The 56,660-nt window shown below is 71.2% G+C and carries 51 protein-coding genes and 3 pseudogenes (2 of these 54 only partly in view); 24 read left to right on the forward strand and 30 right to left on the reverse strand.

Annotated features, from left to right (window positions below; translation table 11 throughout):
- Both IE207_RS25100 and IE207_RS25105 read right to left on the reverse strand, forming a co-directional pair.
- Positions 1–576, reverse strand: partial view of an AMP-binding protein gene (locus IE207_RS25100; RefSeq protein WP_190186561.1) — the beginning only. Its footprint begins 1,104 nt before the window's first position; 576 of the gene's 1,680 nt are visible here — the first part of the coding sequence; its start codon is at positions 574–576; the stop codon falls past the left edge of the window.
- 44 nt (positions 577–620) lie between these two features.
- Entirely contained in the window at positions 621–1,832 is a 1,212-nt protein-coding gene (locus IE207_RS25105) for a winged helix DNA-binding domain-containing protein (protein ID WP_190186562.1), read from the reverse strand.
- A gap of 122 nt (positions 1,833–1,954) precedes the next feature.
- On the opposite strand from IE207_RS25105, the gene IE207_RS25110 reads away from it, so the two are divergent.
- A complete protein-coding gene (locus IE207_RS25110; protein WP_190186563.1) occupies positions 1,955–3,052 on the forward strand; it encodes a magnesium and cobalt transport protein CorA in 1,098 nt (365 codons plus the stop codon).
- A 125-nt stretch (positions 3,053–3,177) separates the two neighbouring features.
- Here IE207_RS25110 and IE207_RS25115 read toward each other — a convergent pair whose 3' ends face one another.
- Complete coding sequence (locus IE207_RS25115) at positions 3,178–3,756, reverse strand: GNAT family N-acetyltransferase (RefSeq protein WP_190186564.1); 579 nt, start codon at positions 3,754–3,756, stop codon at positions 3,178–3,180.
- Positions 3,757–3,779: 23 nt separating this feature from the next.
- Positions 3,780–5,054, reverse strand: coding sequence for an NsdA family TPR-like regulatory protein (locus IE207_RS25120; protein WP_190186565.1), 1,275 nt, complete (start codon positions 5,052–5,054; stop codon positions 3,780–3,782).
- A gap of 166 nt (positions 5,055–5,220) precedes the next feature.
- Between IE207_RS25120 and IE207_RS25125 the strand changes: the two genes are divergently transcribed.
- The 7 genes from IE207_RS25125 (at position 5,221) to IE207_RS25155 (ending at position 10,885) form a co-directional block, all read left to right on the forward strand.
- Positions 5,221–5,613 carry a hypothetical protein gene (locus IE207_RS25125; RefSeq protein ID WP_190186566.1) on the forward strand — a complete coding sequence of 131 codons (393 nt, stop codon included), beginning with the start codon at positions 5,221–5,223 and terminating at the stop codon, positions 5,611–5,613.
- Between the two features lie 192 nt (positions 5,614–5,805).
- The gene (locus tag IE207_RS25130; protein WP_190186567.1) at positions 5,806–6,666 is read left to right on the forward strand and encodes a glycosyltransferase family 8 protein; all 861 of its coding nucleotides are present in this window, start codon (positions 5,806–5,808) and stop codon (positions 6,664–6,666) included.
- Entirely contained in the window at positions 6,663–7,571 is a 909-nt protein-coding gene (locus IE207_RS25135) for a phosphotransferase (RefSeq protein WP_190186568.1), read from the forward strand. The genes IE207_RS25130 and IE207_RS25135 overlap by 4 nt, the downstream gene beginning before the upstream one ends.
- Positions 7,568–8,299 carry a glycosyltransferase gene (locus IE207_RS25140; RefSeq protein WP_190186569.1) on the forward strand — a complete coding sequence of 244 codons (732 nt, stop codon included), beginning with the start codon at positions 7,568–7,570 and terminating at the stop codon, positions 8,297–8,299. Before IE207_RS25135 ends, IE207_RS25140 begins: the two co-directional genes overlap by 4 nt.
- Positions 8,296–9,192 (forward strand): PIG-L deacetylase family protein, encoded by an 897-nt coding sequence (locus tag IE207_RS25145; RefSeq protein WP_190186570.1) that lies wholly within the window; start codon positions 8,296–8,298, stop codon positions 9,190–9,192. Before IE207_RS25140 ends, IE207_RS25145 begins: the two co-directional genes overlap by 4 nt.
- Positions 9,186–9,803 (forward strand): nucleoside/nucleotide kinase family protein, encoded by a 618-nt coding sequence (locus IE207_RS25150; protein ID WP_190186571.1) that lies wholly within the window; start codon positions 9,186–9,188, stop codon positions 9,801–9,803. Before IE207_RS25145 ends, IE207_RS25150 begins: the two co-directional genes overlap by 7 nt.
- Positions 9,800–10,885 carry a glycosyltransferase gene (locus tag IE207_RS25155; RefSeq protein WP_190186572.1) on the forward strand — a complete coding sequence of 362 codons (1,086 nt, stop codon included), beginning with the start codon at positions 9,800–9,802 and terminating at the stop codon, positions 10,883–10,885. The genes IE207_RS25150 and IE207_RS25155 overlap by 4 nt, the downstream gene beginning before the upstream one ends.
- Here IE207_RS25155 and IE207_RS25160 read toward each other — a convergent pair.
- On the reverse strand, positions 10,882–11,868 hold the full coding sequence (locus tag IE207_RS25160; RefSeq protein WP_229873953.1) for a phosphotransferase: 987 nt from the start codon (positions 11,866–11,868) through the stop codon (positions 10,882–10,884). The genes IE207_RS25155 and IE207_RS25160 overlap by 4 nt on opposite strands.
- A 236-nt stretch (positions 11,869–12,104) precedes the next feature.
- Here IE207_RS25160 and IE207_RS25165 point away from each other — a divergent pair.
- Positions 12,105–12,341 (forward strand): annotated as a pseudogene (locus IE207_RS25165) (serine hydrolase domain-containing protein); the annotation flags it as partial.
- A gap of 25 nt (positions 12,342–12,366) precedes the next feature.
- Here IE207_RS25165 and IE207_RS34200 read toward each other — a convergent pair.
- The 7 genes from IE207_RS34200 to IE207_RS25195 form a co-directional block, all read right to left on the reverse strand.
- On the reverse strand, positions 12,367–12,717 hold the full coding sequence (locus IE207_RS34200) for a ubiquitination-like system serine protease family protein (RefSeq protein WP_373304767.1): 351 nt from the start codon (positions 12,715–12,717) through the stop codon (positions 12,367–12,369).
- Positions 12,718–12,767: 50 nt separating this feature from the next.
- A complete protein-coding gene (locus tag IE207_RS25170) occupies positions 12,768–13,937 on the reverse strand; it encodes a ThiF family adenylyltransferase (RefSeq protein ID WP_190186573.1) in 1,170 nt (389 codons plus the stop codon).
- Entirely contained in the window at positions 13,912–14,172 is a 261-nt protein-coding gene (locus IE207_RS25175) for a multiubiquitin domain-containing protein (protein WP_190186574.1), read from the reverse strand. Before IE207_RS25175 ends, IE207_RS25170 begins: the two co-directional genes overlap by 26 nt.
- A 108-nt stretch (positions 14,173–14,280) precedes the next feature.
- Positions 14,281–14,565, reverse strand: coding sequence for a DUF3892 domain-containing protein (locus IE207_RS25180; protein WP_190186575.1), 285 nt, complete (start codon positions 14,563–14,565; stop codon positions 14,281–14,283).
- A 155-nt stretch (positions 14,566–14,720) separates the two neighbouring features.
- The gene (locus IE207_RS25185) at positions 14,721–15,746 is read right to left on the reverse strand and encodes an ImmA/IrrE family metallo-endopeptidase (protein ID WP_190186576.1); all 1,026 of its coding nucleotides are present in this window, start codon (positions 15,744–15,746) and stop codon (positions 14,721–14,723) included.
- A 20-nt stretch (positions 15,747–15,766) separates the two neighbouring features.
- A complete protein-coding gene (locus IE207_RS25190; protein ID WP_229873954.1) occupies positions 15,767–16,675 on the reverse strand; it encodes a hypothetical protein in 909 nt (302 codons plus the stop codon).
- An 80-nt stretch (positions 16,676–16,755) separates the two neighbouring features.
- Positions 16,756–17,709, reverse strand: a complete 954-nt coding sequence (locus IE207_RS25195; protein WP_190186578.1) for a hypothetical protein — start codon at positions 17,707–17,709, stop codon at positions 16,756–16,758.
- Positions 17,710–18,221: 512 nt separating this feature from the next.
- Here IE207_RS25195 and IE207_RS25200 point away from each other — a divergent pair.
- The gene (locus IE207_RS25200; RefSeq protein ID WP_190186579.1) at positions 18,222–19,595 is read left to right on the forward strand and encodes a hypothetical protein; all 1,374 of its coding nucleotides are present in this window, start codon (positions 18,222–18,224) and stop codon (positions 19,593–19,595) included.
- 524 nt (positions 19,596–20,119) lie between these two features.
- Positions 20,120–20,305 (forward strand): annotated as a pseudogene (locus tag IE207_RS25205) (CorA family divalent cation transporter); the annotation flags it as partial.
- A gap of 578 nt (positions 20,306–20,883) precedes the next feature.
- On the opposite strand, the pseudogene IE207_RS33420 reads toward IE207_RS25205, so the two are convergent.
- Together IE207_RS33420 and IE207_RS25210 are read right to left on the reverse strand one after the other, a co-directional pair.
- Positions 20,884–21,253, reverse strand: a pseudogene (locus IE207_RS33420) (hypothetical protein); the annotation flags it as partial.
- Positions 21,254–21,701: 448 nt separating this feature from the next.
- Positions 21,702–22,673, reverse strand: coding sequence for a carbohydrate kinase family protein (locus tag IE207_RS25210; protein ID WP_190186580.1), 972 nt, complete (start codon positions 22,671–22,673; stop codon positions 21,702–21,704).
- 293 nt (positions 22,674–22,966) lie between these two features.
- On the opposite strand from IE207_RS25210, the gene IE207_RS25215 reads away from it, so the two are divergent.
- From IE207_RS25215 to IE207_RS25230, 4 genes are all read left to right on the forward strand, one after another.
- Positions 22,967–23,977 (forward strand): sugar ABC transporter substrate-binding protein, encoded by a 1,011-nt coding sequence (locus tag IE207_RS25215; protein ID WP_190186581.1) that lies wholly within the window; start codon positions 22,967–22,969, stop codon positions 23,975–23,977.
- 99 nt (positions 23,978–24,076) lie between these two features.
- Complete coding sequence (locus IE207_RS25220) at positions 24,077–25,072, forward strand: ABC transporter permease (RefSeq protein WP_190186582.1); 996 nt, start codon at positions 24,077–24,079, stop codon at positions 25,070–25,072.
- On the forward strand, positions 25,069–25,902 hold the full coding sequence (locus IE207_RS25225; protein ID WP_190186583.1) for an ATP-binding cassette domain-containing protein: 834 nt from the start codon (positions 25,069–25,071) through the stop codon (positions 25,900–25,902). Before IE207_RS25220 ends, IE207_RS25225 begins: the two co-directional genes overlap by 4 nt.
- 110 nt (positions 25,903–26,012) lie before the next feature.
- Entirely contained in the window at positions 26,013–27,056 is a 1,044-nt protein-coding gene (locus IE207_RS25230; RefSeq protein ID WP_190186584.1) for a LacI family DNA-binding transcriptional regulator, read from the forward strand.
- 389 nt (positions 27,057–27,445) lie between these two features.
- Here IE207_RS25230 and IE207_RS25235 read toward each other — a convergent pair whose 3' ends face one another.
- From IE207_RS25235 to IE207_RS25260, 6 genes are all read right to left on the reverse strand, one after another.
- Complete coding sequence (locus IE207_RS25235) at positions 27,446–28,288, reverse strand: hypothetical protein (protein ID WP_190186585.1); 843 nt, start codon at positions 28,286–28,288, stop codon at positions 27,446–27,448.
- A 72-nt stretch (positions 28,289–28,360) separates the two neighbouring features.
- Complete coding sequence (locus IE207_RS25240) at positions 28,361–29,107, reverse strand: DUF6345 domain-containing protein (RefSeq protein WP_190186586.1); 747 nt, start codon at positions 29,105–29,107, stop codon at positions 28,361–28,363.
- A gap of 31 nt (positions 29,108–29,138) precedes the next feature.
- The gene (locus IE207_RS25245; protein WP_190186587.1) at positions 29,139–30,089 is read right to left on the reverse strand and encodes a hypothetical protein; all 951 of its coding nucleotides are present in this window, start codon (positions 30,087–30,089) and stop codon (positions 29,139–29,141) included.
- 50 nt (positions 30,090–30,139) lie between these two features.
- Entirely contained in the window at positions 30,140–31,219 is a 1,080-nt protein-coding gene (locus IE207_RS25250) for a ferritin-like domain-containing protein (protein WP_190186588.1), read from the reverse strand.
- 366 nt (positions 31,220–31,585) lie between these two features.
- On the reverse strand, positions 31,586–32,506 hold the full coding sequence (locus IE207_RS25255; RefSeq protein ID WP_190186589.1) for a YncE family protein: 921 nt from the start codon (positions 32,504–32,506) through the stop codon (positions 31,586–31,588).
- A 586-nt stretch (positions 32,507–33,092) separates the two neighbouring features.
- A complete protein-coding gene (locus tag IE207_RS25260) occupies positions 33,093–33,719 on the reverse strand; it encodes a TetR/AcrR family transcriptional regulator (protein WP_190186590.1) in 627 nt (208 codons plus the stop codon).
- Positions 33,720–33,874: 155 nt separating this feature from the next.
- Between IE207_RS25260 and IE207_RS25265 the strand changes: the two genes are divergently transcribed.
- Both IE207_RS25265 and IE207_RS25270 read left to right on the forward strand, forming a co-directional pair.
- Positions 33,875–35,401, forward strand: coding sequence for an APC family permease (locus IE207_RS25265; RefSeq protein WP_190186591.1), 1,527 nt, complete (start codon positions 33,875–33,877; stop codon positions 35,399–35,401).
- 71 nt (positions 35,402–35,472) lie between these two features.
- Positions 35,473–36,594 carry an agmatine deiminase family protein gene (locus IE207_RS25270; RefSeq protein ID WP_190186592.1) on the forward strand — a complete coding sequence of 374 codons (1,122 nt, stop codon included), beginning with the start codon at positions 35,473–35,475 and terminating at the stop codon, positions 36,592–36,594.
- Positions 36,595–36,672: 78 nt separating this feature from the next.
- On the opposite strand, the gene glpK is transcribed toward IE207_RS25270, so the two are convergent.
- From glpK to IE207_RS25290, 4 genes are all read right to left on the reverse strand, one after another.
- Positions 36,673–38,190, reverse strand: a complete 1,518-nt coding sequence (gene glpK / locus IE207_RS25275) for a glycerol kinase GlpK (RefSeq protein WP_190186593.1) — start codon at positions 38,188–38,190, stop codon at positions 36,673–36,675.
- 53 nt (positions 38,191–38,243) lie between these two features.
- Complete coding sequence (locus IE207_RS25280) at positions 38,244–39,095, reverse strand: MIP/aquaporin family protein (protein ID WP_190186594.1); 852 nt, start codon at positions 39,093–39,095, stop codon at positions 38,244–38,246.
- 154 nt (positions 39,096–39,249) lie between these two features.
- Positions 39,250–39,666, reverse strand: coding sequence for a hypothetical protein (locus IE207_RS33425; RefSeq protein ID WP_229873955.1), 417 nt, complete (start codon positions 39,664–39,666; stop codon positions 39,250–39,252).
- A complete protein-coding gene (locus IE207_RS25290; protein WP_190186595.1) occupies positions 39,663–39,845 on the reverse strand; it encodes a hypothetical protein in 183 nt (60 codons plus the stop codon). The genes IE207_RS33425 and IE207_RS25290 overlap by 4 nt, the downstream gene beginning before the upstream one ends.
- 96 nt (positions 39,846–39,941) lie before the next feature.
- Between IE207_RS25290 and IE207_RS25295 the strand changes: the two genes are divergently transcribed.
- A complete protein-coding gene (locus tag IE207_RS25295) occupies positions 39,942–40,586 on the forward strand; it encodes a TetR family transcriptional regulator (protein ID WP_190186596.1) in 645 nt (214 codons plus the stop codon).
- Between the two features lie 52 nt (positions 40,587–40,638).
- Here IE207_RS25295 and IE207_RS25300 read toward each other — a convergent pair whose 3' ends face one another.
- The 4 genes from IE207_RS25300 to IE207_RS25315 all read right to left on the reverse strand — a co-directional run bounded on the left by IE207_RS25300 (position 40,639) and on the right by IE207_RS25315 (position 44,809).
- A complete protein-coding gene (locus IE207_RS25300) occupies positions 40,639–41,046 on the reverse strand; it encodes a hypothetical protein (RefSeq protein ID WP_190186597.1) in 408 nt (135 codons plus the stop codon).
- Positions 41,047–41,090: 44 nt separating this feature from the next.
- The gene (locus IE207_RS25305) at positions 41,091–42,134 is read right to left on the reverse strand and encodes an NAD(P)-dependent alcohol dehydrogenase (protein WP_190186598.1); all 1,044 of its coding nucleotides are present in this window, start codon (positions 42,132–42,134) and stop codon (positions 41,091–41,093) included.
- A gap of 182 nt (positions 42,135–42,316) precedes the next feature.
- Positions 42,317–43,294, reverse strand: a complete 978-nt coding sequence (locus IE207_RS25310) for an AIR synthase-related protein (RefSeq protein ID WP_190186599.1) — start codon at positions 43,292–43,294, stop codon at positions 42,317–42,319.
- A 90-nt stretch (positions 43,295–43,384) separates the two neighbouring features.
- On the reverse strand, positions 43,385–44,809 hold the full coding sequence (locus tag IE207_RS25315) for an MFS transporter (protein ID WP_190186600.1): 1,425 nt from the start codon (positions 44,807–44,809) through the stop codon (positions 43,385–43,387).
- 250 nt (positions 44,810–45,059) lie between these two features.
- Between IE207_RS25315 and IE207_RS25320 the strand changes: the two genes are divergently transcribed.
- The 4 genes from IE207_RS25320 (at position 45,060) to IE207_RS25335 (ending at position 52,841) form a co-directional block, all read left to right on the forward strand.
- Entirely contained in the window at positions 45,060–46,154 is a 1,095-nt protein-coding gene (locus IE207_RS25320) for an AfsA-related hotdog domain-containing protein (protein ID WP_229873956.1), read from the forward strand.
- A 5-nt stretch (positions 46,155–46,159) separates the two neighbouring features.
- Positions 46,160–48,760, forward strand: coding sequence for an AfsR/SARP family transcriptional regulator (locus IE207_RS25325; RefSeq protein ID WP_229873957.1), 2,601 nt, complete (start codon positions 46,160–46,162; stop codon positions 48,758–48,760).
- 68 nt (positions 48,761–48,828) lie between these two features.
- The gene (locus IE207_RS25330) at positions 48,829–51,120 is read left to right on the forward strand and encodes an ATP-binding protein (protein WP_190186601.1); all 2,292 of its coding nucleotides are present in this window, start codon (positions 48,829–48,831) and stop codon (positions 51,118–51,120) included.
- On the forward strand, positions 51,117–52,841 hold the full coding sequence (locus tag IE207_RS25335) for an AMP-binding protein (protein WP_190186602.1): 1,725 nt from the start codon (positions 51,117–51,119) through the stop codon (positions 52,839–52,841). Before IE207_RS25330 ends, IE207_RS25335 begins: the two co-directional genes overlap by 4 nt.
- A 4-nt stretch (positions 52,842–52,845) precedes the next feature.
- Here IE207_RS25335 and IE207_RS25340 read toward each other — a convergent pair whose 3' ends face one another.
- On the reverse strand, positions 52,846–53,802 hold the full coding sequence (locus tag IE207_RS25340) for a polyprenyl synthetase family protein (RefSeq protein WP_229873958.1): 957 nt from the start codon (positions 53,800–53,802) through the stop codon (positions 52,846–52,848).
- Between the two features lie 291 nt (positions 53,803–54,093).
- Between IE207_RS25340 and IE207_RS25345 the strand changes: the two genes are divergently transcribed.
- Positions 54,094–54,921 (forward strand): hypothetical protein, encoded by an 828-nt coding sequence (locus tag IE207_RS25345; RefSeq protein WP_190186603.1) that lies wholly within the window; start codon positions 54,094–54,096, stop codon positions 54,919–54,921.
- Between the two features lie 96 nt (positions 54,922–55,017).
- Positions 55,018–55,944 carry a hypothetical protein gene (locus IE207_RS25350; protein WP_190186604.1) on the forward strand — a complete coding sequence of 309 codons (927 nt, stop codon included), beginning with the start codon at positions 55,018–55,020 and terminating at the stop codon, positions 55,942–55,944.
- A 90-nt stretch (positions 55,945–56,034) separates the two neighbouring features.
- Here IE207_RS25350 and IE207_RS25355 read toward each other — a convergent pair whose 3' ends face one another.
- Positions 56,035–56,660, reverse strand: the 3' portion of a protein-coding gene (locus IE207_RS25355; protein ID WP_190186605.1) for a helix-turn-helix transcriptional regulator. Its footprint extends 2,074 nt past the window's final position; 626 of the gene's 2,700 nt are visible here — the last part of the coding sequence; its start codon lies off the right edge, out of view; its stop codon occupies positions 56,035–56,037.

Here is a 56,660-nt window from a genome sequence, read left to right on the forward strand (position 1 = left end):
GCCGTCGGGCGTGAAACCGCTGTCCGCCTGGTACATGTCCTCCAGGCGGCGCCACCCGGTGGGCACCTGGGGCCCGGCGGCGATACGGGTGTAGGTGCCGGGCACCTCGTCGAACTTGCCGGTGTCCTCGGTGCGCACGATGACGTGGCGCACCTGCCCGCGCTCGATCCGGTCGCGCAGGTCGGCCGCGCCGAGCAGCGGGGTGGCGGGGATGACCACCGCGCGCAGTTTCATCGCGGCGAGCATCACCTCCCACAGCTCGCGCTGGTTGCCGAGCATCAGCAGGATCCGGTCGCCCGCGCCGACGCCCTGGTCGCGCAGCCAGTTGGCCGCCGCGCCCGAGCGTACGGCCAGCTCCCCGAAGGAGATCCCGCGGCTCGTGCCGTCTTCCTCGACGATCCGCAGGGCGTCGGCGCCGTTCCCGGTGGCGATGTGGTCGAACCAGTCCAGGGCCCAGTTGAAGCGCTCGGGGCGGGGCCAGGTGAAGCCGGCCCGGGCGGCTTCGTAGTCCCCGCGGCGTTCGAGCAGGAAGTCACGGGCGGCCAGGAACTGTGCGGTGGCGCTGTTCTCCGTCATATGAGGAATCGTGCCGCGTGGCGCTGTGGATCACTAGGGCGACGTCAGCCCCGAATGGATCCGAAGCGGATGCGGCCCGGCCCGGCGGGGGTCTTGAGGGTGTCGGAGGTGTCGGGGGTCGTGTGGGTGTCGGGGGACCCGCGGGTCTCGGGGGTCTCGGGGGTCTCGGGGGTCTCGGGGGTCTCGGGGGTCTCGGGGGTTCCCATCTCCACGAGGAGCCGTTCCCCTTCGGCGGCGATCTCCTCCTCGGCCGCCTTCGGCACCGGGTCGAACAGCTCGACGGTGAGCACCCCCGCGTCCGCTTTCCAGAGCCCGGCGAGGAACCCGTCGAGGAGGAGGGTGCGGTGGGCCTGGTTGCCCGACCAGCTGCGCCCCTTGAGCTCCGGGGGGACGACGCGGGTGCGGTCGGCGTGCGAGAGCAGCAGGTTGTCGAACTCGGGGAGGAAGCGGGGCGGGGCGGGGGTGTCCGGATCGGGGCGGGGCGCGTCGGGGAGGTCGAACAGCTCGACGCCGGTCTCGTCACGGAAGACGGCCAGGCGTGGCCGCAGCCGCTCGAAGGCCTCCCGGAGCCGGGTGAGGCCCGCCCAGGTCTGCATGTCCTTCACGGAGGCGGGTCCGAAGGCGCCGAGGTAGCGCAGCACCACGTCGTCCAGGCGCTGGGGCTCCCCGGCCGGCCGCCCCAGCCAGTGCTCGGCCGTGGTGAGCCGGACCTGGCCGCTGCGGCCCCACACGCCGCGCGGCGTGACCTGTACGAGCGGGAGCCGGCAGCGGGCGGCGACGGACAGGGCCTGCGGGTCGGCGTCCGGCCAGTGGGTGAGGAGTTCCTCCCGGATCTCCCCCATGGTGCGCGGCTCGGCTTCGACGAAGGCCCGCGCGGTCCGCGCCAGCCGGTCCAGGTCGACACCGGTGAGCCCGGAGCGGAAGCTCCCGAGCTCCCGGTCGCGGGCGTGCTGGACGAGCGGCCTGAGGGTGAGGGCGTCGTGCGCGGTGTGGGTGTGGAGGGTGGAGCGCATCGTGACCATGCGGACCACCTCCCGGGACTCCATCAGCCCGGCCAGTTCCGCGGGGCGGAAGCCGGCGAGGCGGGCGTGCAGCTGGAAGTAGGGCGGCTGGACGTTCTGCGCCTGGAGCCCGACGAGGTGCGAGACGGCGTCGACCGCGGGCATTCCGGCGCGGTGCAGCAGCAGCTGGCGCGCGAGCGTGGCACGGTTCAGTGCACGGGCGCCGAGGACGGGGCGGGTGGTCGAGGAGGCCATGACGGCACGCTAACGCGGCTCGCGGACACCCTCTGTCCGCGACTTCCACGACCGCCGCCCCGTTTGCCCGTATATCTTGCTGTCTGCCCATAAGATTCGCTCACCCCCGGGAGCTGACTGCGATGCCGGAGCGCCCAGACCGCCGCCCCCCGCCGCGCACGGGCCGACCGCGCCCCTCCGCACCGACGCCGTCGGACCACCGCAGCGTGGTCGACTCCGCGGTCTACCGTGACGGCCGCCGCGTGGCCTCCCCCGCCACGCTCGCCGACACCTTCCGGCAGCTGCGCGAACAGCCCGACGGCATGGCGTGGATCGGCCTGCACCGCCCGACCGAGTCCGAACTCCACTCCCTGGCTGCCGAGTTCAACCTGCACCCACTGTCGATCGAAGACGCCCTGGAGGCCCACCAGCGCCCCAAGCTGGAACGCTACGGCGACACCCTCTTCGTCGTCCTGCGCGCCGCCCGCTACCTGGACGCGCCGGAGGAGGTGGAGTTCGGCGAACTCCACGTCTTCGTCGGCCCGGACTTCCTCATCACGGTCCGCCACGGCGCGGCCCCCGACCTCTCCGCGGTCCGCCGCCGCATGGAAGCCGCCCCGGAACTGCTCTCCCTGGGCCCGGAGGCCGCCCTCTACGCCATCCTCGACGCGGTGGTCGACGGCTACGCCCCGGTGGTGGCGGGAGTCCAGAACGACATGGACGAGATCGAGACGGAGGTCTTCAGCGGCGACCCCGAGGTCTCGCGCCGCATCTACGAACTCTCCCGTGAAATGGTCGAGTTCCAGCGCGCCACCCGCCCCCTGGTCGGCATGCTCCACGGCCTCATGGCGGGCTTCGCCAAGTACGGCACGGACGAGGAACTCCAGCGCTACCTCCGCGACGTCGCCGACCACGTCACCCACACCAGCGAACGCGTGGACGGCTTCCGCCAGGCCCTCACCGAAATCCTCACGGTCAACGCCACCCTGGTCTCCCAACAACAGAACGCGGAAATGCGCGCCCTGGCCGAAGCGGGCTTCGAGCAGAACGAGGAGATCAAGAAGATCTCCTCCTGGGCCGCCATCCTCTTCGCCCCCACCCTGGTCGGCACCATCTACGGCATGAACTTCGAAACCATGCCCGAACTCCACTGGGCGGCGGGCTACCCCTTCGCAATCCTGCTGATGGCGGTTGTCTGCACGAGCCTCTACATCATCTTCAAGAAGCGCGACTGGCTGTAGCGAACCAGCACGGAAACTTGGGCGACGAGCACGCGCTCGTCACGACCGCCGCCAGGGCCGTCGGCCGTCGGCCGTCGGCGTCGCCAGCTTCTTCGCCCGAGCCGCCCTCAAGGCGGTCTGCGGCCTCAGGATCGCCCTGCAGATGTGCTGCGATCACTCCTGAGTGCGCGGAGCATGGTGGTGTACACCGGAGCATCGGGGAACGGCTGCTGGTCGCCGATGTGCTGGTACCCCCAACTCTGGTAGAGGGCCTTCACCTTCGGGTGTCCGGGCTCGACGAGCAGCGTGACGCGCTCCTCGGTGCGACCGGCCAGCAGTTCCTCGTGGATGCGGTGCGCAAGCCCAGTGCCCCTCCAGGGAACCCGGACCATGATCTCGAAGAGGGCGAGGGTTCGAGTACCGTCCTCGGTCGTGTCCACCTCGGGAAGCGGCTGGAGCATGTGAGCCCACCAGCCGGTGTTCTGGGGCAGGGCCGCGGCGTAGGCGTAGCCGGCGGCCTCGCCACCGTCGTAGGCGACCACGGCCTCCCAGGACGGGCGGGAGGAGTGGCCGGTGAGACGACCCTCGAAGCGGTCGACGGAGAAGAACGGGTCCTCACCGATCTCCTTCTCGTACACCTCGGCGTACACGCCGACCAGGGTGGGGCGGATGGTGGGCAGCTGGTCGGTGCCGTATCGGTGGAGGGTGATCTCCGGGGTGGGCATGGTGCTCCTTGTCGCGTGCGGGTTCAGGCAGTGCGGGTGCGGTCGTTCCACTGGCGGGTGACGGCGGACTTGGGGGCCGCTTGGTTGAGTGCGGAGGTGAAGCTGCCCAGGAGGTGGGGGACGCGGCCGGCGTCGGCGCCGGTCGGGGCGATGACGCGGGTGGCGGTGGCCACGGCCTGCTCGACATCGCCCTGCGCGACCTGCGCGAGGGCCGCTTGGGACAGGTAGTAGGCGCGGTTGCGGTGCTGGTCGTCGCGGAGGTCGGCGATGCACCGGTGGGCATGAAACTCGGCCTTCTCCGCCTCGCCGAGCCGGTAATGGGTGATGCCGGTCAGGCCGTGGAGCTCGCCCCGGGTGTAGAAGGCGACGGAGGACGGACGGGCCTCGGCGGGATCGGCTCGGTCGTAGGCGCCGTGGGCCCGGTCCAGGGCTCGGAGGGCCCTGGTCTTGTCACCGAGGCTGGCGGCGGTCAGGGCGATGCGGGAGTGGGTCAGCGAGGCGTAGAGGGGGTCGGTGCGGTGCGCCCGGGTACCGGTGCAGGCTTCGGCCGCGGCAAGGGCGTCGGCGTACCGGCCCCGCTGCCCGGCGAGCATGGCGGCGTACCGCCAGGTCTGGTGCTGGACCTGACCGTCTCCGGAAAGCCCTGCGAGCGTGACGGACTGCTCCAGGTAGCGCTGGGCCTCCCCCAGCCGGCGGGCGTCGATGGCCGAGAACATGGCGAAGGCCGTGAAGGACGCGGCGACGGCATATAGGCGGGAGCGGACTCGCTGGCTGGCGGAGCCGTGCTGCTGGAGGCTGAGCGTACGGGCGGCGAGGTCGGCGGCGCGCTTCTCCAGAACGGGGCCGCCGCCGTTCTGGTCGTCCAGGAGCCACAGTTCGGCCAGGAGGACGCGCAGGCGGTCGACGTCGGAGTGTCCGACGATGGGTCGGGTGGCTGCGGTCGCGGTGCCGGTGGACACGGCGACGGCGGCGCCGGTGGCTACGGAGATGAAGCTTCGACGGCCAAGCACAGGGTCCTCCAGTCGTGCTGAGGGCGTTGCGGGGCGGGGGCGGGCACGGGGCACGAACCCCAGATCGGTCCCAGGAAGCCCGGAGACGGCCTCCAGGGCCTGCCACTGGCGGTCCTGGGGCGAGCGGTTCTCTCCCGACAGCCACCGGTAGACCGTCCGTTCGGTGACGGCGCCGCGGTGGCCGGTGAGGTCCGCCATGGCGTCGTTGACGTGCTCGGCAAGAGCGCCCGCACTGAGCCCGCGTTCCTTCATCCACGTCTCTAATTCCGCGTTCCGCTTCCGCACCATGCAGTCACGGTAGGGGTGGGGCCGCCATCCGAGGTAGCGCGGGTCGGGACTTTTCGCCAGTGGTCACGCGAGTAGCTGCGAGCGGATTCGTCATGCCCAACACGGCTGGCGCACGGGTTACTTGTCCGCACAGCCGAACCGGCAGCAGGCGGATGGGAGCGGAATCGTGACCGTACTCGCGCACGAAGTGACGGCAGCCCCGGCGGAGGTGCCCACGGTCACCTCCGCCAACCAGAAGACCGTGATCGCCTCCGCGGCTGCCGCCGTCGCCGAGGACGTCGAGGCCGCCCTCACCCTCGCCGACCACCACCCGGCCGGGGAGGCGGCCGTACGGCTGCGGGAGCGGCTGCGCGAGCACGTCCACACCCTCACGGTGCCCGCCGAACGGTACGCGGACCTGCTGCCGGAGAGCCGGGACAAGGACATCGCGGCCAGCACCGTGCGGTTCGCCCGCAAGGTCGCCCGCGACTGCGGGAGCGACCCGGCGATAGCGCTTCGGCTGCTGGCCAAGTCGGTGGCCCACCTCGCCCGGAACACGGACCTCCTGCGGCTTGCCTGAACCGCTTCCGGCGCCGGTCTGCCTGGGGCGTCGGCGCCGGAAGCCCTCCACCTGCCCGGCCGCGGCAGGTGACTGCAGCACCTCGCCGACACCGGTGAGGCGGTCGGCTCCCACGAATACGGGCGAGGAGCCGGCCACCATGCCCCGACCCTGCCGGCCAGTCCCGTCGAACCTCGCCCTGGAGGCACCCGCGTGTACGCGATCGGCATGTGCGTCGATGCCCGCTACCTGCTACCCGCCCTGGTCACGCTCGGCTCGGTCGCCGACCACCTGCCGGTGGCCGAACGCCGCGAGAGCGCGGTACGGGTACTGACCAACGGCCTGTCCCCGGGGCAGGCCGCCGTGATGGAGTCCTTCGCCCGCCGCTGCGGGTTCGGCTCCTTCGACCTGCGCTGGCAGGCCCCGCCGCCCGACAGCGTCATGGCTGACGCCGCCTACATCTCGGTCGCCACCTACCTGAGGTTCGGGTTCACCCCCGGCTTCCTCGACCGGCCGTTCCTGATCTACGTGGACGCCGACGTACACGTACGCGCCGACGTCTCCGCGCCTTTGGACGGACTGCCTGCGGACCGGATCGGCGCGGTGCAGGACGAGTTCAACCCGGCCGTCGGTCAGTGCCCGGCACTGCCCGGCGTCGCCGAGCGCTGGCCCCACCTGGTCGGGCGCACCTACTTCAACGCCGGGATGCTGTGGGTCCCCGCGCCGATGCTCGCCCCCATGCGGACCGGGGTCCAGCAGGCCCTGGTCCGCGGGCGGCAGTACATCAAGCACAACGACCAGTGCGCCCTGAACCTGTGGCTGCTGTCCTCCGGGGCCGCGCACCCGGTCGGGCCGGTGTTCAACCGCTTCGAGGTGGACCGGTTCCTCCAGCGGGGGGACTGGGTCCGCCGGGTCCTCCGCCGCCCGGTCACCCGCCGGGACGGGCACGTGGTGCACTTCGTCGGGGGCCAGAAGCCGTGGATGCGCTCGTGCCCAGGCACGGAGGACGTGCGTGCCTACCGGCAGCAGATGCACCGCACGCTGCGGCACCTGGCCAGGGCAGGTGCACTGTGACTGGCGGCACCGTCCTGGCAGTAGACAGGGCCTGCACGGAACTGGCCGGGTCGGCTCCGGCCGAGACGGTCCGCGTCCGCAACGGACCGAAAACGGCCGTCTACCGCGTCCGTCTCGCCGACGGCCGCCCGGTGGTGGTCAAGCTGTTCGCGGTCGACTGCACCCACGGCGCTGTCGACGAAGCCCGCCTCCTGGCCGCCGTCACCGCCGCCGGGCGGGTGCGGGTGCCGACCGTGATCGGGTACGGGCCGGTTCCCGGCCTGACCGTCTCTGCCCTGGTCACCACCGATGCCGGAACGAACACCTTGGGGGATGCCGTCCGAGCCGGACAGATGCCGCGTCCGGCGGCGCTGCTGAGGCTCGCCCTGCTGATGGCTGCCTTCCACAGCGTCAAGGCCCCGGCCGGGGTCCCCCTGGCGCCAGGCATCGGCCAGCAGGTCAGCGCTCTGGCCGCCCACTGTCCCAAGCAGGTCTTCGTCCGGCTCGCTCCCGCCCTGGAGGTCATCGCGGCCGGGGCACGCCTGGAACGACTCGTGTGGTGCCACGGAGACCTCCACCTGGAGAACGTGATCTGCGGAGGCGACCGACGCCTCACCGTCGGCGAACACGGCCGGCCCCGCCTTCACGACTACCTCGTGGACTTCGAGGCCGCGACCGTGGAGGTCCCCGAGTACGACCTCGCCCAGACCCTCGTGACCTGCGAAGCCCTGGAGCCGTCCGACCGGTTGTTCGTGGCCGCTGCCTACGGACGGCCAGTCGACACCCGGCTCCTGGACGCCTTCGTGGCCTTCCAGGCCGTACGCGGCTGGACCTACGCCGCCCACCGGGAAGGCCGCGACCGTGACGCCTGGGCGGCCCGCCTGCACCTTGCCCTGCCCCCGCAACCAGGAAGGACCGTGCTGTGACCGATCCCGATCTGTCGGTGATCATCCCCGCGTACAACGAGGCCAAGTATCTGCCCTGCTATCTGCCCACCGTCTTCGCTTCCCTCCGGGCCTGGGAAGCCCTCTCCGGCCTCGTGGGGGAGGTGATCGTGGTGGACAACGCCTCCATCGACGGCACCGCGACCGTCGCGAAGGAACTGGGGGCCAGGGCGGTGACGGAGCGGGTCCGCAGCATCGGCCTGGCCCGGAACACCGGAGCCCGCGAGGCCGAGGGGCGGATGCTGTTCTTCGTCGACGCAGACGTGGCCCTGCCGCTGGAGGGGATCACGGCCGCCGTTGCCGCGATGGACGCCGGGGCCGTCGGCGGGGCGATCCCGCCGCTCTACACCCCCGCCCGGTTCGGGGCCCGTCTGCTCTGCGCGTACTGGGACCACCACCGCGCCCGCCACGGGGGCGCCCAGGGCGTCAACCAGTTCTGCACCCAGGACGCCTTCAAGGCGGTACACGGCTACCGGCCGGACTACTTCATGAGCGAGGACATGGAGTTCTTCACCCGCCTGACCGCCTACGGCCGCCGCACTGGCGGGCCGGTCGCGGTCCTCGAAGACCTCCGCGTGCGGCCCTCCACCCGCCGCTACGACGCCTGGTCCACGGCCCGGATGCTCTGGTGGCAGAACCCCGTGATCGTCCGCCTCGGCCTGACCTCGCCCCGCTTCTGGCGCAACTGGTACGCCACCACCGTCCGATGATCGGAGAACCCCAGGTGACCCGCCTTCCCCTGCCGGACGCCGACGGCATCTACACCTTCCCCACCGACCTCCTGACCGCGCACCGGGCCTGGATGGACTCCCTGACCGGGGCGAAGGAGATCATGACGCTGACGGCGCCGCTGACCCTCGCGCCGTACTGGATCGAGCCGCGCAAGCCGTCCGGGCGGCCGGTAGTCGTCATCGAACCCCACCACGACGACTTCGTCCTGTCCGCCTCCGGGACCTTCCTCGCCCGTCCGCGACCGCTGACCGTGGTCACCGTCTTCACCCGCTCCCGCAGCGTCCATCCCTCCCTCGAAAACACCTACAACAGCGTGGAGACGGTCTCCGGACTCCGCGACCGCGAAGCCGCCCAGTCCCTGTTGCCCCTCGGGGCGGCCCGGGTCGGCCTGGGGCACAAGGACGCCGAGAAGCCCTATCGGGCACCCGAGCCCGCCCAGGTGGACCGGATCACCTCCGAACTCGCCGAGGTGCTGGGCGGGATGGACGACGCGGAGCTGCTCGCCCCGGCCGCCGTTACGCGCCACCCGGACCACCTCGCCGTCCACGAGGCGGCGCGCCGCCTGGGCTGCCGATGGTTCTGGGAGGACGCCGCCTTCTGGTCCACCTACGGCCTGTCCGGATGCGACCGGCAGCTGTTCCAGCAGCGGGTACGCGACGTCTTCGAACCGGAGTTGGAGGACATCACGGCCACCGTCCTGGACAAGGTGACCCTGCTGCACATGCACGGCTCGCAGATGCATCCTGCGCGAAAGATGTACCGGCCGATCCGGCACGCCCACACCGTCGCCGCCGACCTGCTGCCCGACCCGGACAGCCGTCCGCGGGGCCAGTTCGCGGAACGCTTCTACCGGCTCGGGGGGTCGTGGTGATCCTCGGCCTGGAAGGCCCCTCGTACGGGGGCAAGACCTCCGCCCTGGGGCAACTGCGCCGGCTGCCGGCGATGCAGGAGGCGATGTTCTTCTCCTGCTATGTGAAGTCGTTCGCGCGCCACGAGGACATCCCCACCCCCTCCACCCGGTCGGCAGAGGAGCAGGTGAAGGCGTTCATGACGTTCATGGAGATCGAGGGCAACCGCGTGGACGCAGCTCGCCGCCACGGCGGGCTGGTCGTCCTGGACCGGACCGTCGACACCCTCCTCGCCCACGCTCACGCCATGGACGAGATCTACGGCTTCGACGTCCTGCCTGAACTGACCCGCCGGGCCGAGGAGATGCCGCACCTGAGGCCGGACCGCACCCTGTACCTGGACGTGACGCCCGAGCTCTTGCACCTGCGGCGCAAGGCGGCCGGACACCACGAGGTCGAGCCGGAGTACTTCCTCCACGACCCTGCCTTCCTCACGCACTTCCGCGACTACTTCTGCCACACGGCCCGCCGCCCGGCGACTGCGGAGTTGGCCATCGCCTCCGGGGACGGCGACCGGCAGGAGACAGCCGCCGTCGTGCAGGCCCTCTTCACGTACTGGGCGGGTGTCCGGTGACCGGCCCGACGGTGGTGTTCGTATGGCGACGAACGCCGCCACCGCTGCTGATCGGGGGCGCGGAGGTCTCCCAGCAACTGCTGGCGGAAGAGTTCGTCCGGGCCGGTTGGCGGGTCGTCTACCTCGGCAGCCACGAGGCGCCGTGGAACGGGTCCGCGCAGATCGGGCATCTGCGTGCCCACCTCCGGGCCCACGGAACCGTGTGGGAGGAGGCCGACGGGGAGGTCCGCTACCGGTGGAACGGCGTCTCGTGCCGGGCCGTGCCGCAGGACAGGGTGGAACCGACACTGAAGGGCCTCCTGACCGAGGCCCGGCCGGATCTGGTGGTGACCTCGCAGGAACGGGCGGCCGACCTCGCCGCACTTGCCCGCCGGTCCTCGCGGGTCGCCGGATGGCTGCACTCCGTCTCGGCCAACAGCATGGGCGTCCTCCACGGCCGACCGCACGTCGCCCTCGCCACATCGAAGTTCGTCGCGGAACGAGCCCAGGCCCACGCCGACACAAAGGCGGTCGTCTTCTACCCGCCGTTCGCGCCAGCCAAAGGCTCCGGGCCCCTCCTCGCCGCGGGCCGCGGCACAGCCAGTCGCAGCCCCGGCGGCGTGCTGATGATCAACCCCATACCCGCCAAGGGCGCGGCCCTCCTGCACCAGCTGATCCGCCGGTTGCCCACCCTGCGGTTCACCCTCGTCGAGGGCTGGTGGGACACAGCCCGCGAGTTCACCGCCTACCCGAACGTCCACTGGGTCCCCCGCACCTACGCCATGGGCCCGATCTACGCCGCGAACGACCTGCTGCTCGTGCCTTCCCAGGTCGAGGACGCCTTCCCCCGGGTGATCGTGGAAGCCGGGCTCCACGGCGTCCCCACGATCGGCTCGTCCCGCGGCGGCATTCCAGAGGCGGTCGGGGACGGCGGAGTGATCCTCCACCCCGACGACGTGGACGGCTGGCTGCAGGCGATCGAGTCGGCTGACCGGACCGGCCTCGGCGCGAGGGCCCGTGCCGGGGCAGCGCCGCTGGTCCGGCCGTGCCTGCCCGAGCTGGCTGCCGCCGGACTCATCCCGGAGGCAGCAGCCGCCGGCTAACGGGCCGCGTAGGCGGCCTGCACCTCGTCGGCGCGGTCGGTCCACCAGTTCAACAGTGCCTCGTCTGTCAGGAACATCTGGCCGAAGGTGAGGTCCTGGCGGTCGAGGTAGAACTCCAGCTGCCAGAAGTCGGTCAGCCGCTTCCACCACAGCCGCCTCACCGCGTCGGCGAGGTCGCCCTCGGACAGATCGATCACAGACCGGTATCCGGAACAGAACGCGGCGACACGGTCGAGGTCGAAGGCACCACCGACCCCGAACTGCACCTGCGCGGTCCGCGCGACCTCCTCCCCGTACGGACGAACACCGAGCCGGTCCCAGTCCAGTACCGCCACCACCCGGCCGTCCCGGCGCAGCAGATTGCGGTACTGGAAATCGCCGTGCGTCCACCCGTAGGGCCCGGCCGGCACCTCGCCGTCCGGCCGGGCATCGGCGTACCGCGCGAGAAGGCCGCGGCGGTCGTGCAGGGCCTCGGCGGCGGCCTTGTCGAAGTCCGTCACCGGAGCGGACGGCAAGCGGCTCAGGAGACCAGCAGCCGCACGGTCGGCCTCGGTCACATCGCGGACCTTCGCCACCGGCGCCTGCTCAGGGACCGGGCCGGGACCATGCCGCCGCATGCCCTCGTGCAGGCGGCCCAGGAGAGCACCGAGATCGCGGACCTGGTCGAGCGGGAGGTCCGTCCCTTGAAGGTGCTCGCCGTCCACCCACGGCAGGACGCAGTAGCCGTGACCACCGACTTCCGCCACGAGGTCACCGTCGGCCGCGCTCAGCGGCGCCGGCACGGGGATGCCCTCGCGAGCCAGGTCCAGGAGGACCGCAAGGTTCCTGCGGACCTTCGGCAGAGGAACGTCGGTGATCTCCTTGAGCGCGAACACTCCAGCAGCAGTCACGAGCCGCCAGTTCTGGTTCATCAGGCCGTGGGCAAGGAACCGCCGATCACTCACCGCGCCCAGCCCGAACGCGTCGGACAGGCTAGGCAGCACTGCCGTCAGAGCATCTTCTCGAGTCGTATCCGTCACCCCCAGCACGGTACGCCGACGCTGAATCGCGCACCCGAATTCGTCACCCAGATCCCCACTGAGAGTCGGAGGGAGAGGCGAGCCGAGATCGCTTCCGCCACCAGCTCGCCTGACTCCGTCCGTGGCGGAGCCGGAACAGTCCTGGCGGCCTCACTACCCTGACCGACGGACCACCCGCGGCCGGCGACGATCGGGAGACCATGACCACGCCCTCCACCGCCCGAACCGAAGACCTCCTGCAGACCGGCGTGCGCGAGGAGGTCTACCCCGGCGCGGTGTGGGCGGTCGGGGACGCCCACGGCGTCCGCGCCAGCGGAGCCGTCGGCCTCCTCGATCCCGACCGGCCCGACGAACCGATGCGGCTGGACACCGTCTTCGACGTAGCCAGCCTCACCAAGATCCTCGCCGTCTGGTCCACGATCGGCACGCTCGCCGAACGATCAAACGGAGTGCAGTGCCGGTTTACTGACGCCAAAGCCTCAGATAACGGCGGAGACCAGCCGTTCGTCGCGGCCGCTGCTCTCCCCTGTCATGGACGACCAGCAAACGGAGGTCTCGGTCCCGGTTTTGATCGATTTCTGCCGCCGAGTAGCGGCGGCTCCAGTGAACGCGACCGTCGCGGATCCAGTAGTGAGACTGGCACGGGAGGGACCAGTTCCCGATCGATGGGGTGAGGGAAGCATTCTCGCCGTCGTAGGTGAGGGACCACTGGGCCGGGGAGAGCGGTGTGACGACTTCGTGCCCGCATCCGCAGCAGCACAAGTGGCCGCAGGTGCGGTAGGGGATCGAGATGTAGAGCACCCCCGCGTCCATGGCCTGGGGAAAGGTCTCGGTGAAGACCGGGCTCAGGGTGTCTTGCGGAGTCACGGCCGGTCCTCGTTGGCGATCTCGTTGGTGATCAGCGAGTACGTGGTGTGGGCCTCGTCGGTGGCGTCGGCGTAGATGCCGAGGGCGCGTTTCCAGCGGATGACGGCCAGGATGGCGTTGAGCGCGTTGAGGTCCGAGGTCTGGATGTTGCTTGCGTAGGCGTCGCGTTCGGGCGCGGGCTTGGGGATACGTCGGCGGGCGGCTTCTCGGCGACCGGGAAGGCTGGTGGTGATGCGGAGCAGTCCGCTGAGGCGGCCGTCAATCTCTTCGATGCCCATGCCGACGTCGATGAATGGCACGTCGTGCGCTTCGATCCAGTTGATGATGGCCGGTTTGCTGGCCGCGTCGTCGGAGGCGAGGAACACGAACGTCGCCCCTTCGAGGAGGTCGAGGTTGTACTCGTCGAGGTACTGCACGCAGCCGGTCACACTGCGGTGCATGTTGGCGTAGACCGAAGCGAGATAGGTGGCCTTGGGCGGACGGGCGCGGAGGGTGTCGAGGGTGGGGGCCCCGGGTGCGCGGAAGGCGTTGTGGTTGTCGAAGGTGTCGCCGTCGATGAGGAGGATCGAGTCGACCTCGGTCTTGGCGACCTGGTCGAGGATGTAGCTTCCGCTGCCGCCGAGGCCGACGATGACGATGCGCTGTCCTCGGAATCGGCGGTTGATGGCGGTGATGCCGGCGCGGGAGGTGGCGGTGTCGCGGTAGGCGAAGGGGCTATCGTCGTCGATCTCCTGCCACGCGGCGCCGGGGGTGGGCGTGGCTGAGGGGTCGAGGGCGTAGGCGTGGTCGGCGATGATCCACGTGTATGCGGTGATCTTCGTGTACTGGTCGGGGTAGCCGTTGGGGGTGGGCTTGCTGGAGAGCATGAAGTTCGCCTGCATGTCCTCGGCGATCACCCGGGTCTCCGGGTTGGCGAGGGTCAGGGGGCGGCCGTGCTCGGTGCACGGGGTGGAGCCGCCGAACCAGATGCGGTGGTCGGTGTCGGAGACGACTCGGTCTCCGCTGACGGTCACGGGGTAGGCGAGGAAGCCGTACTCGACGGTGCGGTTCTCGGTGACGTACGGGATGCGCTGGACGACGATGTGGCCAGCGCGCACGACGACGTCGTAGCCGTCGTCGAGGAGGCGGGACAGGTCGGGGTCACGAGCGAGAAGTGCGATAGACATCGAAAACCATCCCCTCCTTCACGCGGACGCTGTGGCCGGCCGTGAGGCTTCCCGCTCCGTGTCCGTCGTGTCCGCGGCTGTAGCGGACGGTGTAGGTGTCCTGGTCGTTCGGCGGCTGGCCGGGGTAGGCGAGGTCGACGACCTGCTCGTAGGCGATGGCCTTCGCCTCCCAGGTGTGGGGGCGGGCGTTGACAATAATCGTGACGGGCTTGGGCCCGTGGCTGTCCTGGGACATGGGGTCCTCCTGAAGTGGGGAGCGCGTGTTCGGACTGGTGAGTGCCGGGGGTGTCGGGCGTGCCGCCGCAGGGGGCGGCACGTCGGACGGCGGTTTCGCGATGGCGGGTCAGCGCCGGGGAAGAGCGAGGAGGTTGTTGGTCCACACGCCGTCGGCGTGGGTCCGCAGGTACTTCTCGCCTCGGGCGGGCGTCATGACGGCGACTTCCGTGCGGTGGCCGGCTGCGTCGCTGGTGTAGGCCTTGCCGGCCTGGTTCTCGATCCAGTCGACGATCTGCGCCCGGGTGCTGCTGCTTGCCTCGCCGGACGTCTGGTTGGTCCACCACAGGTGGGTGATGTGCTCGTGCGTGGTGCCGCCGACCGTCAGGCGTACCGCGGTGATCTGAATGGCCACGTTGCTGTTCCTACTGTTCCTGCCGGCGACGTTCCGACGGGTTCCCGCAGCCGGCGCCGGGTTCCTTGGGCACCCTGGGTGGGGTGCTTCGCCTGGGACGGACGACGTAACTCGCGGGTAGGAAGACGCGTGCGGTTCGCGGGGCCGGCGGGGCGTCAGGAGCAGTCGAAGCAGCGGTCGCTGTTCGGGGGGAGCATCGCGGGCGGGTGCACGATGAAGCAGCCGGGGCAGGCGCGGCCCAGGACACGGGGCGGGCAGGCGCAACGGCCGCAGTCGGGGCACTGAGGAACGCGGCAGCTTGGGCAGGCGGGTTCGAAGGAGCGGTACTCCTCGTCGCAGTTCGCGCAGATGTAGTTGCGCGACTGGGGACCGCTGCCTGCGGTGGGCGGAGTGAAGGCGCGCCAGGGGGCGGAGTCGGTGACGAGGACGGCAACGATGTAGCCGTCCATGGGGGCGGTATCAGTGTGCAGTTCGCGTCCGAGGATGCCGTCGCGGTAGCGGACCTGGGTTCGCCCTTGTGCGCGGCCGGAGCCGGTCAGGGCACGGTCGATGACGGGGATGTCACCTTGGAAGCTGCCACGTCGCAGGGGGCGCTCTCCGTGCGAGGCAGCGAAGGCGAGGTGTCCGGTGGGATCGAGGAGGAGAACGTGACCAGGAGCGGGGAGGTGCTGGGCTGCACGCACGCAAACGGCCATGCGAGAGGCGTTGCTCGCCCGCCACAAGTGGGTGATCGCCAAGGCGGTGGGGCCTTTGGCATCCAGGTGATGACCGACGAGGTGCGCGGGGAGCAGGATCTCGCCGGCGAACGCGTCGCAGGCGGCATCCTCGAGGAGGACGCCGCCGTCGGGTTCCCGACTGAAGGGCTCCATAAGGTCAAAGCTGCTCTTCTGCAGGTGGTGACCGAGTTCGTGCAGAGCGGTGAAGTCCCGCCGTGCCTGGCTGGCGGACATGGCGACCGACAGGCGCGGCGGCGGGCCGTAGTCGTATGCTCCGGCGACGCTACAGCCTTGTGCCGCCTGGCCCTCGGGAACGTCTTTGACGGTGAGCTCGGGCCAGGTCCGCAGTTCCGCTAGGGCGCCTTGTGTCAGGCGTTCGAGGGCACCGGGGCGAGCCGCTTCGACTTCCTTGATCATGGCGACGGCCTGAGTGCGGGCTGCGCCGGCGAGCACGTAATTGACCACGCGAGGTGCCCCCTTTTCCTCTATTTGTCCAGGATGAGTTCGAAGTAGCGGTCCGTGCGGGCGGTCCAGTTCGGCTGGGCGCGGTCATCGTCGCGTGCCGCGAGCGTGAAGATGCCGTAGGCGGCGCGCAGTCGGCCGTCGCGTTCAGTCTCGTCGTACTGAGCGGCGAGCTCCTTGATCTGCGTGCGGCGCAGGGGGCGGTTCAGCTCGTGCACGACGACAGGTGGCAAGGCGGGGTTGGCCGCGAGCAGGTACCCGGCCGGCTGGCCGAGGCGCTCGGCGAGTGCGGCGGCTTGGTCGGCGGTGAGGGCCTGCTGTCCTCTCCATACGGCGAGCGCCTGGGGCGGCAGCAGATTCAGTGCGGCCGCGAGCTGCGGGGCGGTGATGGCGTGGGCACGAAAAAGCTGGGAAAGGCCTCCCGCCCCTTGGGGAGCCCACTGTGCCGAGGCCAAGGCCTCAAGGCGGTCGGCGAGGACTGCACGGTACTCGTCGGCCGCCGCGGACGGCAAAGCGCCGCTGCCCCGCTTGGTGCCTGCGATGGCATCGGCCAGTGTGCGGGAGGTGAGGATGTCAGGGCGGTTGGTCAGCTCGCCGACCTGCCGGTCCAGCACGCACCACGGAAGCGTCGTCTCCAAGCCCCACCACAATGCCAGCGGCTGTTCCAGGGTGGTCGCCTGAGCCGGCAGAAGCAGGGTGTCGCTGTCAACGTACCGTTCGAAGGAGGTCGGCACGGCACGCACGGTGTCATCGTCACCGATCGTTGTGATCAGCAGCAGCTGGATGGTGTCCTCCCATGCCGCACGCCAGATCTGGCCCGGACGTGGGTCCTGAGGTGGTGCGGTGGCCACCCGGTGGACGGCGTCGGGCACTTTCAATCCTGCCGCGGCGGCTACCAGCCTCTGGTAGGCAGTGGTGTGGACAGAGCTCATGCCGTCTCCCCCGTCTCCTCGGCTGTGGTCCATCAGCGCATTCTCTTCTCACTGGATCCAGACGACGTAACTGGGACGGTTCACGAAGGAGCGTCGCCGCAGCGCCGCAGCAGTGCGGTCATGACCGCCTGCGGGGCACTGTCCACGGATAGGGCGTCACGGAGCAGAGCTTTGAGATTGGACAGGACCATGGCCGCGTGGCCTTGCCGGATCTCCAGCAGCTGCGCCGCGTGATGGGCGTCCTTGTCGAGGTACGGGAGCAGCAGGCGCTCATTGGGTGAGAGGCGCTGCCAGATGTCCTCGGCCACTGCGTCGACCCCGGTCGGGTCCGGTGCGGTGGTGGCCGCCTGCCGTTCGACGATTTCGGCGACGGTGCCTTCGTCGGCGTACAGCGGGGTGAAGCGGGCCGGTGCCAGGAGCTCGAACCGGGCCTCGAGGACCTTGGCGAGGTCCTCCTCCCGCACCGCGCCCTGTGCATGCTGCAGCACGCACAGCAGGATGGTCTTGAGGGCATGGACCGTCTGCTTGGGTGTGGGGCCGGCATGGTTCCAGCGGGTGATGCCGACCCCTGTCACCCGCGCGGCCCGGGCGATGAGATCGTCCAGGTCTCCCTGCCATACAGCTCCATCGGCATGGTCGGCCAGCGCCCAGCGGGGCGGGGAACCCTTGGTTTTCCGGTATGCCAGGTCCTCGCTCATCAGTCGGGCGATACGGCGCCGAAGCTTGCCCCGCGGCGTCTTCTTCGCCTCGTCGATGAAGTAGTGCTTGATCGTCGCGAGATACACACGTTCCAGCGAAGCATCGTCCGTGGCGAGCGCGAAGCAGCTTGTGACGAACTTCTGTCCTTTCCCTTCGCGGGTCAGCATCGCCAGGACCACCTCATAGGCAGCGTCATCGCTCCACTCCGCGTGCCCCTCGGGCGGTGGAAAGCCGTAGGAGCGGCGAACCTGGTGGACCAGTCGCCGCAGCAGGTCGAACGAGACCGGCCCCAGCTCGCCCGTCCGTATCAGCTCCTCGAAAGCCCCGCCTGTCACGAGCCACCCCCGATCCCTTGCCCCCACCCCGGCGCCTACAGCCACGGGGCTTCCAGTCTGCATACACCAGCATCTCCCTCCGCGGCATGCGACACACGCATATTCCCCTCGTCGCGCAGAAGGGCCCACCCGCTATCCGGACAAGGAGGTGTCACGTTCTCTACGCGGCGGCACGGACGGCGGCAGAGACGCGGTGCAGTTCGAGCAAGCAGCGTCCGATCCCGAGGGCGAACCCCAAGCCCTCTACAGAGGTCACAACATCGGCGCCCTACCTTGCGTTTGGTGTCGACTCGTACGAAGGCAAGGGTGCCGCCGAATCCGGTTCTATACGGCCGGTGACGAGGCGTGGCGTCGCCAATAGCTTGACCGAGATCAACGTTGTCGATGGGGCGATTCGCTTCGCGGGCAGGTCGTCCATGCCTTGTGCGCCCCTGCGCACTTGCGTGCTCCGGCTGCCGCAACCGTATCTTCGCGGGGTTCTTGAAGTGCCCGTGCGAGCCGTAGGGGACTCATTGAAGCCGGCCAAGAAGGTGCTCCTCGACCTCGACGCATCGTCGAACGTGTCCATCCGATCCAACGAAGAACTGCTCGGCAAGGTGCAGTCCGCGATCGCTGCGGACGACAAGGCGCGCAAGAAGAGGGGGGCCGAGCCGCTGCGCCGCAAACCGGTCCTGTCCGGGATCCCGGGCAACGAGCTCGACCGCCGGGTGCGGGTCTCCATGTGGGACGTGCTGCACACGCTCGGCCGGGCCACGACGCTGTCCTGGAAGGGTGCCGGGCGCGGCCTTGCGGAGCACTGGGGAGCCCTGAAGTACAGCCAGGCATTGGCGGGCGGTCCTGACTCGTTCCTCGGGCTTTCGACCGAAGGGCGGAAGATCGCCGAACGGTACAAGACCATTCAGTCGCACGAGCTCGGCATGGCCTTCGGGCTCACGCTCGCCAAGCAGGTGCTCGGGCGCCGGTTCCCCGAGCACTCCGTGAGCATCGTCCCCGCCGACACAGTCTTGCGCGCCGGGTGGGCTCTCACGAGCAGGGAGAAGGGCAACAAGGTCGGGTACGGGTACCGGCCGCAGTACATCGCGGAGCTCTGGCGCCCTGGGGAGCCGTCCCTCGTAATCCCCATCGCGACCAAGGGCAACCACAGCAACGCGGCGATATCGGCCGGCCAGCTGGCGTCCGCATCAGTGCACGCCGAGGCCGTGCACATCGGCACGTGGAACGAGACCCCGAGCCTGCTGTTCAGCACAGAGCTGCCCGCGGACGGCACCGTGACCGTCCACGCGCTGCAGGCTCCCGGCCGTGACGGCTGGCTCGCCGACCCCTCCGGCGAGAGCAAGGCCGACCTGGACACCGCCCCATCGGAGGAGAACCCCTTTCCGGGGATCCAGCCGCCCCATGTGGGAGGGGCGGCCCGCGAGCCAGTTCCTGGCTGCCACGTGACCCCCGAGTACTTCAGGTGGTTCCAGCAGGTCCTCGGACATACGGCGGCGGCCGGGCTCATGGCCTTCACCGGCTCCGGTCAGGGCACTGCCCGCTACCTCACCAAACGGCAGGGCAGCGAACGGTTCGACGACTTCGAACACGCTGCTGCCGGTAGCGTCCAGGACATCAGCCACCGTCTCCTCGGACGCACCTACGCCGGCACTGACCACGTGTTCCGCCTGAACGGGCCGCGCGTCGAAGCGTTCTCCGGCGTGGACAAGGAACTCTTCGACCTTCTCGTCGAAGGGGAGGTCGAAGAGTACCGCCTCCGCGTACACGCGGCCCGGCATACTCGTCCCCAGCTCGCCTGGGACAAGAAGTGGGGCGGCCCCGTATCCGTCCACGCCGACGGATCCGTCCTCGCCATCCGCCTGCTGCCCGGTCAGCGCGTGAAGCGCAGCTAGCGGACCGTCCCGAAAAACCCGGAAGATCGAGCACGTGACCTGCGAACGCCGACAAAGACCCAGGTCACGCACCCTAAATCACGGATCACGCCGAGTGCCCTCTAAGCACTTGACCGCGCGCCCTCGTCCGTGACGTGGACTGTGGAGCCCCAGCGCGGCAGGCAAAGGCGACGCGCTCCAAGGCGAGCCGGATTGTGATGGGCCTCGCCGTCGCCCGGCTCGGCCGCGCCGTCCGACCCAGCCGAGCCGGGTGCGCAATCTGCGCGCCCTCCCTGCCAGGTGCCCTCAGATACTGCGCGTAGTGGCCGTAACGAGCCGGAAGCCGAAATCGACCAGCGGCGACGCCTCTCCCGAAGCGCCCTCGCTGGGGAGAATCTGGGGAGAAAGAACCCCGTTGGGGAGCGGCTGGGGAGGATCGACCGCATCAATTGGCAGCATGGCGAAACGGCCGGAAAGAAGGATCATTGCAGGCCAGAACGCCTATCCGGTCAATTTCCGCTGGTCAGCGGCGTGAGGGTGACGACTTCAAGAAGATCTCCTCCTGGGCGGCCATCCTGTTTGCACCCACGTTGGTGGGAACCATCTACGGCATGAACTTCGAGACCATGCCTGAGTTGGGCTGGAGCTTCGGCTACCCCCTTGCGATCTGCCTCATGGGGATGGTTTGCGTCAGTTTGTACGTCATTTTCAAGCGACGGGACTGGCTCTAAGTCCCTCGCATCACACCCAGTCATCCTTCGCACTTCGCTTTCGCATCACCCGCAGATCGACCCAGAAGCGGCTGTGGGGACTCCCTCGGGGGAATAAATGCGGATGGTCTCCTCGCCCTACCTCCACAGGGAATCTGACCTGGCCTTTGGGCATCCGTGAACGCTGGGGAGAACCGGGGCCGTCAGCAGCACCTCACGGCTACGCCCTCAAGCCCGTTCGCCCTCCGGCTCCCCGGCCTCTGCACGGCGAACCGATCTCGTGGCGAACCACAGTAGTCGACACCGGACAGCGCCTTACGGCGCCGCCAAGGAACTGCGGAGGTGAAGCGCACGTCCGGGATCACCGGTAGTGGACCTGACGCGCACGGCGGACGTCGCCCCGACGCGATGGTGGGGCACGCCCAGGGGTCTTGGGCGAACGACGAAACCGAATCCCGCACATGAACCGTCCAGTCCCTGGCAGGGTCCGGCTCGCCAGACGGTCGATGACGCTGCAGCCCATGGCCGACTCTGCAGGGCGGAAGCACTTCGCGACTGCCTCAAGGAGCGCAGCCCGCTCAACGTGGTGCGTCATCGACGCGGTCGAGGACGATCTCCGGCTCGCTCAGGAGGCCGAGGCCGAGGGAGTCCTTGGGTAGGAGCCGCGGACGTCGAGGAAGGTGTCGACGGTGTACGTGCCAGGCTTCACCCGCAGTTCGAGCGTGCCGGACTCGCCGACCGCGGCCGGGAAAAGGGACGGACGCCCGCAGCGAGCTGTTGGACACCCAGGTAGGCGGGGGGCGGAGCCAGTGGCGGTGACGTTCGCGGTGATGGCGGCGGCCACGTCGACCCGGCCGGCGCGCCGAGCGCGTACGACGAGTCGGCCAGCGTCTTCGACGAGGACATCAGGGCGCTCTTGAGGTGCTGCCCGGTCCAGTCGGGGTGCTGCTCGGCGAGGAGGGCGGCGACACGACGCGGTCATGGCCGCGGCCCACGGCATCCGGATGACCGCGCACTGGCAGGGTCATGTCGCCGGCGAAGCGGTGGGCAGCATATTCCACTAGATGGACGGCACGTCTCCGTGTACGGCCGGCTGTCCTGCGCCGCCGCCCGTGGGGCGACGGCGGTGACGGTGACTGCGCAGGTCGCGGCCGCGGCGGCGACGAGGCGCAGCGGGATGCGACGACGTGCGGGGACTCGGCTCATGGTTTCTCCTGGACTGGGGGCGGCGGCGTGTCCACGTCCGCTACGGGGGTACGGCGCCGGGGAATTCGCAGGTGCCGGGCGGTGGGGACGACCCGGGAAACAGATTGTTATCGATGACATGTGACAGCGATGACATCCGCTGGGGAGTGATGATGTGCGGGCTCGGGGCGGCGCGTCAATGGCCTGGAGTGAGTTCGTCCGGACCGCCCGTTCAGCCGGTGATGAGTCCGGCCGTGGGTGCGGGCAGCCGCAACTGGCCGGCCCACGGCGGGTTCGGCCCGACGACGCCGCAGGTCAGCGCCGCCACCCGGGAGGCGAAAGCGCAGGCGTCGAAGACGTCGTCAACCCGCAGATCCGTCAGCCGCCCACCGAGGAGCCCCTTGGCGCCGAGATGATGCAGGAACCCCGCGGTGAAGGAGTCGCCCGCGCCGACGGTGTCGACCACGTCGGTCGGGTGCGCCGGTACGGCGACCCGCTCGCCGTCCAGGGAGGCGACCGCGCCGCGCTCCCCGCGGGTGATCACGACGAGTGGGACGCCCGCCGCGTGCCAGGTGTCGCATGCTCGCTCGATCGCGTACCCGGGGAGCAGCAGCTCCAGATCGTCCTCGCTCAGCCTGAGGATGTCCGTGAACGCGCACCAGCGCGGCAGGCGTTCGCGGTAGACCTCGGGCCCCACGAGCAGCGGCCGGACGTTCGGGTCGACGGAAATCGTGGCCGTGGCGGAGGCTCGGGCGAGGAACTCCTCCACGACCGCGCCGCCGGGCTCGCGCACCAGGGCCAGGGAGCCCGAGTGCAGGCAGGCCATGGAGGTGAGGTCCGTCGCGGCGAGTTCGTCCGCCGTCCACTGCCAGTCCGCGGTGCCCTGGGCATGGAAGGAGTACGCCGCCCGGCCCTGGGTGTCGAGTTCGGCGACGGCCAGCGTGCTCGGCTCGGCCGCGCGTATGGCAACCGTGAGATCGACACCCGAGGCGTCGAGGTGATCGCGGAACAGGCGGCCGAAGACGTCGTCGGACAACCGTGCCAGAAAGCGGGCGGACGTGCCCAGCCGGGCGAGCGCCACAGCCGTGTTCGCCGGACCACCCCCCGGCAGGACCCGCAGGGCAAGCTCGCCCGGCGTGGGCGCGGGGACGGTGAAGGCGTCCGCGACGCATTCTCCGAGGACGGTGACCAGGGGCAGGCGCATGGATCATCTCTCCAGATGGGCAGCGCGAGAAGGCTGCGTTCGCAAGGGACTTGAGGAAGCTCACGGAAAGCACAGCTCTCGGCGTGAGGCGGCACGGCCAGCGTTGCCGACTTGTGACGGCGTCAAGGCATTGACGTTTCCGGGTGACGGAGTCCATCATCCTCCGCAAGCAGTGTCAACGATGACATCAGTCAACGATGACATTCCCACGGCACCTTGACAGCGGCAGCCCCTTGGCGCCGCAGCCCTTTCGATCCGCGCGGCCGTTCAGCCTCGTCCAGCAGGAGATCAGCATGCTTCGCAGAAACCGCGCCATCCGCGCCTCCGTCGGATTCACCGCTTTCGCCGCCGTCTCGGCGCTGACCCTGACGGCCTGCGGCTCCGGCGCGCAGGGAGGCTCCGGCGGCGGAACCAAGGTCGGGCTGATCACCAAGACCGACACGAACCCGTTCTTCGTGAAGATGAAGGAGGGCGCCGAGCAGGCCGCGAAGGACAACGGCATCGAACTCGTCAGCGCGGCTGGAAAGTTCGACGGCGACAACGCGGGACAGGTCGCCGCGATCGAGAACATGCTCAGCTCCGGCGTGAAGGGCATCCTCATCACGCCCAACGACTCCAAGGCGATCGTTCCCGCCCTCGCAAAGGCACGCGCCAAGGGCGTCCTGGTCATCGCACTCGACAGCCCGACCGAACCGCAGGACGCCACCGACGCCCTCTTCGCCACCGACAACGTCAAGGCGGGCGACCTCATCGGCCGCTACGCCAAGGCCGCCATGGCCGGCAAGGAGGCGAAGATCGCCACTCTGGACCTCGCGCCCGGCGTCGCGGTGGGTGTTCAGCGCCACCAGGGCTTCCTCACGGGCTTCGGCATAGCGGAGGGTGATCCTTCGGTCGTGTGCATGCAGGACACCGGCGGCGACCAGGCCAAGGGCCAGACCGCGATGGAGAACTGCCTCCAGAAGTCCCCGAACATCAACGTCGTCTACACGATCAACGAGCCGGCCGCGCTGGGCGCCTACACCGCGCTGAAGGCGAGGGGCCTGGAGAGGAAGGTGCTGGTCGTCTCCGTCGACGGCGGCTGCATCGGCACCAAGGCCGTCAAGGAAGGCAAGATCGCGGCGACTTCGCAGCAGTACCCGCTCCAGATGGCCTCCCAGGGCGTCAAGGCCGTCGCCGACTTCGCCAAGGGCGGCAAGAGGGCCTCCGGCTACACCGACACCGGCGTCACCCTCATCACCGACGCGGCCCAGCCGGGTGTCGACGCCAAGGACACCGCGTACGGCCTGGAGAAGTGCTGGGGCTGACCCCCGGCATCAGCGCGCGCCGCGGAACAGCCCTCCGGCACGCAGCCCCTGACGAACGAACCCCGCTCCGCCGACCATCAACCACCGGCAAGGACCACCATGACTGCCACAGCCCTGCCCTACGACCAGCTGAAAGGACCGACCACGGTCCGTCGGCTGCTCGCCACACCGACCACGGGCCCACTCGCCGCACTGTTGCTGGCCTGCGTCTTCTTCTCCCTGACGACCGAGCAGTTCCTCTCCGGCGGCAACTTTTCGCTGATCGTCCAGCAGGTCATGGTCGTGGGCACGCTGGCCATCGGTCAGACCCTGATCATCCTCACCGCCGGCATCGACCTCTCCTGTGGTGCCGTCATGGCGTTCGGCAGCATCGTCATCGCCAAGACGGCTGCCCAGGGGGGTCTGCCACCACTCGCCGCGATCACTCTGGGCCTGGTCGTCTGCGCGGGTTTCGGCCTGGTCAACGGCCTGCTGGTGCGGCTGATCCCACTCCCGCCGTTCATCGTCACCCTCGGCATGCTGAACGTGGCGTTCGCCCTGACCCACATCTATTCGGCCGAGCAGACGATCACCAACCTGCCGGCACCGCTGACCGCCCTCGGCGAGACGTTCCCGCTCGGCAACACCGACATCACCTACGGCTCGCTCGTCACCATCGCCCTGTTCCTGATCTTCGCCTACGCGCTGAGCGGCACGTCATGGGGCCGGCACGTGTACGCGCTGGGCGACAGCCCCGAGGCCGCCCGGCTCAACGGCATCCGCACCTCCCGGCTGACCGTAGGGATCTACACCCTGGCCGGACTCGTCTACGGAATCGCCGCACTGCTCATGCTCTCCCGCACCGGCGTCGGCGACCCGCAGGCCGGACAGACCGACAACCTGGACAGCATCACCGCCGTCGTCCTCGGCGGCACCAGCCTCTTCGGCGGCCGGGGGGCCGTCCTCGGCACCTTCATCGGCGTCCTCATCGTCGGTGTGTTCCGCAACGGCCTCCAGCTGATGGGCGTCGCCTCCATCTACCAGACCCTGATCACCGGCGTGCTGGTGATCCTGGCCGTGACCGTCGACCAGATCTCCCGGAGGAAGGCACGATGAGCCCTGCCGATGTCACGCCCGTGCTCCAGGCCCGCGGCCTGGTCAAGCGGTACGGCCATGTCACCGCCATCGACGGCGCCGACTTCGACCTGCTGCCCGGCGAGGTCCTCGCCGTCATCGGCGACAACGGCGCCGGCAAGACGAGCCTGATCAAAGCCCTCACCGGTGCGCTCACCCCCGACGAGGGCGAGATCCGGCTGAACGGCGAACCCGTCCGGTTCACCGGACCGCAGAGCGCCCGGCAGTATGGCATCGAGACCGTCTACCAGGACCTGGCCGTCGCCGCCTCCATGGACATCGCCTCCAACATGTTCCTCGGGCGCGAACTACGCCGGCCGGGCTTCCTCGGCGGCGCGCTGCGCATGCTCGACAAGAAGCGCATGCGCCAGGAGGCAGCGGTTCACATGGCCGACCTCAAGATCGGACTGCGGTCGCTGACGCAGCCGGTGGAGACACTCTCCGGCGGTCAGCGCCAGGCCGTGGCGGTCGCGCGCTCCGTCGCCTGGGCCAAGAGCGTCGTCGTGATGGACGAGCCCACCGCCGCGCTGGGCGTCAAGGAGTCGGGGCAGGTACTCGACCTGATCCGCCGGGTCCGCGACAAGGGCATGCCCGTGGTCCTGATCAGCCACAACATGCCGCACGTCTTCGAGATCGCCGACCGTATCCACGTCCACCGACTCGGCCGTCGCGAGGCGCTGATCAAGCCGTCCGACCATTCCATGGCGGAGGTCGTCGCCATCATGACGGGGGCGCTCAAGGTGAACGACGATGGAGGTACGGTCGTTGCCGACGCGGATGCCGCCCAGGCGGCAGGCGTGTCCGCCCACTGAGTCGCCGCAGGGGCAACGCCGCGCAGACCACAGGGTCGCCGCACGGTCAGGACAGCGGGCCCGGCCCTGGGCGAGGGTCGGGCCCGACGAACGCACAGGAACGGTGGTACATGGCCGCGAACCGCCGCCCCACGCTGGCCGATGTGGCCAGGGAAGTGGGCGTCAGCGCCAAGACGGTGTCCCGGGTGCTCAACGAGGACGGGCCGAGTTCCCCGCAGACCCGCGAGCGCGTGCTCGCAGCGGTCGCGAAGCTCGGATTCCAGCCGAACCTGATGGCCCGCAACATCCGTGTCGGGGGCCCCGACACCACCGTCGGCCTGGTCGTGCCCGACCTCGGCAACCCCTTCTTCGGAACCGTCGCCGGCGGCATCGAGGACGCCGTGCGCAGCCGGGGGCTCACGCTGCTCATGGGCTCGTCGGCCGAAGATCCGGACCAGGAACGGACGCTGATCCAGACCTTCCTCGCCCGGCGCGTCAGTATGCTGATGGTCGTCCCCTCGTTCGGAGCCGATCACACTCACCTCAAGGCATCGCGCGCGGCCGGTCTGCCGGTGGTGTTCCTCGACCGGCCGGGAGTCGGACTGTCCGCCGACTGCGTGGTCAGCTCAAACCGGACCGGCGTCCACGAGGGCGTCTCCCACCTCATCGCCCGCGGCCACCGCCGGATCGGTTTCGTCGGAGACCTTCCCGCCAAGCTCTACACCCAGCGCGAGCGGCTCGCCGGCTACCGCTCGGCACTCGCCGAGGCCGACCTGCCCTACGACCGGACCCTGGTGACCGGCGCCCACGACCAAGACGGGGCCGCCGCCGAGACCACCGCACTGCTGAGCCTGCCGAATCCGCCCACCGCCGTGTTCGCGGGGAACAACATGATGGCCCTCGGGGTCATCGCCCGACTCACCCGCGCGGGACGCAAGGACATCGCCCTGGTCACCTTCGACGACCTCCCGCTCGCCGATGTCCTCGAACCGGCCCTGACCGTCGTGGCCCAGGACCCGGCGGCCATCGGCGAGGCGGCGGCCAGGACCGCCCTCGCCCGCCTGGACGGCGACCGCACCCGCGCCCGGACCATCATGGTCCCCACCCGTCTGGTGGTCCGCGGCTCCAGCGAACCGGCCCCGTGCCCCGCCGAGCGGGCGCCGGCCGGTAGCTGAGCGGCACGACCCTGGCGCAACTAGGCGCCAGGGCACGTGAGCCGCCGGCTCGCAGCCGCCACTATGAAGGCCGTCAGCTCCGGCCAGAAGCCCCGTCTTGCCACCTGTTCCAACCCCGCTGCCGCCCCTGAGTAGCCTGTCACGAGCGGCGGAGACGGCCCCCGAGCTGCGGTGTCCCTCTTGGCGGGACAGCGCGCGCTGGGGAGAATCCGGTGGGAATGAGGCCTCGTTGGGGGGCGGCTGAGGGGAAGCGGCTGCGTAGGGGGGAGCCGAGGTCATGCCGGAACGCAACTGGGTCGCGCGATAGCCCTTCGTGATCCTCCTGAGGGCAGTGGTCCGTGTGAGCCTGCACCTCGTCTTCAAGGGGCGGCGGGTTCGAGGGGCGGGTCTCAGGCGGCGCTGTATCGCGGCGTTTGGGGGATGTCCGGTTCGGCGCCGGGCACCAGCGGGCCGATGTTGTTGAGAGCGGCGGGGACCACGTGTTCGATGCGACGCTCCGGCTCTTCCCGGCCCCGGTTGCGCCCTCCCAGGCGCAATGCCAGGACGTAGACGGGCTGGATCACGGCCTGCTCCTGCAGACGGCCGAGTTCAAGGTAACCGGACCGGGCCTGCGCAACGGTGAAATCGCTGTCGCGGCGCATGCGCAGGTGGTCCTCGGTCTCGGTGAGCACGTCGTCCAGTGAGCGCCAGCCGGACACCGCCGCGCGCACCTTGCCGACTCGCCTGGCGACGCGTTCGAATCCGGTGAGGCTGCCGTCGGGGCCGAAGTACATGACCACGTTGCCGCCCTGTCCCTCGAAGCCGAGGCCGTCGAGCTGCCGCTTGAGGACGACCCCGACATCGACCACCCGCGGCTCCCTGGGGCTGTGCCCCCGGATGCAGGATGACGCACGCAGGCGCGTCACCCGGAACGGAGTGAAATCGTCCTGCTCCAGGAGTCCCAGACGGCTCGCTTCTCGTACTGCCGCATCGAACGCCTCCGGGTCCGAGATGCGCATGTCGGACGTTCCGTCGTCCACCTGCCATCTCCCGTTGTCCACGCACTGGACTGCGCGTGACGGCCGGTAGACGGTGAGCGTGTGGGCATCGTGCTCCAGCCTCATGGACACCTCGTCCCCGGTCCAGGGGGGTTCCCCTGCCGGAATCGCCATGCCGGCCCGTCTGGCCAACTCGACCGCGTCGTCCAGCGGTTCCAGGGTGTGATCCACGTCGTAGATGTTCGCCGGCGCCATGAGCGCGTCCCAGCGTTGCCTCAGCGTGTTGTAGTCCATTGCGATCGCGTCTCTCGTTGAACCGCGTCAAATTTACGAACGCCACTTCCAAGCCATACTGCGGGACGGCACCGGCCCCGCGGCGCCGTCTGCCAAACGGCCGTTGTCGAGGCGAAATCGCGCTTCTGCCTCATCGCTGCCGCAGGCGATCGCGATGGGCATGTTGGTCTGCGCTCCGGACCGCGCGAACGCCGCGTCAAGCCATGCGCTGCCGACCGGTGCCCCATGGGAGACGAAGGTGGCGAACTCCCCGCCACGGCCGGTGTCGAAACCGGCGAAGGACTCGTCGACGAAAGTACACAGGACGTGCAGCGCCTCAAGCGGACGCGCACTGTCTCCATTGGTCGGGTCGGACCAGACCATGTTCACGCTGGCGCTGACGTCCGGCCCCGCCACTCCACCACAGAGGTCCAGCACCAGCCAGCGCAGCTCCCTCACTCCCAGACGCATGTTGCTGTAGAAGGCGCGGCAGCCGAAGTGGTTCGATGCCAGGGACGCCGATACCTCAGGCAGTCCGTGCCCGGCGTAGTACATGAGCGCGACGCTGTCTATGCCGTCCTCGGTGAGGGACTGGCCGGTCGACGCGACTTCGGGGTGCTCGTAATCCGACGCCCAGGCGTTCTCGTTGGCTCGCACGAAGCGCTTCGTGTGCCCCATGCTCTGCATGGCGGAGACCACCCCGGAAGCTACCGAAGCTATGACTGGAATGGAGACGAACGAGCAGCTGGTCTCGGGGGCGGGCGCCGCACTGTTCCAGTGGACTCCATAGGTGACAGACATGTCCAAGACTCCTTCGCCGGTCCGCCAGGCGTCACAATGGCCCGGACACGATCACCGAGTTGTGCGACTGGAAGTAGCCGCACCATTCCGTGTATCGACCTCGGTTGCATGAGAAGGGATTGGTGACCACGTTGTTGGAGTAGTCCACGTTTCTGGCGGGGCCACTGCCCGGCTTGTGCCCCCAGAATCCCTCGCGGTGCCGCCGGAACCAGTGGAAGTCACGGGTCCCGTCCAGCATGGTCCCGGTGACGAGCGCGACCAAGTGCCGCTCGTAGCCGGCCGGCTGACAGTCACCCCAGACCCGCAGTCCGTCGCGCAGTGCTCCTGTGCGCACTTCGGTGCAGGTCGTTGAGTGCGGGATCGTGTAACCGTGGGCGAATCCGGGTTGGGCGAACGAGTCCGTGCGCTGGTTCACGGCGTAGTTGTAGCAGTTGTTGCGCTGAACGACGTAGAAGTCGTTCCAGAAATCGGGTTCGTAAGGTCCGGCATCGAACGGGCACGCATTGAGACGTTGATCTATGCGTCGGAGCTGTTCTTCGGCTTCGGCCGCGAGTTCGGGGTCGGGTGGCTCCTGCGGCTCGATTGTCTCTACTCCTCCCAGCCCTTCTTCGACAGACCGTCGGATTGCCTGACGTATCGCGTCGCGCAGGACCCGGTAATTTCCCCTCTCTGCCTGATCGGCCGGCTCCGGCATCGTATCCAGGAGTGCCTCTGCCAATTCGGCGCCGGCGAAGGGATCCGCCGCACCACCACCCGCTATTTCCACGGTCGGCGGCAGACCGAGTGACCGGACGGTGTCACTGGCGAAGTCGATCCTCATCCCCCGGAAGTCGACCCCCATGAAACTGCCGGGCGTCTCCGCCAAGCCGGCACGGTGGCGCAGGAACAGCCGCATCAACCGCTGGACCTGATCGGGATCGGTGACCATCCACGACGGATTGGGCCGACCCGAGTAGATTTCGATCGTTACACGGAATGCCATGCCGGTTCTCCTTACCGTTTCCTCATGTACATCGCTGTACGTTCCTCATCTCATGGACCTTCCTCGACGTATCGGAACTCCGGTCCGTATGTCATTCCGCTCCCGTCGGGCAGCGGCGTGTCCATCAACGCCTGGGCGGGAGTCTGCAAGTTGATCATTTCGACGACCGCCCGGTTCAGCATCTGCGATGCCACTCCGGGCTGCTCCGCCTGCCATGCACGTTCCAGGAACCGAAGCAGTGAGCTGTAGTGACGGTTGAATTCGGTCAGGTCGTGCTGCACGGCTTCGGAGACGGGCACCCCGCCTGCGGACCAGCCGCCCGCCGGCACCGTTCCCATCCGGAACGTCTGCGGCATGGGAATCTCGTCGCCCTGGAAATCGAACCGTGGCGGGTCGTCCGACACGCGGATCAATTTACGCCCGTGGAAGATCTCTCGGAAGGAATAGAAATGGGCCATCTCATCGGCTGCGCCCGGGAACGGATTCTGTGGTGATGCAGACGTGCCCTCACCTTGTTCCTTGATGACTCGCAGGGCCGCCTCGACATCACCGAGCGATCTGAGCGGTGTGACGTTGTTCCCCACCCCGTGGGCCGCGGACATGTTCCTTGTCAGTTGCCGGGTGCCCTTGATCAGCTCCGGCCGGGAGCGGAAGGCTTCGAGAATCGCCGTGTAGAACGCGCCGATGGACGTGCCCGACTCGCGCGCTTCGACCACAGGGTCCTCGGGCCTTTCGATGCGGGAGTACATGTAGAGCGCCTGCTTGGTCAACCCGGAGAGAAAAACGTCCAGGCCGGGCTGAACGCCACCCGGCAGCGGACCTGGGTACTTCGGCACGAGCTCACTGTCGGCGATGCGCGGCGCATCGCCGATCGTCGTGACCATGTTGCAGACGAGCCCCATGTGTGACATCTCATCGAAGATGATTTCATGAATCGTCTCGAAGACGTCCGATCCCTGATCCACCTCCTTGATCGACCAAAGGCCGCACAAGTACGGCGGAAGCGTCGCGAGCTCCAGCATGACGGCCTGCTGCAGCGCCTCCTTCAGCCAGGCTTCGTCATGTTCTGCCGCGGGCATCTGCATGAGCTCGACGATCGCGTTGCTTCTATATCTGACAGCACCTGACATGAGAACTCCTACGGCTATATCCGCTCGACCATGAGCGCCGGTCAGGCAACGGAAGCAGTCTCATTTGCGGGTCCGGTGACACGAGCCGGTAGAAGTGGTGATCCCGGCCGGGCCAGAACGATGATCGCGATCACGAGAGTATTCGTCTGGCAGTTGCCGGCCCGCATTCAGCGTACCTCCGGCCACGGGGCCCCGCATTCCCGCGACAACCTGCACAAACGCCTCATGGCCTCGCCCGATTCACTGAGCTGAGGACCAAGTTGAGCGTTCTACGATGGGTCCGCCCCGAGGGCGCACCGGACGGCCTCCAGGCTGACAGGGGCGAACGAGTCCCGCATGCTGAGGCGTTCAGGCCAGATTGCAGGTCTAACCGTGAGCGACGTCGATCGCCGATACGGTGCCATCGCCCCTGTTGGCAACATAGGCGCGCTTGCTGTGGGGCTCGAAGGCCACGCCCTCCGGGTGGGACCCGACCGGTATCGTGGCGCTCACGCTGCTGGTACCGGCATCGATCACCCTCACCACGCCGTCGAAATGGGTGACGTAGGCATCGCCCCGCGGATCGAGCGCCACACCGATCGGGCCCACACCGACGTCGATGTCGGCGGCGGCGCCCGTAGCGATGTCGATCGCCGACACCGTCTTGAAGCCGGAGTTGGCGACATAGACACGATGTCTCTCGGGATCGACCGCGATGCCCAGGGGATGCTGCCGGACCGGAATGGTCGCAATGACTTCGTTGGTCGCGGCATCGATCACCGACACCGTGTCGAAGTCGGGCTGCGTGACGTAGACACGGTGGTTCACGGAGTCAACCGCGACGCCAAGGGGGCCGGGGACGTCGATGAAGTCATGTGCAACGGCAGGGAGTGTGCCGCTGATTCCGATCACCGCCACCCTGTGACGGCGGCGGTCGCTCACGAACAGGCGACTCAGGAAGTGATCGACCGCCAGCCCCGCTCCGTGGGACGACGGGTCAAGAACCGGAGGCGGCCCTCCGATGTCGATGGCGGCGATGACGGTGTTGAACCTGTCGATCACCGACACGGACCCACCACCGCCGTTGGCAACGTAGACGCCGAATTGGGGATCGGTTGCCACGCTCTCCGGGCGGAGTCCGACAGCTATGCTGGCGATGGCCGTGTTGGTCAGAGCATTGATCACCGACACCGTGTTGTCTCCGCTGTTGGTGACGAACACGTGGTCGTGGACATCCACTGCCACACCGACCGGATCGGTTCCCACCGGTAGGGTGGCAACCACGTTTGGCATTTCGGTGTTGGACATTTTCACCAACGTCTCTCGTTGTCTCGGAGCCCGGTCTCGAAGCCCGGTCTCGAACACCCGGTCTCGGAGCCGCCCCTTCTCCGCCGCCGTGCCTCTCGGCCCGCCTCACTGCCGCCCACCGTGTCCGACGCTCCCGCTGATTACAGCTTCAACGCCGCTCCCCCGATGGGCAACTCAACAGCACACTGACGGCTTCTCATCGCTGCGTCCGGGCCGGCCTGCGCGGTCAGATCCGTTGATCCACATGCCTGGCCGTAGCTCCCGGAGTTACGTTGTACCGGGGCCTTTCGAACACATCTCCCGAGCGAACGGGGGACCTCCGCTGAGCGCCGCGACCACACCACGGACGAGCGATGCCCACACGATTCGGATGGACCGGCTGCCGCAACACCTCCGCAAGCCATCGGCCGTCATGTCCCGCACGACGGCCGGGCGTTCGCGATGACCACCGACCCGTCGGATCGAGGAGACGGTGCGGCCGTCACGGGCTGGACCGAAGGCTTCAACCACTGCACCGTCGAGTACCGGCTGTAGCGGGTGGCTCAGGCGGCGCGCCTCGGTCGTCCCGGCGGCGTTCGGTGCGGGCCTACGGGGTGGACGCGAGGCCGCGCAGGATGAGGCGGATGCCGAGGGTGAAGCCGCGGGCGTCCAGGGCGGGCAGGCCGTCGGGGTGGGCGGCTGACGCCTGGAGGGAGGCGGCCAGGGCGGGGTAGCGGGGGTGGTAGTCCGCCGGGGGGAGGTTGAAGCCGGCGGTGAAGGTCTCCAGAGCGGAGCCGAGCACGAGGTTGTCGATGGCGGCGGCGGCCTCGGCGGCGGCGGCCGGTGTGCAGCCGCAACGGGTCAGGGCGTCGAGCAGGGCGTCGTAGCCGCGCAGGGCCTTGTCGGAGGCGACCCGGCGGCGGGCGACCAGCGGGATCATGTGCGGGTAGCGGAGGTAGACGCCCCGGTATCCGTGGGCGTACGCGGCGATGCCCGCCGCGCCGCCCGGGTCCGTCAGCGGCCCGAGGTCGATCTCGTCGTTGATCAGCTCCGCGACCGCGTCGAGCAGGTCTTCCTTGGACGCCACGTGGTGGTAGAGGGATGCGCCGCGCACCCCGAGCCGGTCGGCGATCGTACGCATCTTCAGGGCTTCCACGCCCTGTTCGTCCAACAGGTCCATAGCCGCGCGGGCGATGAGCGCACGGCTGAGGAGGTTCTGGCTCGGCCGTGCCATCGGGGGCTCCCTCGTCTCGGCTTGCAGATTACCCGCCGGGAACGCTTCACAAGCCGTTGGGAGCACCGCTACATTCACGCCACCTCGTTTTCCTAACGCGGTTAGATTTAGCGCGCCGGCGCCGCCAACGGCTGCCCGCGCCCGGTGAGGTGAGCATGAACGACACGTCCAACCCCGATTCGGACGCCGAGCGGCTGCACGCGCTCGGCTACCGCCAGGAACTGCGGCGCAGCCTGGGCATACTGGGCAACATCTCGATGGGGTTCGCGGTGGTCTCCCCCGTCGTGGCCCTGTACGCCGTCTCCATGGTGGGGACCACGGTGGCCGGGCCCATGTGGGTGTGGGCGCTGCCGCTGGTGCTCGTCGGCCAATGCCTGGTCGTCAACGTCTACGCCGAACTGACCTCGCAGTGGCCCCTGGCCGGCGGCCCGTACCAATGGGGCCGGCGCCTGCTGGGCCCGGCGTTCGGCTGGCTGGGCGGCTGGGTCTGGCAGTTCGCCGTCATGTTCGGCAACACCACGGTGGCGTACCTCGCGGCGCCCTGGGTGTACGCGCTGTTCGGGGCCGTCCCGACGCCCGGCGGGCTGGTCGCCGTGGCCGTCGCCATCCTGCTCGTGTGCATGGTGGTCAACGCCTACGGGATCACCATCCTGCGCTGGTTCGTGTCCCTCGGGATCGCCGCGGAAGCGGTCGCCTCCGTACTGGTGGGCCTGGTCCTGCTGCTGTTCTTCCGTGAGCACGGCTTCCCGCTGTTCACCGAGACGCTCGGCGCCGAGGCGCTGTCCGGGGGTTCCGCGGTCGCCGGGTTCCTCGCGGCCGTCGCCGTCGCCGGCTGGGCTTTCATCGGGTTCGACGCCTGCGTGTCGACGGCGGAGGAGACCAAGGACGCCGGCCGTCAGGTTCCGCGGGCCATGTGGTGGGCCCTGCTGAGCGTGGGCGCCGTCGTCATCCTCAACGCCATGGCCGTCGCGCTCGCGCACCCGCACCCCGAGGCGGTGGTGGCCGGTCAGGACGTCGACCCCGTCACGACCGCCGTGGTGCACGCCTTCGGCGGCTGGTCGGACAAACCGTTCGTGGTGGTGGTCCTGACCGGGTTCCTGGCCTGTGCGATGGCCTCCCAGGGCGGAGCGGCACGCGGCCTGTTCTCGCTCGCCCGCGACGGGGTCTTCCCGTTCTCCCGCCACGTGCGCAAGGTCAACGGGCGCAAGGCCCCGATCGGCGGCCTCGTCGCCTCGACCCTCATCAGCGGGAGCGCGCTCGCCCTGGGACTCAACGCCACCGCCATCGGCAGCCTGATCTCCTTCGGGACCGCCGCCACCTACCTGCCCTTCTTCCTCGTCTCGCTCGCCGCGCTCATCGCCCGGCTGCGCGGGAGCTGGGTGCCCTCCGGCCACATCCGGCTGGGCGCCAAGGGGACCTTCCTGAACGTGCTCGCCGTGGTCTGGACGGCCTTCGAGGTGGTGAACGTGTGCTGGCCGCGCACGGTCCTCGCGCCGCCGGACGCCCCCTGGTACCAGGTGTGGGCCGCCCTCCTCGGCACCGGCGTGGTGCTGGGCACGGGCCTGGTCTACCTGGCCGTCCGCCGCCCGCACGACCGGCTGCGCGACGCGGACGGCCACGGCGGCGGCGCGGCTGCCGCGCCGTCCCGGCCCGAAGGGCTGCAAGCCGCCGAGCGCCCCTGAAACCCGGCGGCGGCCGAGCCGTCGGGCCGCCCCGCGCACCACCCGCCGCAACCCTTCGAAGGGATACCGTCATGGAACAGCCCCGCACCACCCGCCGCGTGTTCTGTACGACCGCGCTGACCGCGGCCGCGACCGTCTTCCTCACCTCCGGCGGCGCCGGCCCGGCCGCGGCCCTGCCGTCCAGCGGCACATGGACGGTCCCCGCCGAGTGGGAGAGCCACTCCGGCTGCGTCATGTCCTGGCCCTGGGACCGCACGGACGGCTGGGGCGGGCTGCTCCCCCAGGTGCAGGCCGAGGTGGCCGCCGTCGCCAAGGCCATCGCCCGCTTCGAAACCGTCCTGATGTTCGCCGAACCCGGCACGACCGCCGACGCCCGCCGCCTGTGCGGACCGTCGGTGACCGTCGTCGAGTACCCGGTCAACGACTGCTGGACCCGCGACACCGGACCGGTCTTCGCCCTGGACGCGGGCCGCACCCAGCGCACCGGCCTGGACTTCCGCTTCAACGGCTGGGGCAACAAGTACCCGTACGACAAGGACGACCTGCTGCCCGTCGGCGTCTGCTCGTACCTCTCCGTGCCGCGCCGGCCGGTGGACCTCGTACTGGAGGGCGGCTCCGTCATCACCGACGGCCAGGGCACCCTGATCACCACCGAGGAGTGCCTGCTCAACCCGAACCGCAACCCCGGGATGACCCGCGCCCAGATCGAGGCCGCGCTGCTCGCCGCGTACGGCGCGACCAAGGTGATCTGGCTGCCGTACGGCCTCGCCGACGACCTCATCACCAACGGGCACGTCGACCTCGTCGCCTCCTACCTCGGCCCCGCCAGGGTCCTGCTCCACACCCAGCCCGACACCTCCAGCCCCAACCACGCGCGCATGGAGGCCAACCGGACCGTGCTCCGGGCCGCCACCGACGCCTGCGGACGGCGCTTGCAGATAGAGGAGCTCCACCAGCAGCCGCACTTCCGGGTGAACGGCGCGCTCGTGGAGACGTTCAGCTACACCAACTACTACCTGACCGGCGGCAGCGTGGTCGTCCCCACCGCGCAGGAACCGGACGACGCGGCGGCGCTGTGCCGGTACGCCGAACTCTTCCCCGGCCGGGAGGTCGTCGGCGTCCCGGCCCGCACCCTGGCCTGGGGCGGCGGCGGTGTCCACTGCATCACCCAGCACATCCCCGCGGTCGCCTGACCACCCGGGCCCGCGGCACACGACTGCGCCCGGCTCCGTGAGCCGGGCGCAGGGCCGGACGGGGCACAGCGGCAGGGATCACTCGACCTTCGCCCAGTCGAGGGTGCGTTCCACCGCCTTCTTCCAGCCCGCGTACCCTTCTTGGCGCTGGTCCTCCGACCACTGGGGCTCCCAGCGCTTGGACTCCTGCCAGTGCGTGCGCAGTTCGTCCGTGTCGCCCCAGAAGCCGGTGGCCAGACCGGCCGCGTAGGCGGCGCCGAGGGCGGTCGTCTCGGCGACGACCGGGCGGCTGACGGGGACGCCGAGGACGTCGGCCTGGATCTGCATGCACAGGTCGTTGGCGGTGACGCCGCCGTCGACCTTGAGCACGTCGAGGTGGACGCCGGAGTCCTGTTCCATGGCCTCGACCACGTCGCGGCTCTGGTAGCAGATGGCTTCGAGGGTGGCCCGGGCCAGGTGGCCGTTGTCGTTGTACCGGGCCAGGCCGACGATCGCGCCGCGGGCGTCGGAGCGCCAGTACGGGGCGAACAGGCCCGAGAAGGCCGGTACGAAGTACATACCGCCGTTGTCCTCGACGGTGCGGGCCAGCCGCTCGCTCTCGGCGGCATCCTTGATGATCTTCATTTGGTCGCGCAGCCACTGCACGGCGGAGCCGGTGACCGCGATGGACCCTTCCAGGGCGTAGATCGCGGGGCTGTCACCGAACTGGTAGGCCACCGTCGTCAGCAGTCCGTGCTGCGAACGGACCAGCTCTGTACCGGTGTTGAGCACCAGGAAGTTGCCGGTGCCGTAGGTGTTCTTGGCCTCGCCGGGCGCGTAGCAGACCTGCCCGACGGTCGCCGCCTGCTGGTCGCCGAGGACCCCGGTGATGGGGATCGCGGCGCGCAGCGGGCGGGAGGTGCGGGTCTGCCCGTAGGCCTCGCGGTGGGAGGAGGGGTTGATCTTGGGCAGCATGGCCCGGGGGACGCCGAAGAAGCCGAGCAGTTCCTCGTCCCAGTCGAGGGTTTCGAGGTTCATGAGCATCGTGCGGCTGGCGTTGGTGACGTCGGTCGCGTGGATGCCGCCGTCGGGGCCCCCGGTGAGGTTCCACAGGACCCAGCAGTCCGTGTTGCCGAAGAGGGCGTTGCCCTGCTCGGCCGCCTCGCGCACGCCGTCGACGTTCTCCAGGATCCACTGGATCTTGCCGCCGGAGAAGTACGTGGCCGGAGGCAGCCCCGCCTTGCGGCGGATCGTGTCGCCCTGGCCGGACCGGTCCAGGGCCGCGGCGATGGAGTCGGTACGGGTGTCCTGCCAGACGATGGCGTTGTAGTACGGGCGGCCGTTGCGGGGGTCCCAGACAACGGTGGTCTCGCGCTGGTTGGTGATGCCGATCGCCGCGAGGTCGGCCGGGGCGAGGTTCCCGTGCCGCAGGGCGTTCTGGATCACCGAGTTGGTGCGTTCCCAGATCTCCACGGGGTCGTGTTCGACCCATCCCGAGCGCGGGAGGATCTGGGCGTGTTCCAGTTGGTGCTTCGCCACTTCGTTACCGGCGTGGTCGAAGATCATGAAACGGGTGCTGGTGGTTCCCTGGTCCACCGCGCCGACGAAGTCCGCCATGGGGTGCCGCCTCTCCTGTGGGATGGCCTGCTCGCTGCCTCAGGCAGCCGTGGTCACGCCTCCGGTCCTTCCGGGGCCGGCACGCGTCCGGGCGGCTCCGGCTCGGCGGTCGGCAGGAACCGGCCGATGAAGAACTTGTACAGGCCCGCTCCGACGAGACCGCCGATCAGCGGCCCGACGATCGGCACCCAGAAGTAGAAGTGGCCGTACTGATCTCGCCACGCTCCGCCGTAGCCCGTGATGAAGCTGGCCAGTCGGGGGCCGAAGTCGCGGGCCGGGTTGATCGCGTAACCCGCGTCGGTGCCCCAGGCCATACCGATCGCCACGACGACCAGGCCGATGATGAACGGGGCCAGATTGGCTCCGGGAGGCGTGTTGAGGAGGTCGGTGATGGCCAGGATCAGCAGCAGCAGGATCGCCGTGCCGATGATCTGGTCGCGCAGCGCTCCCCACTCGGTCACCGGCAGGTTGGGGTTCCCGTTGGCCGGGAGGGTGGAGAAGACGCCCTGCGTCTTGGTGTGCGTGGGGTCGATCGTCGACAGGGCCTCGCAGTAGTTCCAGCGCACCAGCAGGGCTGCCACGAAGGCGCCCGCCGTCTGCGCCAGCGCGTAGGGGGCGACCTTGCTCCACGGGAAACCCTTGAACGCGGCGAGGGCCACCGTCACGGCGGGGTTGAGGTGCGCGCCGCTGAGCCGTGCCGCGACGTAGACACCCATGGTGACGCCCAGGCCCCACGCCCAGGCGATGCTGTCGTGGTTGCCGAGGCCGCCGGGGGGATCGGTGAGACCTCCGCCCGCCACCACCTGGGCCACCACGCCGACCCCGAAAAGGATCAGGATCATGGTGCCCGCGAATTCGGCCGACAGTTCGCCGATCAAACCTGATTTCTTCAACCGCTCAGCCATCGAAGCCCGCTTCCCGCCGGCCCAGGACCGGCCGTGGACTGCCCGGGTCCCTCCCGCTTCTCACGATAGGACGATCACCGGTGAACCGCACGACGTCGCTGCGGGGGCGGGCGCCACGCGGCGCCCGGCCGGGTCCCGGTCGGGCCGCCGCGGGTCAGCCGATGCTCCACGACCAGGTGTGGTCGGCGCTGACCAGGCAGACGAGGACGACGAGGTCGGCGACTCCGAGCGCGAAGCCGAGGCGGGCGCGTCCGGGGCGGGTGGTCCCGCGGCGCAGGGCGAGTACGGCCAAGGCCATCGACGCCGGACCGAGGAGGAGGTTCATGGCGAGGAGGCCGACCAGGCCGAGCAGGAAGGAGGCGACGGCCATTCCGTCGGCGTCGCGGGTGCGGGGGCGGGTGGCGCCGGTGCCGGTGGCTGTGCCGGTGCCGGTGCCGGTGGCGACGCGGGAGGCGTCCGAGGTGCGGTCCGCGCGCCCGGTGCGTTCGGCGCGGCTGGGCTGCTCGGCGCGGGGCGGCTGCTCGGCGCGCTCCGTGCGGACGGGGTGGTCGGCGGTACTGCGGGCGCTCATGACGAACCTTCCTGTCGGTGGTGGCGGCGGTGGTGGCGGCCGGTCCGCTCGCGGATCGCGAAGACCAGCAGCCAGCAGGCGATCGCGGCAGTCACGGCGAGGGAGACGGGGGCCGCGACGTGGGCCACGGTCCCCAGGAGGACCCCCATCAGCATCAGGGCCGCTACGAGGAAGAGCATCGTGCTCCCTCCGAAGATAGGTGACAGTTGTTCACTGACTACCCAGTCTAATAGCGCCCATGCGGTCCTGTGTGGCGCGGGGGTTAACTTTCCGTCATGAGTCAGACCGCCGGAGCCCGCCAGCTCCAACGCCTCAAGACCCGCCGGGCCCTGCTCGACGCCGCCCTGGCCCTCCTGGAGGAGCAGAGCCTCGGCAGCCTCGGCCTGCGCGAGGTGGCCCGCGCTGCGGGTGTGGCACCGACCGCCTTCTACCGGCACTTCCGCGACATCGAGGACCTCGGTATCGCACTGGTCGACGAGGCGCTGGAAAACCTGCACGCCACCGTCCGCTCCACCCTCGCCACCTCGGGCGACGCCGAGCAACGGATGTCCACGGCGGTGGAGTTGATGGCCGCCTTGGTGCGCGCCTACCCCGCGCACATCCGCTTCATCGTCCGCGAGCGGCACGGGGGCGTACGCCGGGTACGGGAGGCGGTGACCGGGCAGCTCGACGCGTTCGCGAGGGAAGTGGCCGAAAATCTGGCGCTGGACCCGCTCGGCGCGGGCTGGAGCCGGGACGACCTGCTGATGCTGGCCAAGCTCTACGTCGACCACATGGTGATGACGGCCTCCGCGTTCCTGGCCGCCGCCCTGGAGGACAACGAATGGGACGCGGTCAGCCGCACCGCCCTGCGCCAGCTTCGCCTCATCCACGCCGGCCGGGTCCACTGGACTCCGGCGGGGCCGGCCGCGGGCGCGTGACGACGCAGCGGGCCGGGGCTCGTGCGGCCACGGGCCCGCGCGGAGCCGGCCTTCACCGGGCCGGGCGCGGTGCGGGCGGCCGGGGTGCCTCGTGGAGGGGCGGCCCCGGCTGGTCCGGCTGAGGGTGCGCGGAGGCGCCGAGCGGCCGGGCGCCATGGCGTTCGGGGCGGTGTCCGGCCCCGCTGAGGATCTCCTCGCGGGGCGTGTCCGTCTCCCCGGGCGGCGGCGGGACGATCCGACGCGCGAGGACCCGGCCCACCCAGCGTCGGCCGCAGCGCGGGCAGGGCGCGGCGCCGCGCGGGGTGTACGGCGAGGCCACCGGTACGCCGTCGCAGGAGAAGTACTCCCACTGGCGGCCTTCCGCGTCGCGCCAGTGCTGTACGTCGTAGTCGGTGCTCCACTCGTTCCAGCACCCGCCACATGCGAACGCCACGCGTTCGACGGCCAGTTCGGTGATCATCGCAGCCACCTCCTTCCGGCACTGGGGCACTCCGGCGGCCCGGTTCAGCCCAGCGTCGCGATGTCGATCACGAAGCGGTAGCGGACGTCGGAGCCGAGGACGCGCTCGTACGCCTCGTTGATCTTCCCGGCCGGGATCGGTTCGATTTCCGCGCCGAGGCCGTTCCCGGCGCAGAAGTTGAGCATCTCCTGGGTCTCGGGGATGCCGCCGATGTTCGAGCCGGCGAAGGAACGGCGTTTCGACGCGAGGGTGAACGCGTGGACGCTCAGCGGTTCCGGCGGTGCGCCGACGTTGACCATGGCCCCGTCGAGGGCGAGGAGCGAGAGGTGGGCGTCGAGGTCCAGTTGGGCGCTCACCGTGTTCAGGATGAGGTCGAAGCGGCCCGCGAGGTGTTCGAAGGTGCCGGGGTCGCTGGTGGCGTAGTAGTCGACGGCGCCCAGGCGCAGTCCGTCGGCCTGCTTCTTGAGGGACTGGGACAGGACGGTGACCTCGGCGCCCATGGCGGCGGCGAGCTTGACGCCCATGTGACCGAGCCCGCCGAGGCCGACGACGGCCACCTTCTTGCCCTGGCCGGCGCCCCAGCGCTTGAGCGGCGAGTAGGTGGTGATGCCCGCGCACATGAGGGGGGCGGCCTCGTCGAGGTCGAGTCCCTCGGGGACGGAGAGGACGAAGTCCTCGGTGACCACGATGTGGGTGGAGTAGCCGCCGTTGGTGCTGGTGCCGTCCCGGTCGGTCGAGCCGTAGGTGAAGACCGTCCCGTTCAGGCAGTACTGCTCCTCCCCCGAGCGGCACGGCGCGCACTCGCGGCAGGAGTCGACCATGCAGCCGACGCCGACCCGGTCCCCGACGGCGTGGCGGGTGACCTCCGGGCCGACCTCGGCCACGACCCCGGCGATCTCGTGGCCGGGGGCGACGGGATAGGTCACCGGGCCCCACTCGCCGCGCACGTGGTGGATGTCGGAGTGGCAGATGCCGCAGTACTTGATGTCGATCAGGACGTCACGCGGCCCGACCTCGCGCCGTTCGACGGTGGCCGGGGCGAGCGGTTCGTTCCCGGAGGTGGCGGCGTACGCGTCGGCGGTGCTCATGTCCTACCTCCAGTGACTGGGTCGGCCGGAGAGCGGGCGCGGCCCGACGGGCAGTGGGGCCGCGCCCGCCGCCGGGGCCGTCCGGGCCGGGGCTCGGCTTTTACGCTACTTCCATGCTGCCGCGCACGCTGGCCCGGCGGCAGCCCCCGCAGGTCACGGCCCCGACCGCGACCGCCCCGGCCTCACAGGAGCCGTTGCGGGAGGGAGCCGGGCGCGACCGTGTGGGAGCGTACGGTGCCCCCCGGGGCCAGGTACTCGACCTCCCCCATCGGGTCGGCGGTGACCTCGCCGACCACTGCGGCCTGCCTGCCGTAGGGGTGGGCGCGCAGCGCCGCGAGGACCGGGCCGGTGCGCTCCGGCGGGACGAACAGGCACAGGCATCCGGCGCAGGCGGCGTCCAGCGGGGCCAGCCCCCGGGCGTCGAGGGCGACGCGCGCCTCGTACCGCACGGGCAGGGCGGCCTCTTCCACCCGCAGGGTCAGGCCGCGCCCGGCGGCGGTCCGGCGCAGCACCTCCGCCAGGCCGCCCGCGGTGACGGCCCGGGCGTGGTGGACGCCGGGCCGCGCCGCCCGGAGCAGGTCGGCCAGGGGCGCGCAGTCGCTCGGCACGTGGTGCTCGTAGCCGAGGCCGTCGCGCAGCGAGACGAGGTGCGCGGCGTGGCTGCCCAGCGGTCCGGTCACCAGGATGCGGTCGCCGGCCCGGATGAGGCCCGCGCCCAGGGGCGGGCCGCCGAGGACGCCGAACGCGGTGGCGGTGACGAAGACCCGGTCGGCCTCGCCGGCGCGGACGACCTGGGTGTCGACGGCGGCGATGGCGACCCCGGCCTCGGTGGCCGCGCCGCGTACGGAGGCGGTCAGGCGGCGGACGAGGTCCATGGACAGCCCGGCCTCCAGCACGAGGGCGAGCGCGATGTGCCGGGGTTCGGCTCCGGTGGCGGCCAGTTCGTTGACGGCGCCGCACACCGCGACGCGGCCGATGTCGCCGTTGCCGAAGAACGGCGGATCGACCACGTACGTCCGGGTCACGGTCCGCAAGGCCGGCCCGGGGACCGCTGGGCCCGCGGGGCCCGGTGCGAGGGCCTCCGCGACCAGCGCCGGCGTGTGCGGGCCGAACCCGGCCTGGGCCGTGTCCCAGTCGTGTGTGTACGTCACGAAAGCCATCCCCCGATGCCCGCGAGCCCTGATGGCCCCATCATCCGCCGCGGGAGGCGTGCGGCATACCCGTGTCGGGGGCCGGCTGCCGATGAGGGGTCAGTAGGGGCGCTCGGAGCGGCGGTCGTAGCCGCGCAGCAGGAAGACGGCGAGCGCGGTGGCCAGGGCGGGCAGGACGGCGAAGCCGGCCAGCATGCCGAGTTCGGTGGTGGTCGTCTGCACGGCGGCGCGGCCGGTGCCCGAGGAGACGTAGCCGGAGAGCTGGAGGACCAGGCCGTAGAGGAGGGGGCCGACGGCGACGCCCAGGCCCTCGCCGGTACTGAACAGGCCGGACCGTACACCCGCCTGGCGGTGTGTCGGACCCCCGGAATCCTGGGCGATGCAGTCCGGCAGCATGGCGTAGAGGAAGAGGAGCTGTCCCGCGTGGCCGGTGCCGGCCAGGGCCATGGTGAGGAGCACGGCCCCTTCGGGCAGGGCCGGGGCGGCGAGGAAGAGCAGGCAGCCGGTGGCGAAGAGCGCCGAGGCGAGCGAGTATCCGCGGCGGCCGCGCAGCCGCGACCAGAGGGGCATGGTCAGCAGGTTGGGCGCGACGAACGCGGCGACCAGGGCGCCGACGCCGGTGGATCCGTGCAGGACGTGCCCGGCGAAGTAGGGGGCGCCCGCGAGCAGTACGCCGGTGGCGACGGACTGGACGACCACGCACCGCAGCAGGGCCGTGAAGGCCGGGTTGCCGCGCGCCGCGGCGAAGCGGCGGCGCAGGCCCGGCTCGCTCTCGCGGGGCAACGGGGCTGCGTCCGGGCCTGCGCCGCGAGCGCTCTCCGCACCCGGCCGGCCTGCGGCGCGGGTGCCGCGAGCGCCCGTGCCGGCGAAGACGCAGAGGGTGCCGAGCGCGATGACCGCGCCGCCGAACACCCCGACCCAGCGGTGGCCCGCGAGACCGCCGCCACCGGCCTCCACGAGTGCGGGGCCGGCGGCGCCGGTGACCAGGGCGGCGACCCCGATGACGGCGACCCGGCCGCCGGCCAGCCGCATGCGCTCCCGATGCACGTCGGTGAGCTCGGCGGGCATGGCGACGTACGGGACCAGGAAGAAGGCGAACGCGGTCGCCGTCAGCAGGTAGCCGGCCGCGGTGAACCAGGCGCCGGCGGTGCCCGCGAGCGGGCCCGCGAAGGTGAGCGCGAAGGCCAGGGCCATCACGAGGCCCCCGGCGAGCACATAGGGGCGGCGGGAACCCCAGCGGGTACGGGTGCGGTCGCTGGCCCGGCCGACGAGCGGGTTGAGGAAGGCGTCCCAGGCCTTGGGGACGAAGACGACCGCGCCGGCCAGGCCCGCGCCCACGCCCAGGGTGTCCGTGAGGTAAGGGAGCAGGAGCAGCCCCGGGAGGGTGGTGAACGTCCCGGTGACCAGTGATCCCGACGCGTACCCGAACCTGAGCCGGGCGGACAGGCCGACGGCGGACGCGGCGGGTACGGCCGGCGCGGGCGGCGGCGCGACCCGGGTGCGCTCGGACCCTGTGGTGGCCATCGGGGGTTTCCTTCCGACGCGTGGGGCTGGGCTACGGCCCCGCCCCACGGGCTGGGGGGGTTCCTCGGGGGCGGGGCTCGGAACAGAGTGCGCTTCCCGTCATGGGCCCCGCTAAAGCCGGAACGCGCCGGGCGGGGCACGAGGTCCTGCCCCGGGCATGAGTTCCTGCCATGCACCTTGCTGCCACCGTGACCGCCTGGCTCCCCGTTCGACCGGCGCTCCAGCATGGCTCCAGAGAATGGAGAGGGACATGACAGTCGACAACGGCACGGCCTCGCCCCGCACCCTCGATGCCCGCGCCATCGACGGGACCGTCATGGACGGAACCGTCATCGGCGCGGCGGTCATGGACGGGACGGTCATGGACGGGACGATCACCGGCGGGCGGGGGCTCGCGGGTACCCGGCACCTGATCCACCGTCCGCCCTCGCGCGCCCACTACGCCCTCGACGTCCCCAGCCTGGGCGAGGAGAACTTCACCCTGGTCGGAACCACTCCCGTCGCCCATCCGCTCTTCAACGACGGCCCCGCCCACTTCCACGACATGCAGATCGCGACGGAGACGATGGGCGAGATCGGCGCGTTCGTCGGACAGCGCTACTACGGCGTGCCCGAGGACCGGCCCGGCCTCTTCTACCGGTTCACCCTCAACCTCACGGACCTCGCCGCCTGGCGCTCCACGGGCCCGGGCGCCGGCCCGCTGCCGATGGCGACCCGGATCAGGGCGAGGCCCTCCAACGTGGTCGCCGAAGTGCCGCGCGGGCTCGACTTCCACATCGAGGTCTCCCTCGGTGACCGGCCCTGCGCCACCGGGGCGGCCGGCCTCGTGTTCCTGATGCCGAGGCTCTACCGGCGCCACGTCGAGCACTCCCGGCAGGCCCTGCGGGCCGCGCCCGAGCTCGACGACGCCCCGGACGGCCCGCTGCGTCCGGCCGGCGCCCGCGACGTGGGCCGCTACGCCACCGAGAACGTCGTCGTCAGTGAACCGGCCGACGCCTCGCGCGGGCGGATCAGCACCTGGCTGCTCGCTGCCGGGGTGAGTCCCGTCTTCGCCGGTGAGGACGGCCGGCTGTCCGGTCTGCACGTACTGGAGGCGCTGCGCCAGGCGTCACTGCTGGCCGCGGGGCGCGCGCACGGCCTGGACGCACGCCGGAGCGCGCTCGGCGCCTTGCAGGTGCACTTCCGCGGGCAGGCGGAGCACGACATGCCGCTGCGCTGCGTGGCGGTGGCCGGGCCGCTCGGGCAGGGCGCCGACGGCCGGCCGGCCGTGCCGGTCACGCTGACCCTCACCCAGCGGCGCCGTGCGGTGGCCGAGGCGCGCACCTCCGTGGTGCAGGACTACTGACCGGCATGCTCTTCCGGATTCTGGGGCCGCTGGAGGTCTGCGCCGAGGCCGATCCCGGGACGTCGTACGCCCCGCAGGCCGCGAAGTTGCGGGTCGTGCTCGCGACCCTGCTGGTGCGCGCGAACGAGGTGGTGTCGGTCGGCACCCTCATCGACGAGCTCTGGCCGGACGCGCCTCCGCGCACCGCGACGACGACCCTCCAGGTGTACGTGTCCCACCTGCGCAAAGCGCTCCGCGGCGCCGACCCGGACAACGGCGGGGCGGCGCTGGTCACCCGCCGTCCGGGCTACGTGCTGCGGGTCGGGGCGCGGGCGCTGGACACCACGGCCTTCGAGGAGCTGACCCGGCGCGGCCACCGGGCCCTGCACGCCTGCGACTTCGCAGCCGCTGCCGAGTTCCACCGGCAGGCCCTCGCGCTGTGGCGGGGACCCGTGCTGTCGGACACCCCGCACGGGCCGGTGCTGGACGGCGCCGCCGTCCGGCTGGACGAGGCCCGCGTCACGGCGCTGGACGAGCGGGTCCGGGCCGAGCTGCACCTGGGGCGCCATCGCGAAGTCCTGGCGGAGCTGCACGAGTTGGTTTCGGAGCACCGGCTGCACGAGGAGTTCCACGCCCATCTGATGGTGGCGCTGTACCGGTGCGGGCGCCAGGCGGAGGCGTTGCGGGTGTTCACGCTGTTGCGGCAGACCCTGGTGGAGGAACTGGGCATCGAGCCGGGGCCGGTCTCCCGCGAGCTCCAGCGGCGCATCCTGGAGGGCGATCCGACGCTGTCGCAGCCGGGCACGCGCGAGTCGGTGGCGACCGCCGGGTCCGGCCCGACCGGGTGGACGGCCGCGCCCGGTGCGGCGCTGCCCACTGCGACGCCGGCCAGTGCGGCACTGCCCGGCACGGTGCTGCCCGGTACGGCACTGCCCGGCACGGTGCTACCCGGAAGCGATCCGTACTTCACCGGCCGGGCGGCCGAACTGGCCCAGCTGGAGGCGCTGTTGCGCACCGCACCGGCGGGCGGCCTGATCGCCGTGACGGGTCTGCCGGGCACGGGCAAGTCGGCCCTCGCGGTCGAGGCGGCGCACCGCGTGGCGGACGCCTTCCCCGACGGCCGTCTCTTCCTGGACCTGCGCCCGGGCGCCGACGGACGGCCGCCCCGGGCAGTGGACCGGCTGCCGGGCGCCGGTGCGCGAACGCCGGCAACGGACGGCGGGACGGCCCGGCCGCGGCGGGTGCTGCTGGTGCTGGACCACGTGGCCTCCGAGACGCAGGTGCGGCCGCTGCTGGCCGCCGCGCCCGACGCGGTGGTACTGCTCACCGCGGGCCGGGTGCCCGCCGGGCTGCCGGGCCTGCGGTCGGTGGTGCTCGGGCCGTGGAGCCGGGAGCAGGTCCCCCGGCTGGCGGGGCTGTTCACGGGCCGGGGCGGCCCCGGTGCGCCGGACACCGCCGAACCGGACGTCGTCGCGGAGACGGCCGAGCTGTGCGGGCGGCTGCCCCTCGCCGTGCGGGCCGCGGCCGCCCAGCTCGCGGCCCGCCCGCACTGGACGCTCGCCGCCCTGGCGGACCGGCTGCGCGAAGAACGCGGACGGCTCGACGCGCTGCGGACCGGCGATGTCGACGTACGGGGCCGCCTCCACGCGGCGTACGCGGCCTGTCCCGAGCCCGCGCGGCGGGCCTTTCGGCTGCTGGGCGCGCTGCCGCCCGGCCGGTTCGGCCCCCGGGAGGCGGCCGCCGCGCTGGACGTGGGCGAGCGGGAGGCGGCGGGGACGCTGGAGACCCTGGCCGACGAACGGCTGGTGGCGCTGGAGCGGGACGGCTGCCGGCTGCCGGAGCTGCTGCGGCTGCTGGCGGCGGAGCTGCTGGCGCGGGAGGAGCCGCCCGAGGTGGCGCGGGCGGCGACGGAACGCGTGTGCCGGGCGTACGCCGACGCCTCGGCGGAGCCGGGCCGGGCACCGGACGCCGCGGGGCGCGGGCTCGTGCACCTGGCCCGCACCGCGTACGAAGCGGGGCTGTGGGAGCTGACCGTACGGCTGACGGACGCGCTGGGCGGCTGGGTACGGGAGGACCTGGAGGCCGCCTACGGTCTGGCTCTGGACGCCGCCGTGCGGTGCTCCGACCGGGTGGCACAGGCTCGGATGCTGCGTTCGCTGGGGGACCTCGCCTGGCAGCACCGGCGCATGGAGCGGGCCCGCCACCTGTACGACGGGGCCCTGGACCTGGCTCGCGCGGCCGGCGCCGAGGAGGAGGCGGGGCGCGCCCTGGTGGGGTTGGCGGAGCTGCGGCTGGACGCCGGGGCGGCCACGGACGCCGCCGCCCTGCTGGAGCCGGCGCTGGCCGCCCTGGCCGGTCCCGGCCGGGCCCGGGGACGGTACGAGGCGAGCCGGGCCCGGGCGCTGCTGGCGCTGGCGCAGGAGGAGCCGGAGACCGCCCGGGCGTGGTTCGGGGAGTGCCTGGAGCTGGCGGGCGCCCTGCGGGACCACCGGCTGGAGGTGTACGCGCGGCGGTCGCTGCGGGCGCTGCGCACCACCGCGGAGGCCGGCCCCCGGGGTCCCGTGGAGGTCCGGCCGGGCCTGTGGCGGCTGCACCCGCGGCCGCACCCGGTCCCGGTCCGCTCATGAGCGGCCGTCCTGCTCGACCACCGGGTACGCGCCCCGCCGGGGCGCCCGCCCCTGACGTTCGGAGAACCATGTCGGTATCACTGGGGCCGGTCACGGAGCTGGTCGGCCGGGAGCTGGAAGGCGCCGCGCTGTGCGAGCGGTTGCGGGACCCGGCGGTACGGCTGGTGACGCTGACCGGACGGGCCGGCGTGGGCAAGAGCGTGCTCGCGGCCGAGGCCGTGCGGGAGACCGGCGCGGAGTTCGCGGCGGTCAGCCTGGTGGACGCGCTGAACGCGGCGGATGCGGCGGATGCGGCGGATGCGGCGGATGCGGCGGATGCGGTGAACGTTGCCGGCGACGGCGATGCGGCGGCACTGCTCGAAGCCGCCGGGCCGCTGCCCGACGGAACCGGGCGGGTGCTCGTCGTACTGGACGGCTGCGACCACGCGGCGCGCCCGGCGGCGGCCGGGGCAGCGACGGCGCTCCTGGCCGACCCTCGGGTGGTGGTGCTGGCCACCGCGCTGGAGCCGCTCGGCGTGTACGGGGAACAGCTGCTGCCGCTGGCCCCGTTGCCCGTTCCGGCGCCCGGTCCCCGGGCGGCGGCCGACCCCGAGGAACTGCAAGAGGTGCCCGGCGTCGCCCTGTTCGTGCGGCGCGCCCGGGACGCGGATCCGTCGTTCGCGCTGACCCTGGAGAACGCCGGGGCCGTTGTCGAGCTGTGCACCCTGCTCGGCGGCCTGCCGCTGGCGGTGGAGCTCGCGGCGCGCCGACTGCGGCTGTTCCCGCCCCACCTGCTGCTGTCCCGGCTGCGGGGCCGTACGACGGCGCTGGGCGGAGGACCGGAGCGGGCGCCCGAGCGGCACCGCTCACTCGCCGCCCTCGCCGAGTGGAGCTGCCGCGGCCTGGACCCGGCGGCGACCGGCGTGCTGCGGCAACTGAGCGTCTACGAGCCGGGGTTCTGCATGCCGGCGGCCGGGGTGGCGGCCGAGGACGCCGTCGAGGCGCTGCTGGAGCGCGGCGTGCTGTCGGTGGTGGGCGTGGAGCGCGGGGAGCTGCGCCTGGCCGTGCCCGAGCCGGTGCGTTCGTACTGCCGGGACGGGCTGGTGGAGTCGGGCGGCGAGGCCGCCGCCCTCGACGCGCACGCGGAGCACTACCGGCTGCTGGTGGGCTCCGCGCAGCCCGCCCTCGCTGGAACGGAACAGTCCTCCCGGCTACGGGAGTTGGCGGCCGAGGCGGACAACGTGTCGGCCGCGCTGCGGCGGCTGCGGGAGCGGGGTGACGGCGAGGCCGTCGCCGCGGTGGTGCTGGGCTGCCGGCTGCCCTGGCTGGCGCAGGGGCGGCTGCGGGAGGGCCTGGAGTGGTGCGACGCGGCCGCCGAGCCGGGCGGACCGGCGCTCACGGACGCCCTACGGGCCCGCCTGGCCGACATGTCCGGTGTCTTCGCACTGGCCCTGGGCGATCCGCAGGAGGCCGTGCGCCGCCACCGGCGCGCCCTCTCCCTGGGCAAGGGCGTGGGAGACCGGCGGCAGAACGCGCTGGTCTCCGCCCACCTGGGCGCGGCCCTGCTGCGAGCGGGTGATGTTCCCGGTGCCCGGGCGGTGCTGGTGACCTCGCTGAGCGCTCTCGAATCGATGGGCGTCACCCGGGGCGCGGCGGCAGCCGCCGCTTCCCTGGCCGCCGTGACGCGGGCCGACGGGGACCGGCGACAGGCGCTGGAGCTGCTGGAACGGGCCGAGGAGGCGTTCCGCCGGATCCGGGACGGGCGGGGCCTGGCGGGTGCGCTGCGGATCTCGGCGGCGCTGGCCCTGGAGGGAGAGGAGCCGGAGCGCGCGGACCGGGCCCTGCGGGAGAGCCTGCGGCTGTACGGGGAGATCGGGGAGCTCAGTGAACTTCCGGGCCTGCTGGAGGAGTTCGCGCTCCTGCTGCTGCGCACGTCGCCCGCACAGCGGCCCCGGTGCGTACGGCTGCTCGCGTCGGCGGACGCCCTGCGCGGCCGGACGGGGGCGCAGGTGCCCGACGAGTGGCGTTCCGAGGCCGAGCGGGCCCGTACGGAGCTCAGTGCCCGGCTGGACTGGACGGACTTCGCCGTGGCCTGGGCCGAGGGGGTGCGGATGAGCGCGCCGACGGCAGTGGCGGAGGCGCTGTCGGCACCCGGGCCCTCACGGCGCCCGGTGGTGTCGGCCGCAGCCGAGGCGCAGTCGCTGACCCCCCGCCAGGTCCAGGTGGCGCTGCTGGTCGCGGAGGGTCTGACGAACCGGCACATCGCGGCCCGCCTGGACATCTCGGAGTGGACCGTCGTCAACCACGTCCGTCAGGTGATGCGGCGCCTCGGCTGCACGTCGCGGGTGCAGGTCGCCGGGGCGGTGGGCCGATGGGCATGACCGGTCCCGGCGTGTTCGGCTCCGTGGGCCGCCTCGGTCCCACCCCGGCCCGTCCCATGGACATCGGCCCGCCCGACGAGGTCTCCGACCGGTTCCGAGCGGCCGGCTGGTGGCGGCCGCAGACGTTCCTGGACGACCTGTACCGCACGGCGGCCGTCGCGCCGCAGCGCCCGGCGATCGTCTCGGAGCGCGCCCACCGGCCGGCGGACCGGCGCCGGGTCACGATCGGCTACGGGCGCCTCGCCGCGTACGTCGACCGGTTCGCCGCAGCCCTGCACTCGCTCGGGGTGGTACCGGGCGACCCGGTGGCCCTCCAACTGCCCAACTGGTGGGAGACGGCGGCGCTGACCCTGGCCTGCCTGCGGGCCGGGGCCGTCGCGGTGCCGGTGCTGCCGACCGTACGGGCGCACGGGCTGCTGCGGATCCTGGACAGCACCCGGGCCCGGGTGTGCGTGGTGCCCGACGTCTGCGAGGGGTTCCCGCACGCGGAGGCGCTCGCGGACCTGGCGCCGCGGCTGCCGTGGCTGCGTCACCGGGTCGTCATCGGGGACGCCGCGGCGACGGGGGCGGTCGACTTCGAGGCGTACTTCCGGCGCACCGCGCACGAGCGCACCGCGTCCGGCCGTTTGTCCGGGCCGCACCCGGGCCGGGCCGACCGGCCCGCGCTGCTGATCAGCGTGATGGGGCTGCGGGACGCCTACACCTCGGTGGTGCACTCCCCCAACACCCTGTACGCCAACATCAGCACCCAGCACGAGCCGCAGGGGCCCGGGCGCCGGCCGGGCGAGGTCTTCCTCAGTACGCTGCCGCTCACTTCGCTGGCCTCGCTGATCTACACGGTGTGCTGGCCGCTGGCGGTCGGCGGTACCGGCGTCTACCAGGACGTCTGGGACCCGGGCCGGTGCCTGGACCTGATGGCGGAGGCCGGGGTCGACCAGGTCAACGCCGAGCCCGCCTACCTGTCGGAGCTGCTCACGGTGCAGCGCCGGCGGCCGCGGCGGACGGACCGGCTGCGGCTGGTGCTGTCCGGCGGGCGCACCAGTACCCCGGAACCGCTGGCCGCCGAGCTGCGGGAGGTGTTCGGCGTGCCGGTGCTCTCCGTGTGGGGGGCGCCCGAGCTGGGCATGGGGACCCTCTCCGGGGACGTCGCGCACGGGCGGGACGGCGTCAGCGCGCTGACGGGCCTGGAGTTCTCGGCCGCCCCTACGACGGCGACGCTGACGGTGCGCGGCCCCTCGGTGTGCCTGGCCACCTGGCCGCACGGCACCGCGGCACCGCGGCCCACGTGGGAGCACGACGACGGCCGCCTCGACACCGGGGACCGGGCCACCGCGGGACGGCACGGAGGGGTCAAGGTCGTGGCCCGGGCCGGTGAGCGGACGGGAGCCATCTTCATGGTGCCCGTCGCCGAGGTGGAGGAGCGGCTGCTCACGCACCCCCGGGTGCGGGAGGCCGCGGTCGTCGCCTACACCGATCCGGAGCACGGGGAGCTGCCGTGCGCGGTGGTGGTCCCGGCCGCGCGGGACCGGCCGCCGGGGACGGCGGAGCTGCGCGAGCACCTCGGGGGGCTGGGTGTCGCGGAGGCCTTCCTCCCGACCCGGCTGGAAATCGTCGGAGCGCTGCCCCGCGACGAACACGGCCGGGTCCGGCGCGATGCGCTGCGGGGCTGGCTGGCGCGCCTGCGCCCGGGCGGGCCCCGGCCGGCGCCGGACACGGTGTGAAGGGCTATTCGCAGCCGGCCACGCGGCGGGCGAACGCCGTCAGTTCGGTGCGCCAGTGGGGGGCGAGGGGGGCGGTGGCCACCGCCGCGTCGGCGCGCTCCAGGAGTGCGGCGATGGTCTCCTCGGCACCGGCGCGCGCCCGCTCGTCGAAGAACACGTCGCGCAGGAACTGGGCGTCGCCGCCGAAGCCGGGGCCGCCGCGCAGGAAGCCGCGGATGCGCCAGGCCCCGTGCAGGGCCCGGGCGTACTCCTCGTAGGCCTCGCGCAGGTCGGCACGGCCCGCGAGCGCCGCGCCGATGAGCAGGGCGTGGCGCAGGCCGTACCAGCCGGCGCCGCAGCCGCTGCCGCAGCCGGAGACGCATTGGCCGGGCCAGGCGTCGTCGAGGTACTCCGTCGCCGCCGCGGCCTCGACGTGCGCGCCGATGGCCCGTTCCGTGCGCAGTTCGTCCCACCACTGCCAGGCCTCGTACGGGAGCCGGACCGCGAGCCGGTCGCCGTAGGCGAGGGCGAGGTCCCCGGCGAGTACGGCGGTGCCCTCCCCGAACCGGCGGGGTTCGCCGCGCCAGCCGTTGCGCTCGTGCTCGGCGGCGTGGCTGATGTGCAGGGTGGGGATGCCACGCCGCAACGGGGCGTTGTCCCGTACGTCCTCACGGATCATCAGGCAGGTGTCGAGGAGTTCCAGCGCGGCGGCCGCGGCGACGGCGTCCTCGCCGTCCGGGTCACCGCCCGCGGCGAGGTACCCGGTGAGGCAGATGACGGGGTGCGCCCGCTCGGCGCCGGCCTGCACGAGTTCGGCGACGCCCGCCACCAGTACGGCGCTCCGCGGATCGCGGGTGCGGCGGGCCCGGTGCTCTTCGGCGAGCAGCCGGGCGAGTCGCTCCTCGACCCGGTCGAGCATGGCGTCGCGCACCTGTGCGGGTGTCAGCGTGCGCCACGGCTGGTGGTCGGTCGGTGTCGTCATGGTGCCCTCCCTGGTGGGCTACGGCCTCATGAACGACTTTCCCCGACACCGCTCGAGGGGACCATCGAGGAACGCTACAGAAGGCGGACCGGGGGGAGGTGGTGGCCCGGCCCGCCAGTTGTCTGTCACCCGGTGCCATCCCGGACCCCGGGCTTGCCATGACCTTGCCATGCCCCTCCACCTCCCCTCCGTGACCCTCCGCGCAGGGCTGTCAGCGGGCCATGGCAATCTCAGTGGTCCATCGGCCCGACGGCCGATCGGCAGCAGGACACCACTGATATGGGGGGAACCATGGCAGTCATACGCAAGCACACGGCTCTGCGCACCGGCCTCGTCGCCGCCGCACTGGCGGCGGGGGTACTCGCGGCCCCGTCCGCGGCCCAGGCCGCACCGGCCCCGGCGGCCCCGGCCCCGGCGGCCCCGAAGGCCTCCGCGGCCCAGGCCTTCGAGCCCGGCACTTCGCGGGGCGCCGGCGAGGTCGCACGCAGCAAGAACGCCGTACTGGCGCTCCAGTCCGACGGCAACCTGGTGCTGGAGCACGTCTCCGGCGGGGTCCTGTGGGCCACCGGCACGTACGGCAACCCGGGCGCGACCGTGACGTTCCAGCAGGACGGCAACCTGGTCGTGTACTCGGCCGCCGGCAAGGCCCTGTGGGCCGCCGGTTCGTACGGCAACCCGGGCGCCCGCCTGGACCTGCAGTCCGACGGCAACCTGGTCGTCTACCGGCAGGACGGCTCGGCCGCCTGGAGCACCGGGACGTGGATGGTCGACACCACGGTGAACGCGACCTGGCAGATCGGCTCCGGCAACTGGACCTGGAGCCCGAACGCGATCCTCGCCATGGAGCGGACCGGAAAGCTCAGCATCCGCGACCGCAACACCCTCGGGGAGCGCTGGTCCACCAACACCTGGGGACCGGGCGCGTACGCCCGGATGCAGTCGGACGGCAACTTCGTCGTCTACAAGAAGGACGGCGGCGAGGGCAAGGGCGGGGCCCTGTGGGCCACCGGGACGTGGAACAACCCCGGTGCCCGCCTGGTGTTCCGGCCCGACGGGAACCTCGTGCTCGTGACCGCGAACTCCGACGCCGTCCTGTGGCAGAGCGGCACCACCGACTGAGCCGATATCGGCTTGCCTTTCGTGCAGGGCCCGTACAAACTGATCTCCGTTGAATCGAACGCGTTCAACTCTTTGTCTTCCTCATGGGGGGTAGGAATGACTCTCAACCGCAAGCGTGCCGCCTGGACCGGCGCGCTCATCGCCGCCGCCGTCTCGGCCGGCGTGCTCGTCGCCCCGGTCGCCCAGGCCGCCGACGGCAAGACCACCGGCACGACCACGGTCAAGGTCCCGGCCAAGAAGCCCCACGGCGGCGTCCCGGCCAAGGCCGCCGCCAAGAACCAGCAGCGTGCGACGGCCCTCGCCGCGACGGCCGGAACCGTCTCGCTGCGGCCGGGCGACGTGCTCGCCTCGAACGAGTACATCGAGACCGAGAACGGCTACCTGTTCATGCAGCCGGACGGCAACCTCGTCCTGGACCACAAGGCCGGCGCCGAGTTGTGGGCCTCGGGCACCTACGGCAACACCGGCGCGTACGCGGTCTTCCAGACCGACGGCAACTTCGTCATCTACAAGAAGGACGGCGGTCCCGGCAAGGGCGGGGCCCTGTGGAACTCCGGCACCTGGGGCAACCCGAACGGCCACCTCGACTTCCAGGACGACGCCAACCTCGTCGTCTACCGCGCGAACAACTCCGCCAGCTGGTCGACCAAGACCTGGAAGGTGGGTAACAACACCCTTTCCGGCGGCCAGAACCTGGAGCGCGGCACCTGGATGTCGGCCACCAATTCCATCCTGGCCCAGGACAACCGCGGCTACTTCGCGGTGTTCTACCGCGGCAAGGACTACGGGCGGGGCTTTTGGAACTACAGCCCCGGCGCCTACACCCGGATGCAGACCGACGGCAACCTCGTCACCTACAAGAAGGACGGCGGCGAGGGCAAGGGCGGCGCGATCTGGGACACCAAGACGTACGGCCGGAACGGCGCCTACCTCTCCTTCGGGGCGTACGACTCCACCCTGGTGCTCCACAAGGCCACCGGAGAGGTCCTCATCGACTTCGTGACCGGCGACAGCCAGCAGTAGGCCGCATGCTTGACCCCGGCCCGGGGTGGGATTCGAACCCCACCCCGGGCCGGGGTGTTCGTGCCGCGGCCTTCGCGGACGGCCTCCGGCTCAGACGAGTTCGGCGACGCCCAGGTGGAAGTCGACGGGGAGGGATTGGCGGCCGGGGATGTCGAGTTTGCGGTAGACGCGGGTCAGGTGCTGTTCCACCGTGCTGACGGTGATGTAGAGCTTCTGCGCGATCTCCCGGTTGGTGTGGCCGTGTACGGCGAGCAGGGCCACCCGCTTCTCCGAGTCGCTGAGGCTCGCCACGAGGTCGGCGTCCGGGCCGTCGGCGCCTTCTCCGGGGCCCGGGCTGTCGCCGGTGTGGCCCGGCAGGATCTTCACGCACAGGGCTTCGGCGCCGCACTCCTTGGCGACGTGCCAGGCACGCCGGTTGACCATGGCGGCGCGCGCCGGTTCGCCCAGTTCCCGCAGGACCTGCCCGAAGTCGGTCATGGCGCGGGCCAGTTCGTACTGGTCGCCGGAGCGGTGCAGTTCGTCGACGGCCTTGGCCAGCATCGCCTGCCGCTCCTTCGGTTCGCGCAGCGAGGCGCGCAGCCGCAGGGAGATGCCGCGCACCCAGGGGTCGTCGGCGTCCCGGGTGGTGAGCTGGTCCGCGAGGAACCGTTCGGCCTGGTGGGTCTCGCCGAGCCGGATCAGGGCCTCCGCCGCGTCCGCCCGCCAGGGCAGCACGC

Source organism: Streptomyces cirratus (assembly GCF_014650775.1).
Classification (GTDB): Bacteria; Actinomycetota; Actinomycetes; order Streptomycetales; family Streptomycetaceae; genus Streptomyces; species Streptomyces cirratus.

Excerpts from the sequence above, each read along its gene's own strand:
- IE207_RS25105 (WP_190186562.1), bottom strand. The coding sequence starts at position 1,832 with ATGGCCTCCTCGACCACCCGCCCCGTCCTCGGCGCCCGTGCACTGAAC.
- IE207_RS25110 (WP_190186563.1), top strand. The coding sequence starts at position 1,955 with ATGCCGGAGCGCCCAGACCGCCGCCCCCCGCCGCGCACGGGCCGACCG.
- IE207_RS25115 (WP_190186564.1), bottom strand. The coding sequence starts at position 3,756 with ATGCCCACCCCGGAGATCACCCTCCACCGATACGGCACCGACCAGCTG.
- IE207_RS25120 (WP_190186565.1), bottom strand. The coding sequence starts at position 5,054 with ATGGTGCGGAAGCGGAACGCGGAATTAGAGACGTGGATGAAGGAACGC.
- IE207_RS25145 (WP_190186570.1), top strand. The coding sequence starts at position 8,296 with ATGATCGGAGAACCCCAGGTGACCCGCCTTCCCCTGCCGGACGCCGAC.
- IE207_RS34200 (WP_373304767.1), bottom strand. The coding sequence starts at position 12,717 with ATGGACGCGGGGGTGCTCTACATCTCGATCCCCTACCGCACCTGCGGC.
- IE207_RS25170 (WP_190186573.1), bottom strand. The coding sequence starts at position 13,937 with ATGTCTATCGCACTTCTCGCTCGTGACCCCGACCTGTCCCGCCTCCTC.
- IE207_RS25175 (WP_190186574.1), bottom strand. The coding sequence starts at position 14,172 with ATGTCCCAGGACAGCCACGGGCCCAAGCCCGTCACGATTATTGTCAAC.
- IE207_RS25190 (WP_229873954.1), bottom strand. The coding sequence starts at position 16,675 with ATGAGCTCTGTCCACACCACTGCCTACCAGAGGCTGGTAGCCGCCGCG.
- IE207_RS25210 (WP_190186580.1), bottom strand. The coding sequence starts at position 22,673 with ATGCGCCTGCCCCTGGTCACCGTCCTCGGAGAATGCGTCGCGGACGCC.
- IE207_RS25215 (WP_190186581.1), top strand. The coding sequence starts at position 22,967 with ATGCTTCGCAGAAACCGCGCCATCCGCGCCTCCGTCGGATTCACCGCT.
- IE207_RS25220 (WP_190186582.1), top strand. The coding sequence starts at position 24,077 with ATGACTGCCACAGCCCTGCCCTACGACCAGCTGAAAGGACCGACCACG.
- IE207_RS25225 (WP_190186583.1), top strand. The coding sequence starts at position 25,069 with ATGAGCCCTGCCGATGTCACGCCCGTGCTCCAGGCCCGCGGCCTGGTC.
- IE207_RS25230 (WP_190186584.1), top strand. The coding sequence starts at position 26,013 with ATGGCCGCGAACCGCCGCCCCACGCTGGCCGATGTGGCCAGGGAAGTG.
- IE207_RS25235 (WP_190186585.1), bottom strand. The coding sequence starts at position 28,288 with ATGGCGCCGGCGAACATCTACGACGTGGATCACACCCTGGAACCGCTG.
- IE207_RS25240 (WP_190186586.1), bottom strand. The coding sequence starts at position 29,107 with ATGTCTGTCACCTATGGAGTCCACTGGAACAGTGCGGCGCCCGCCCCC.
- IE207_RS25245 (WP_190186587.1), bottom strand. The coding sequence starts at position 30,089 with ATGGCATTCCGTGTAACGATCGAAATCTACTCGGGTCGGCCCAATCCG.
- IE207_RS25250 (WP_190186588.1), bottom strand. The coding sequence starts at position 31,219 with ATGTCAGGTGCTGTCAGATATAGAAGCAACGCGATCGTCGAGCTCATG.
- IE207_RS25255 (WP_190186589.1), bottom strand. The coding sequence starts at position 32,506 with ATGTCCAACACCGAAATGCCAAACGTGGTTGCCACCCTACCGGTGGGA.
- IE207_RS25260 (WP_190186590.1), bottom strand. The coding sequence starts at position 33,719 with ATGGCACGGCCGAGCCAGAACCTCCTCAGCCGTGCGCTCATCGCCCGC.
- IE207_RS25265 (WP_190186591.1), top strand. The coding sequence starts at position 33,875 with ATGAACGACACGTCCAACCCCGATTCGGACGCCGAGCGGCTGCACGCG.
- IE207_RS25270 (WP_190186592.1), top strand. The coding sequence starts at position 35,473 with ATGGAACAGCCCCGCACCACCCGCCGCGTGTTCTGTACGACCGCGCTG.
- glpK (WP_190186593.1), bottom strand. The coding sequence starts at position 38,190 with ATGGCGGACTTCGTCGGCGCGGTGGACCAGGGAACCACCAGCACCCGT.
- IE207_RS25280 (WP_190186594.1), bottom strand. The coding sequence starts at position 39,095 with ATGGCTGAGCGGTTGAAGAAATCAGGTTTGATCGGCGAACTGTCGGCC.
- IE207_RS33425 (WP_229873955.1), bottom strand. The coding sequence starts at position 39,666 with ATGAGCGCCCGCAGTACCGCCGACCACCCCGTCCGCACGGAGCGCGCC.
- IE207_RS25290 (WP_190186595.1), bottom strand. The coding sequence starts at position 39,845 with ATGCTCTTCCTCGTAGCGGCCCTGATGCTGATGGGGGTCCTCCTGGGG.
- IE207_RS25295 (WP_190186596.1), top strand. The coding sequence starts at position 39,942 with ATGAGTCAGACCGCCGGAGCCCGCCAGCTCCAACGCCTCAAGACCCGC.
- IE207_RS25300 (WP_190186597.1), bottom strand. The coding sequence starts at position 41,046 with ATGATCACCGAACTGGCCGTCGAACGCGTGGCGTTCGCATGTGGCGGG.
- IE207_RS25305 (WP_190186598.1), bottom strand. The coding sequence starts at position 42,134 with ATGAGCACCGCCGACGCGTACGCCGCCACCTCCGGGAACGAACCGCTC.
- IE207_RS25310 (WP_190186599.1), bottom strand. The coding sequence starts at position 43,294 with ATGGCTTTCGTGACGTACACACACGACTGGGACACGGCCCAGGCCGGG.
- IE207_RS25315 (WP_190186600.1), bottom strand. The coding sequence starts at position 44,809 with ATGGCCACCACAGGGTCCGAGCGCACCCGGGTCGCGCCGCCGCCCGCG.
- IE207_RS25320 (WP_229873956.1), top strand. The coding sequence starts at position 45,060 with ATGACAGTCGACAACGGCACGGCCTCGCCCCGCACCCTCGATGCCCGC.
- IE207_RS25325 (WP_229873957.1), top strand. The coding sequence starts at position 46,160 with ATGCTCTTCCGGATTCTGGGGCCGCTGGAGGTCTGCGCCGAGGCCGAT.
- IE207_RS25330 (WP_190186601.1), top strand. The coding sequence starts at position 48,829 with ATGTCGGTATCACTGGGGCCGGTCACGGAGCTGGTCGGCCGGGAGCTG.
- IE207_RS25335 (WP_190186602.1), top strand. The coding sequence starts at position 51,117 with ATGACCGGTCCCGGCGTGTTCGGCTCCGTGGGCCGCCTCGGTCCCACC.
- IE207_RS25340 (WP_229873958.1), bottom strand. The coding sequence starts at position 53,802 with ATGACGACACCGACCGACCACCAGCCGTGGCGCACGCTGACACCCGCA.
- IE207_RS25345 (WP_190186603.1), top strand. The coding sequence starts at position 54,094 with ATGGCAGTCATACGCAAGCACACGGCTCTGCGCACCGGCCTCGTCGCC.
- IE207_RS25350 (WP_190186604.1), top strand. The coding sequence starts at position 55,018 with ATGACTCTCAACCGCAAGCGTGCCGCCTGGACCGGCGCGCTCATCGCC.